Genomic DNA, 57,671 nt, shown 5'->3' with positions numbered 1-57,671 from the left:
CCAACATCAAAACTGCAAAGAATACTTCCCGTGTCACCAAATGGGCAGCGCTGGCAATGAAAGCGAGAGTGTGCCTGTTTGAAGGAACCTATCGCATCTATCACCAGGAAATAAATGGAGGTGGTGCAGAAGAACTGTTACAGAAGAGTGTAGACGCAGCACAACAGGTGATGCAGAGCGGTTTGTATAAATTGTATTCTACCAACAATCCGGCAACAGATTATCTGAATCTGTTTTCTGCGGATGTGGCTAATGCCGATGAATATATCCTCGCGCGCATCTACGACCGTACATTAACTAAAACGCATCAGGCTAACGGGCAGTTCCTCACATCTACTTTGAGTGCACCCGGCCTGACCAAAACATTGATCAATAGTTATCTGATGAGTGATGGTACGCCATTCTCCTCCCAACCCGGATACGCTACTATGCCGTACTGGGAAGAAGTGAAGAACCGGGATGCCCGTTTAGCGCAAACCATCCGTACTCCCGGATATAAACGTATCAATACTATCAATTCGTTAGTACCTGATTATGCCAATGCCATGACTGGCTATCAGTGTATCAAGTTTGTAACAGGCACCGACCAGGATGGTAATAACAGTAACAGCAATGATCTGCCTGTTTTCAGATTTGCAGAAGTATTGCTAAATTATGCAGAAGCAAAAGCGGAACTACGTCAGTTCACGCAGGCGGATGCCGATGCGTCTGTTAACCTGATCCGCAAACGCGCTGGTATGCCGGCTATGGAAGTGGCAGCTTTAACAGTTGATCCGCTGTTGCAGACTGAGTATCAGATAGCAGATCCTATTATACTGGAAGTGCGCCGCGAAAGAAGGGTAGAGCTGGCAATGGAAGGCTTCCGTTACCAGGACCTGATGCGTTGGAAAAGAGGCCCTTTGCTGGTAGCGGATTTCAGAGGTGCTTATTTCCCCGGTGTAGGTACATACGATCTGAATGGCGATGGAAAGAATGACCTGGCTATCGTGGAAACTAAACCTGCTACTCCCGATAAGGCTTTACAGTACTTTGTACTGAACCCTGACAGGGCTTTGAGTGATGGCGATAAAGGTAATCTCATTATTCATCCTGGCGCCAACAAGCGTTTTGATGATCCGAAACACTACCTGTTTCCTTTACCGCTGACAGAACTTTTACTGAATACCAACCTGGCGCAGAATGCAGGCTGGGAAAAATAAGCATGTATGATGAGAAGATTGATCTATTTACTTACGGGATTGTTCCTGACATTACAGGTCGCCGCGCAGGATACCCTGTTCCGTTTTGCCATGGTATCAGATACGCATATCGGCAACAAGAGCGGAGAGGAAGACCTGGAGCGCACGGTGAACGACATTAACAGCGATCCGGATATCGCGTTTGTAATGCTTTCCGGAGATATCACTGAATTTGGTTCTGATGAAGAGATCCTGCTGGCAAAGCGGATACTTGGCAAACTGAATAAGCCCTGGTACATTGTACCCGGCAATCACGATTCCAACTGGTCAGAGAGTGGTTGTAACACCTTTCTGAATGTATTTGGCGGTGAAACGTTCAGTTTCCGGCACAAAGGCTACTGGTTTATGGGAACGAGCTGCGGGCCTAACATGCGTATGGGACCAGGACAAGTGCCACGTGAAGATCTTACCTGGCTGAAACAGCAGCTGGATAAGGAGAAAGATAAGAAGGTACCCATCATATTCGTGAATCACTATCCGCAGGATTCAGCCCAGAATAACTGGTATGAACAGCTTGGATTGCTGAACGGAAGGAATCTGAAAGCGATCATCTGTGGTCATGGTCATAATAACAGGAAGTTAAATTTTGAAGGGATTCCCGGTATTATGTGCCGTTCTAACCTGCGTGCTAAAGAGGAGATAGGAGGGTATAACATTGTTTCTCTTGTACACGATTCGCTGGTCTTCAATGAACGCAGGCCCGGTGTAGAAACGCTGCCTGCCTGGCACGCAGTGGCGATCCCGATAAAGGGCACTCCGCAATGGGACGCAAATGCCCGCCGGCCTTCTTACGAGATCAACAAACAATATGCACAGGTAAGGGAAAAATGGAGTATACAGGAACCCGGTGATATTGGTGGAGGGGTTGCCGTAGCAGAGGGAAAAGTCGTATACTCAAACACCATGGGGCAGATCAAGGCCGTGAACCTGGCAACAGGTAAAGTGCTCTGGCGTTTCAATGCGAAAGGGAAGATTTATTCCACGCCGCTGATCCATGGCAACAAAGTGATAGTACCTTGTACTGATGCACAGGTGTATTGCCTGGACCTCCATACCGGAAAATTGCAATGGCAGCAGACGCTCAATAAAGCCAGCGTAGCTTCCGCTGCCTTGTACAAGGAACTGGCTATAGTAGCTGCTTCTGATGGTCATTGCCGGGCCTACAACATCGCAGATGGCAAGCTGCAGTGGGACTTTGACAGCGTGCGAAATTTCGTACAAACCCGTCCATTGATCTATAAAGACAAGGTATACTTCGGCTCATGGGGCAATGATTTCTACGCCCTGGATGCTGCCACCGGCAAACGTGTATGGACCTGGAGCAGTGGCGCGACCAACAGAATGTTCTCTGCTGCTGCCTGCTGGCCGGTAGCTACTGCCGACAGGGTATTTATCGCCGCTCCGGACCAGTACCTGACAGCTCTGGATGCCAATACCGGGCAGGTGCTGTGGCGTAAACACGACAAACAGGAGTGGGTGCGTGAATCAATGGGCCTGTCTGCTGATAGCAACCTCGTTTACGTAAAAACCATGCAAGGGCATATTCTCGGCCTGAATACGCACGCATCCGGCCAGGAAGTGATCTGGAGGTCGCCGCTGGAGATGGGATATGAGATCTGTCCGACAGCTATCAATGAATTCAACCAGGTGGTATTCATTCCTTCCCAGTCAGGCGTCATTTCTGCCCTGGCGGCAAAGGATGGAGCGATAATGTGGCGGCATAAAATATCTAACTGTTTGATTGTTAGTATTAAACCGCTTGACGAGCATACCGTATTGACATGTTCAGCTGATGGTAAGCTGGCTTGCCTGACTTTCTGACGGACATTTGTCCCGTTTGCTCCGTTATTTTTTACAAACTTTGCTCTATGAACAACATCGCTATTTTCTGCGGATCTAACTTCGGAAATGATCCGGTTTATACCAGTTTGACCAAGGAATTGGGCAATTGCATAGTAAAAAACAAATTAAGGCTGATCTACGGCGGCGCAGCAGTCGGCCTGATGGGAGTAGTTGCCGACCAGGTATTGTCATTGGGAGGAGAGGTGATTGGTGTATTGCCGGAAAAGATCTCCAATACAGAGATCGCGCATAAAAACCTCACAGAATTGCATGTTGTAGCTACCATGCACGAGCGGAAAGCAATGATGGCCAATCTGGCGGATTGTTTCGTAGCGATACCTGGCGGTATAGGTACCCTGGAAGAGATCATAGAAGTATTCACCTGGGCGCAGCTGGGATTCCACAGTAAGCCTTGTGGCATCCTGAATGTGAACGGTTACTATGACAAGCTGCAGGAGCTGTTGATGACGATGTGCGGGGCAGGATTTTTATCGGAGTATCATATGAAGTCACTGGTTTTTGATGATGATCCTGAGAGATTGCTGAATACAGTGCTGCAGCAGAAAGTGGTTTATCAGCCTAAGTGGGTGAAGTAATATATTGCAGCGTTTGCGGACACTGTTCGCAAATGCTGGTTCCACTGTTCCATTTTTACTATCTTAAAGGTCTTTCTGGTGGGTTTGTGCCTCAACTACACCCGGTGGCGTTTTTAAACTAAGATAGGTCGCATGTCTTCTATACTGCCTGGCGATCTTCTTACCCTGAAAATTGAGAGAATAACTTCTGACCCTTCTGTTAGGACGGACATTGTCATGGTCTATATAGCGTAAGAAAAGCTGTGTAAATCTTTCTGCTTTTGCCAATGGGTAATCGTACAGTACACTTGCCAGCACCAGGGAGTATTCGCTGAAATCAAATCCGCGATGGCTTTTTATCCACTCTGTGATGTCCAGTTCAATGTCAACATTCGCTTTATCCACTCCGCGAACAACGATGTAGCAATTGAATGGCAGTATTTTGGCCAGCATGTTCAATCGTTCTCTGATAATTCCCGCGTTAGTAGCGACTAAGACACTCCTGTCCTTTAGCGGCTTTGCACTGAATTCATATTTTGCCTCATAGTCCGGATGCTCGACGGTCAGGTAGAAATTGTTAATTGCATCTGAGCTATCGTTAGTGATATAATCTGCAGCAATAGTGGAAAAATACTTTAGAAAGTCCGGCCGCTCACTGGTGTCCACCAGAAAGTGCATGTGGTGATCTGTGGGGTAGAGCACTATTGACAGACCTTCCTTTTTGGGGAAGACAGGTTTACGGTCTATCATAAATCTTGGTTCAATCAGATATCCGATGTATCCGGCTTTGTCCTGCATATTCCAGGTGTACTGCCCCGATGCGTATTTATAAATGCAAAGGAATGTAATGATAAGTGATGCAGTTCTCATACGATCGGGGTTTAATGGTTCAGTTGTCGGATTGGTGTAACGGCGCGGCTTTAGCAGGTACGAGCTGTAACACAATAATGCAATGTTGTACCATATCGTGAAATTCATGCTTCACATCTGCCACAAAAAGAAGGGCGTGTTGTGTATCCACCTTTGCACGTTGCTCTTTGTTCAAAAAGAAGCGACCATCAAAGAGATTGCCGGGCACAGGGAGAATTGGAATATCCACTTCAATGTCTTCGCAATCTGTAAACATCGGGCATTCGTTGTACCGGATAAATATTCTTTTCCTGGTGATCCGGATCGCTTCCTCCTTCATCATCATCTGATAGGTTTAGGTAATAGATATTGTTTCAATGCATGTGGATATAACATGCTCCCGGCTTAAACAAGCCGGAAGGAATGGTAGATCACGGTTACAATTTTTTATCAGGATTTATTTAATTGCTTTTCGATCTTCCTTTGCAATTCGGAAATTTGAATTGGCTTTTTGATAATATCGTTAACACCATACCGGGTGAAATCTTCATAGGCGTTAAAATCCTTTTCCACAATTGCGATGAGTGGCATTTTTCCGCCTCGCTCCCGTATGCCTGTTAACAATGCCAGTGGATCGGATCGTCCAGACAATGCCGTGGAATAGATCACGAGGTCCATGGATCTGGAAAGCGCGATCTTCAAAGTTTCTTCGGCGTCAAGTGTAATTGTAGCAGATACGCCACCCCATTGGAGGTACTGCTTGAGCATCATCGAGATGGCGATGTTATCTATGGCGAGCAGGACGCGGGGACCAGAGGGTTCTTCCTGATCTTTAAAAAATGGCGGCCGGGGTATTGAAGGCAGTAGCTTAACGGGGCCAGTCCACATTTTCCGCCCCTTAAGTGTTGGGAACATAAGCAGAATTGTTTGATGAAATGTTGTGATATCATTGTCTGGTATCCTGGAATCCTCAGGTTTTTACAACAGAACAAAAAAAGTGGCTCTAATAGTTGAGGGTTATGAAATTAAGTGTTGTCGTAGGTTAAATACATGCTTTACCAAAGTTTTAGCACGATCTATCATGCAACCTTAGCGAAGGTAAATATAAATTACTTAAATACTATTATTGATAATAGAAATAAAAAACTTACAAACATGTTGTTAAAATATAATGAATAGCCATTTGATTTTACTTTATGGAAGTAAAATAGTTCTGAATCTATTATAATGGCAGCTAAGAACACCGGATATGGCACAATCAAGATACTCATCGAGAAAGATCATATCAAACAGTTTGATCAGATATTTGATATTATCTCCCGGACCAACATGGCCAAGGATCTGGGTATGAATTATCAAACATTTATCTACAGGTTAAACCGTCCTGTTGCTTTTACATTGGAGCAGCTGTTTGCCATTGCCAATCTTATCGGTGTTGATCGCCGTGTCATTATTGAACTCGTTTTGAAGCAACTGGAAGCCAAAAAGAAAGGGAAAGCCTGATTCCTGACTGACTTTATTCACCTGCCGGTCGCTGAAAACAGCTGGTATACCTCGCAGGTGTCTTTCCAAATTGTATATTTCTTCCGAATGCTGGAGGAAACCCTCATCTCGGGAAATGTGCCTGGAAAAGGTGAGGATGGGACGGGAGTACAATTAACCGTATATCGTATGCCATCTCGAAATATTTCTGAAGATTTCTCATTTCATAGCAAAGATAAAGCTGTTTGGTACTATCTGATAGATGGGAAAAATCGGACTCAAATGATTTTTATAATGTTTCCGGGAGAAAAGATTTATTAAAGAAATTCTTGACAATCGGGATGAAAAAATAATGAATTAATGGGCGTATGGAACGGAATGTATTCCACTGATATTTTTAGAATTCCCGCAGCGAAAGGTTATTTTGAACTGAACCAGTACTTTAACTATTAGTCGTTACATAACTTAAAAAGCCTCCAATTCTTTCGAATTGAAGGCTTTAAAGCTTGCGGACCAGACGGGACTCGAACCCGCGACCTCCGCCGTGACAGGGCGGCATTCTAACCAACTGAACTACTGATCCTTTCCCTTGTTTTCGGGGCAGCAAAGATAGCAACAAAGCCATCAATTATGCAAATCTTTTTTAAAAAATATTTTAGCGTTTATCTTTACATCGTACTTTAACCAATTTTATACATAAATATGCAATTCCTGGATTTTGAGAAACCTATTGAGGACCTGTATGATCAGTTGGAAAAACTGAAAGAGAACGGAGCAAAGTCAGGTGTAGACGTTACCGCCACTGTAAGGGAGTATGAGCAGAAGATTGCTGACACCCGCCTGGAAGTATACGAGCACCTTACCAGTTACCAGAAGGTTCTGCTGAGCAGGCATCCTGATAGGCCCTATACCCTGGCTTACATTGAGAAGATGTGTACTAATTTCGTGGAGCTGCACGGCGACAGGAATGTGAAGGACGATAAGGCCATGGTAGGTGGTTTTGCTGAACTGGATGGAGAAACCATCATGTTCATTGGTCAGCAGAAGGGTATTAATACCAAAATGCGCCAGATCCGCAACTTCGGTATGGCGAACCCTGAAGGTTACAGAAAGGCCCTGCGCCTCATGAAACTGGCTGAAAAGTTCAATAAGCCTATTGTTACCCTGATAGATACTCCCGGTGCTTATCCTGGTCTGGAAGCTGAAGAGCGCGGACAGGGCGAGGCAATTGCACGTAACATCTTCGAAATGGTGAAACTGCGGGTACCTGTGATCTGCATCATTATCGGTGAAGGTGCATCCGGCGGCGCCCTGGGTATCGGTATCGGCGACAGGATCCTGATGCTGGAAAACAGCTGGTATACCGTGATCTCTCCTGAAAACTGTTCCACCATCCTCTGGCGTAGCTGGAACTTTAAGGAAAAGGCTGCAGAAGAACTGAAACTGACATCCGACCATATGAGCCGCTTCGGCCTGGTAGACGGCGTTATTAAAGAGCCATTAGGCGGTGCGCACGTGAATCCCGACGAAATGGCTTCAATACTGAAGAAAACCATTAAAGACACCCTGGCAGAGCTGAAAAAGATCGATGCTGACACCCGTATTGAGCAGCGCATTGATAAATTCAGCAACATGGGATTTTTCGACGAACGCTAAAATTATTTTGTCATATACCATTCCAAATTGTCATCTTTGCACCACTTTTTAGATTGATAAAGAGGGCAATTTGGAATTCGTTATCTGGAATTTTCACAAAATATGGAACAATTGAGAGGCACCGGTGTAGCACTGGTTACGCCCTTTAAAAAAGACGAAAGCATTGACTGGAATGCTTTGGAAAAAGTGATTGATCATGTGATTTCCGGCGGGGTTGACTATGTAGTATCCCTGGGGACAACCGGAGAAACTCCCACACTAAGCTCAGAAGAGAAGCTGGACATTATGAAGTTCACCTTCGAAAAGGTGAATAAGCGCGTACCGGTGGTAGTAGGTATTGGTGACTACAATACCCGCGACGTTGTCAAGCGGCTGGAAACCTGCCCGCTGGACGAAGCTGTTGCGGTATTGAGCGTTGCGCCCTATTACAGCAAGCCGAGCCAGGAAGGATTGTTCCAACACTATAAAGCAGTGGCAGCTGCCTCTCCCAAACCGATCATTCTCTACAACGTACCAGGCAGGACTGGCCGTAATATGACGGCGCAGACCACCCTGAGGTTGGCGAATGAAGTGCCAAACATCGTTGCGATGAAGGAAGCCAGCGGAGATATGGTACAGTGCATGCAGATCATCAAGGATAAGCCAAAGGGCTTCCTGGTGGTAAGCGGTGATGACGCCCTGGCGTTTCCGCAGATCGCTACCGGTATGGATGGTCTGATCTCTGTTGCTGCCAACTATTTCGCGAAAGACACGGCGGGAATGGTAAAGGCTGCCCTGGCAAATGATATTGCTACAGCCCGTGAACTGCATTACAAACTGCAGGACTCATTCGATCTGATGTTCGAAGAGAACAATCCTGCCGGTGTAAAGGCGTTTATGGCAGAAGCAGGACTGATTGAGAACGTTTTCCGCCTGCCTGTTGTGCCGGTGAGCGCCGGACTGCACAGCCGTATAGCTGCTTTCAGGAAAAACTACAAGTAACCGGTTTATTGGTAAGAAATAACAATCCCCGTTCTGCCTGGCAGGACGGGGATTAATATTTTAAAGCGGTGGTTAAATGATGAAGGTAGCGCCTTCAGTGGCTACGTCAGAATTAGGAAACACTTCCCGGCATTCCTCTTCAAAGCAGGTCAGGTCTGTATACTTGGATGAGAAATGACCCACGATCAGCCTTTGGGCATTGGCTTTTAACGCCAGGGTGGCTGCCTGTACAGTCGTGCTGTGAAACCTTTCTGCCGCCCTTTCTGCCAGGCTATGTAAATATGTCGTTTCATGGTAGACCAGATCTGCATTGTGTGCATACCGGACCAGGTCCTCAGCGTACATAGTGTCGGCGTAGAAGACGTACTTTTTCTCTTTGGGGGGAGGGAGGGTAACCCAGTCGTTCTTCACCAGGAAGCCATCTTTACGTTGATAATCAGCTCCTTCCTGCAGCTTTGAATAGTAAGCGGCTGGTATTTCGTACACTTTTGCCTGTTCGGGGAGCAGCTTACGTTTCCGTTTCTGCATTTCAAATATGAAGCCGAAGCAGGGAATACGGTGAATGGTGGGGAAGAAGCTGACATTCAGCTCTTTATCGCTTAGTATCAATCCCTGGTTCTCCTCCAGGAGGGGGACGAACTGCAGTTCGAACTGGAAAACGGTACCTGAGCACTGCATTTGCAGCTGGATAATGGCTTCCAGTTCCGGCGGGGCGAATATGGTCAGCGGTTCCTTCCTGCCAAGCAGACTAAGGCTGTTTAAAAGGCCTATAAGGCCGAAATAGTGATCGCCGTGAAGGTGACTGATGAAAATGTATCTGAGGCGGCTGCTTTTGATCTTATAGCGCGCAAATTGAAGCTGCGTTCCTTCTCCGCAATCAACCAGTATCAGCTGATCATTACAGGTTATAATCTGAGCTGTTGGATGCCTTTCTAACGTGGGGAGAGCCGAATTGTTGCCTAAAATGGTGACTGCAAACATGAACGAAAATAAATAATTACTAAAATCTCCTATTTATTCCGAAAAATGGAACCTATTTCCACATTCCGGAAAAATATGGCACCAATATGTGAGGAGCTGAGAATTAATCCTCGTCCTGCATTAATTCTCTTTCGAGATCTTCCATCATCACCAGGTCAATAGCCTCTAACATAGTAGGGGCAAGGTTGTAGACCGTTTCGTCCGCCGCTTTTATTGCATTTGTTAAAGTGCTGTTAAGACCGGTAAGCGCACACGACATTCCGCTGTCATACTGCTGGTGGTATACTGTTAAAATGGCTTTCAGTCCAGCATCGTCGGCTTTTTCCACTAATGCCATATCCAGTATAAGGTTGCGGCCTTCGAGACCTGACAGTTCTGAGACTTCTTTAGTAAACTTAGCTGACAAATTAGCATCCAGGATCGTAATTTGAGGCTGTACAACTAATATTTTTTCTTTGGTATCAATTTTGAATTCCATAAGCAAGATTTTCTTTTATAAGTTAGTAAATAAGTAATCGGGAATCCTGCCAAATAACAGCCTTCTTTCTTACTTCGCCAGCCTTAATTGTATACTTATACTATTAAAGTGTTAGGGTAAAGGTAAATCAAAATTATTTGCTAATATTGTATAAGCAAGTCCCCGTAAGGGTTTTAATAATTTAATATTCTCACAATGGACCAGAATTTTTCACCGCAAGTAAAGGAGATCATTTCGTTTAGCAGAGAGGAAGCTTTACGCTTGGGGAATGATTTCATCGGCACAGAGCACCTGCTGCTAGGCATAATTCGAGAAGGGGAAGGGACAGCTGTTAAAATTCTGCAGGCTTTAAATGTAGACCTTTATGAACTGCGTAAAGAGGTTGAATTGGCCGTAAAAGATAAGACAGGAAAAAACATCGCCAATATCAACAGTCTACCACTTACAAGGCAGGCAGAAAAGGTAATACGCGTTACCGTGCTCGAAGCAAAGGCCCTGAAAAGCCCAACTGTTGAAACAGAGCACTTAATGCTTTCAATCCTCAAGAATAAAGAAAACGTTTGTACACAAATCTTACAACAGTTTGACGTGGATTACGACACTTTTAAAAACGAGCTGGGCTTCGTAAAATCTGCTGATCCTAAAGCGGAGTTTGATGATCCTGGAGAAGAGGAATTTGAAGATGAGCGCAAGAGCTTTGCCTCCAAGGCCAAACAAACTAACACGAAGTCTAAAACTCCTGTGCTGGACAATTTCGGCAGGGATATCACCAAGCTGGCCGAGAGTGGCAGCCTTGACCCTATAGTGGGTCGCGAGCAGGAAATTGAGCGTGTATCGCAGATATTGTCCCGCCGTAAAAAGAACAATCCGATCCTCATCGGGGAACCGGGCGTTGGTAAGACAGCTATCGTGGAAGGCCTCGCGCTGCGCATTGTGCAGCGTAAAGTGTCCCGCGTACTGTTCGACAAGCGCGTGGTAAGCCTCGATCTGGCAGCCCTTGTGGCGGGTACCAAGTACCGTGGCCAGTTCGAAGAAAGGATGAAAGCCATCATGAATGAGCTGGAAAAGAACCGTGACGTTATACTTTTCATAGACGAGATCCACACCATCGTAGGTGCCGGAGGCGCTTCAGGTTCCCTGGATGCTTCCAATATCTTCAAACCTGCCCTGGCACGTGGAGAACTCCAGTGCATCGGTGCATCCACTCTGGATGAGTACAGAATGTACATCGAGAAAGATGGCGCATTAGACCGTCGTTTCCAGAAAGTAATGGTAGATCCTCCAACCGTGGATGAGACTATTCAGATCCTGAATAACATCAAACCACGCTACGAAGAATACCACAACGTAAGCTATTCCGATGATGCAATTGAAGCGTGCGTTAAACTCAGCGATCGCTATATGACAGACCGTCTGTTGCCTGACAAGGCCATCGATGTACTGGATGAAGTGGGCGCAAGAGTGCACCTCAAGAACATCAACGTACCTCAGAATATCCTCGACCTGGAAAAACAGATCGAAGATATCAAGCAGGAAAAAAATAAAGTAGTAAAGAGCCAGCGTTTTGAAGAAGCTGCTGCGCTGCGGGATACAGAAAAGAAACTGGGAGAAGATCTGGAGCGTGCGAAGAACGTGTGGGAAGAAGAAGTGAAACACAAACGCTATCCGATCGACGAAGAAGCTATCGCAGAAGTAGTAAGCATGATGACAGGTATTCCTGTTAAACGTATGGTACAGGCCGAAACTGAAAAACTCCGTCGTATGGGTGAAGACCTGAAAGGCGCTGTAGTTGGACAGGATGAGGCTATCACCAAAGTGACAAAAGCGATCCAGCGTAACAGGGTAGGGTTGAAAGATCCTAAGAAACCAATCGGTACTTTCATCTTCCTCGGACCGACCGGGGTGGGTAAAACCGAGCTGGCAAAATCCCTCGCACGTTATATGTTCGACTCAGAAGATAGCCTGGTGCGTATCGATATGAGTGAATATATGGAGAAATTCTCCGTAAGCCGTCTGATTGGTGCACCTCCGGGATATGTAGGTTATGAAGAAGGTGGTCAGCTGACTGAAAAAGTACGCCGTAAACCTTACTCTGTAATCCTCCTGGATGAAATTGAAAAAGCACACCCTGATATTTATAATATCCTGTTGCAGGTATTGGATGATGGTATACTGACTGATGGTCTGGGCCGTAAGGTAGACTTCAAGAACACACTCATCATCATGACCTCTAACATCGGTGTTCGTCAGCTGAAAGACTTCGGTGCAGGTGTTGGTTTCACTACCACAGCAAAAGCAACCAGCGAAGAAGACAATACTAAATCAGTGATCGAAAAAGCGCTGAAACGTACCTTCTCTCCTGAGTTCCTGAACCGTATCGACGACGTGATCATATTCAACTCACTGAGCAAAGAGCATATCTATACTATCATAGATATCACAATGCAGAGTGTACTGAAACGTCTGAACAACCTGGGCTTCAGCCTGGAACTGACAGACGAGGCCAAAGGCTTCCTGGCAGAGAAAGGTTACGATCAGCAGTTCGGCGCCCGTCCGCTGCACAGAGCCATCCAGAAATACCTGGAAGATCCGCTGGCTGAGGAAATACTGAATATGAACATTCATAACGGAGATGTATTGCTGGCAGATCTTGACAAGGAAAATCAGAAACTGATCTTTACTTTAAAGAACTCTCCAAAGAGCAACAAATCCGAAAAATCAGAAGCATAAACAATAAGCCATAGTTGATAGAAATTGTTTTTGATAGAGATCCCGGACATTAGTCCGGGATTTTTTTTATCTGATGGTTTGAACCTGATCCGTTAAGTACAATGAGGGGAAAGAGCCTGAAGAGGGCTCGGAATAGATGAGTTGCCGAGATGCTTAGCCGCCAATATTTCCATCAGCAGCCCCAAATAAATGAGCCTGTCCGCCCAAGGGTAGACAGGCTCATTAAGATTATTATCGATAGGAGAGCGCCCTTGTGAAGGGATCAACCCCGGTGTGCATAGATGTTCAGCTGCTGGTCGAAACTGTGAAACTGTTTGTGCTTCAACAAGGGATGCGGCACATTGTCACTCGCTTCCTGTATATAATACACAAAACCGGCATTGTTGAGGATCTCCAGCATTTCCGTCAGATGAGAAGACTCCCTGATATCTCCATGATACTCGACAAAAAGATGCTGTACATTAGCCAGATCATCTTTACAATCCTTCAGCACTTCATATTCGGCTCCTTCAATATCCATTTTCAGAAAATCTACCTTCTGCTGTAGGAAGCTGGCCAAGCGTGTGCATGGAATGTTTATGGTCTGTGTATCATCAGACAAGGAGATCTTGCTGGCCTGTGTGCCGGAAGCCCGGAAAGAGATTTGCCCTTCTTTGGTCCAGACTGCCTGCTGCCGTACGTTTACGTCGTTCATACCATAGCTTTCCACATTCTTCCTGAGGATGGCCAGATTATCGCCGTCCGGTTCGAATGCCAACACTTTCGCATTGGGATAGAGCCACTTAAAATATAAAACACTTAAACCAATATTGGCGCCACAGTCAATAATATAAGGAGTGTCTGTGTCAGCCTTAAAGCGATAGATCTCGTCGGTGATCAACTCTTCGTAAGAGTGCATAAATTCCCATGCTTTTTTAAACCAGATTCGCCCGTTCTTATATGGTAGACTGTTGATCTTGTTGTCAGGCAAGTGTTTCAGCCGCTTTTCCTGAAGAAAGCTAAGTTGGTTAGGCTTGCGTTGGGAACGGAATTTCTTTCCCAGGCCTAAAAATAAGTTCTGCACCAATCCCATATCTGAAGTAATGATTTCCTGTTTAATGTAAATGACAGATTTGCAATGACAGATTTAATAGAAGCATTAAAAATAGTGAATTGTTCCGTCAGAACAGCAGAAACTTACCTTGTTGGGTCCTTTAACAGGGAAAAAATATAACATGATAGTGTTACTGGAGACATCCTGCTCTGAGATGAGGGGGACGGCGAGGTTTTATATCTAATGCGTTAAAAAAAGAATTAAATGATAATCAATCGTATGTAAAATGGTTGTGTCTGTCAAAATCATACGTTCATGTCATAGGGTTAATATTATTAATATTAGATATTTGCATCATGCAAGGTGGACAATCACATTGGTGATATAGTCTCGTAAACGAACAAGTGGACAACATCCTTTCTTTCTTAACCAACCTTTTTAACCAGTCTTCATACTGTTAAACCTAAAGCCCGGTGCAAACGGGGTTAACAGTCAAACGGTTTGCCTCAAAAAAACGGATAAACTTTAATGGCTGCTGTATGCGCATGAGAGATGCGTGTTTTCGTTTGCAAACAAATCATGGTTATTATTTACTAACGGATAAAAAATCTATCTATCCCTATACTATGAAATTAGTTATACGCAACACTTCACGCACGCTCCTTTTAGCTGGAGGTATGACCCTGGCAGCTACGGCAGTTCAGGCACAGATGAAAATCGGTGACAATCCTTCCCAGATAACTAAGTCAGCTATCCTGGAGCTGAGCAGCAACAAGCAGGGTCTCTTGCTGCCAAGAATTCCAAACTTCACAGCGATCGATGCTGCTATCGGAACTGATGCTGTGGATGGTATGATCGTATACCTGGCCAGCGGTACGACCACTGAAGGGGTATACATGAGAAAAGGCGGCGCCTGGGTAAAAATTGCCAGCAGCGCTGATGCGCTGGCCAACTGGAGCCTGAAAGGAAATACCGGCACCACAGCAGCTGATTATCTGGGTACTGCAGATGCAAATCCGCTTTCTATCCGTACTAACGGTGTTGAAGCAATTGGTATCCAGGCCGACAGACAGGTGAAACTTTCAACCGTAAACCAGGACAATACCCTGCTGGAAGTACTGATGTTAAGCGGTACAGGTATCGTTTCAAAAAGAACAATACCTCAGACTGCCTTCAGAGATCTGGCAGATAACATCTTCGCTAATGCGGATTCTGCACATGCTACCTTCAACATTGGTGAAAACACCACTACAGGAGAAATTACAGTGAATGCGCCTATTATGGCTCCTACTGCTACTGCTCCTTATGGTTTTATGAAAAAATCTGACTGGGATAAATTACAGGCCCTGTCAAGCGGTACTAATCTGTCCATCGCTGATTTCATCACAGCTATCGCTGCTGGCCAGGAAAACAGAGGTGGCCGTATCACATATGATGCACCGACAGCCAGCTATAAACTGGAACTGACTGCTGCAAGCGCTACACTGGCGGGTATTGTAACCACCGGTGCACAGACATTCGCTGGCGACAAGACCTTCAATGGTGCGGTAAATGTTGGCACTACGTTAGGCGTTACCGGTGCTGCTACACTGGGCAATACACTGACTGTAACAGGTGCTGCTACACTGAACGGCGCTACTACGGTTAACAATACACTTGGCGTGACCGGTGCAACTACGCTGGGAAATGATCTCAGTGTGTCTGGTGCTACTACATTAAATACACTGGCAGTTTCCAATGGAACTACGCTCAATGGTACACTGACACTGAACAGCGTGGCCAATGCTGCTACTGCTGCATCTTATGATGTGTTGGTACGTGAAGGTAGCACTGTTACAAAAAGGCCATTCGACCTGGATGCTATCGCAAAAGCGATCCGTACTATCCAGGCAGGTACAGGTACTACTGACAATGTGAACGTAGCATTCAAAACAGATAGCGTTGGTACGAACTTCGACATACAGGCAACAGCTAATGATGTGTCTTTCAACCTGCCTAATGCAAGCGCTGTGGATGCTTCTCATACTGCTGCTCAACGAGGCGTTGTATCTACCGGCAATCAGAGCTTTGCTGGTAACAAGAGCTTCGCTGCTGCTGTTGCTGTAGGTAAGACGACACAAGCCAATTCCACCCTGGAAGTGAATGGTTCTGTGCAGATGAGAATTACAAAGACTACTACTTCATACGCAATCAACGATACTGACAACACGGTACTGGCAGATGCTACCAGCGGTGCACTGACCATCACGCTGCCTGCTCCTTCAGCTGCCATTGCGGGTCGTATCTATACCATCAAAAAGATCGGTACAGGTGATATTAACAATGCAGTTACCGTACAGCCAAGTGCAGGTACTATTGAAGGTGGCGCCAGCTACATGATCTACAATGACTGGACCTTCATCACTATCCAGACAGATGGTGTGAACTGGTACATTATCAGGAAATAAGAAAAATACTGGCATAACAGGGGCAGTAAAAGACTGCTCCTGTTAAATTTTTTATTGCTGTATTTCCTGAGACACGCAAGATCTCTACATTCAATACTATAGCGATCCGGAACCTTGCTTAAGTCCGGAGCCGTAATATCTGTGCCGTAGCACCTGCCGGATATGATACGTTTCAGTTGCTACGGATGCAATGGGAAGTGAGGTTGAAACAAAAAGCATAATACCCTGCATGAAGAGATATTTACTCATATTATGTTTAGTGGTTCTTTCTATAAGTACTATAGCTCAGAACGCAGCATACATACCGCCCGACGGCAAGGTGTGGAGCTTTGGTAATGTCGCCTTTTTCGGAGACGTTACCAACGACGGTATGCTGGGATCCAGTCCGGCTTCTGTGCTTTATTTCCTGGGGAAACAGTGGACGAATAGTTATACTGCTTTATTATCTGATGAAAGTCCTTCCGGCCTTAAAGGTACCGGGGGCATTTTCCGTTTTATGAGTAAAAGCGGACAGCAGATCATTGCCGGCGGCTACAATGTTGCCGGAAAGACGGGAGCCAGTTTCCCTAACCTGGAGGTTAATAACGCCAATGGTGTTGTGCTTGCAGACCTGCACGACCTGCATATACGAAATACACTACAGTTAACCAACGGTCATGTATTCCTGAATGGATGGAACCTGATGGTTGGGACTGATAATCCGGGCTCCATTACGGGGTATAGTGATCAACGTTTCATTGTTACCGGAACAGAAACAGCAGGTGGTTTCCTTTATCGTGCAAAACTGAACAGCAGCGCAGGACAGGTAGTATTTCCCGTGGGTACCAGTGCTACAAACTATGCACCTGCCGGTGTACGTTATGAAGGCACTGCGGAAGATTTTAAAGCCAGGGTTTTTGACAGCGTATTCCTGCGTGCCATAACCGGCAGAACGCTTTATGACAGTGTGGTATTCAAAACCTGGAACCTGGGTCAGGAAGCCAACGGTACAGGGTTGACCAGCATCACACTGCAGCACATGGATGCTGATGAGGCGCCGGAGTATAATGTAAACCGTAACAGCAGTTATATCAGCCGTTTTCTCGACACTGACTGGGAAATACGTAAGGCGGTGAATGATAATATGGTGCCTGGTACGCTGACAACGCAGCCCATGTCGCAGCAGGCTACCATGCATTCCCGTGGGATTGCCGGTATTGGTACAAACATTTACTTTGCAAAGCTGACCTCTCTGTCATATAGTTATCTGCCGGCAGATATCATTCACTTTAACGCGTATCGTGTAAGTTATTCACTGGTCGATCTGGTATGGACCACCAGTCGTGAGACTAACAATGCTGTATTTGAAATAGAGCGGATGCTCGATAATGAAACAGCGTTCAAGAAAATTGCCACTGTGGCAACAAAGGCGCCCGGAGGTTACAGTACTACGCGTCTTGACTATTATTACCAGGATACCAACGACTATGACGGATGGAGCTTTTACCGCATCAAGGCAGTATCAGCTACCGGAAAATATGTATACACAGATGTAAGAGAAGTAGGGCCGCTGATCCAGGCTACGGTATTCCCGAACCCGAACTATGGCGACTTCAAGGTAACTGTCAGAGGTATTAAGACACCGCTGATCGTACAGGTATTTGACACATGGGGTCAGCAGGTACGGAGAATGGAAATGGTGGGTCAGACGGAAGTACACATCAAGGATATGCCTACCGGTACTTACTTCCTGACATTGACACATAAAGAGACGAAGAAACAGGCTTATGTCTGCAAAGTAATCGTAATAGATCATTGATACTTATGATTTATCTCTTAGAGGATAAAGACATCATATAAACATTGCAGGAGGTATGCAGGTAATACTATCTGGGTCTTTCCTGCTCTATTTCAGAAATTGCTCAGAAATATGAAGAAGATATTAACGCTATTATTCCTTTCGGTGACTACATTATCTTACGCACAGCAGTTGAAGCTGGGGAGCAATCCCAGTGTGATAAGGAAATCAGCATTGCTGGAACTGGAAAGTGGCTCACAGGGATTGTTATTGCCGCGTATCAGCGACACTACATCGGCAACAATTAAAAGTTCACCCGATGGAATGCTGATATATCTGACGCTCAATAATAGTTTGAGTGTCCGTTCACTGGGAAAATGGCAAAGTCTTGGCTCAGGTAGTTCTTCCCTTACCCTGACCGGAGACGTTACCGGAACCGGAACAGGTACAGTAGCGAGTACGATCAGTAACCAGGCAGTGACCTTTGCAAAAATGCAGAACATCAATACACAGCGACTGCTGGGAAGGTATACAGCAGGTGCTGGTAGTACACAGGAAGTCTCGCTGGATAACAGTCTTAAACTGAACACGGGAGGTACGCTGTATGCGGACAGTGCGCTCTCTATCTGGAATGCTTCGAAACTGATAGGTATGAGAGTGTCTGGCAAAGCGCCGCTGAGCGGAGAAGTGCTGAAATGGAATGGAACGGCCTGGGAGTCAAATACAGATAACGATGGAGGTGCGACCTATGGTACACTTACCACCAATGATGTTGGTAATGCAGATGTTGCCGGGTCTACTACCCGTATGAAAATATGGGCCAGTCCTGTAACCGGGGTAGTTACCAATGGTCCGGCAGGTACGGGTGCACATGCCTGGAGTGTAATGGCGTTTAAGGGCAATAATGGCGGCTTTACAACTCAGTTGTATTTCGATAAGAATACATTGGCGCTAAAAGAGTGGACGGGTATTACCGCTCCACTGGGTACAAATGCCATCAATGGCTGGTATAAGGCCATTATGACCAACGGAAATACCAACATTTCCAATGGGTCTATCATATTCGGAAACATTACCAGTGATGCGTCTACAGAAGTAGGGCAGGACAACGCCAACCTTTTCTGGAATAATACAGGCAAGCGCTTAGGGGTAAAGACCAATACCCCTACTTCCACTGTGGATATTAACGGCAGTTTCAGTATGCCGATCCGCGGCGCTGGCTCTAACACGACATTGACCGAGAACGATTATACTGTTGTAAAAAACACCGGTGCAGATATTACGATCACGTTACCGGCTGCCAATTCCTGCTCTGGCCGGATATATGTCATTAAAAAAGCCAGCTCTGGTATACTTGTAATTAATTCGGGCGGAGGCCAGATCGATGCAAATGGCACCAGTGTGACATTAACCAGTGGTCAGAGAGTTTCTTATACCATTCAGTCAGATGGTGGTAACTGGTGGATCATTGCAGGTATATAACCGGCAATCTTGTTCCATTTTTCCAAATTTCTTTTAACTTTACACCGTCTATTCTTCATATAGTTATTTAATTACTGGGTTTTGAAAAAGATTATTATCACGATAGATGGTTACTCCTCATGTGGAAAGAGCACGCTGGCCAAGCAATTGGCCGGAGAGCTGGACTATGTGTATATAGACAGTGGAGCGATGTATCGTGCAATAACCCTGTATTTTATTCAGAACCGGATAGACTGGGCTGATCATGACGCTGTGAAGGCTGCCCTGCGTGATATTCACCTGGAGTTCGAATTCAACCCAATGAGCCAGGCGTCTGAAATTACCCTCAACGGGGAAAATGTGGAACACATGATCCGCGAGATGCTGGTGGCAGAGAAAGTGAGTGAAGTAGCAGCTGTGAAGGAAGTACGTGAATTTGCCGTGGCGCAGCAGCAGAAAATGGGCGCCAGAAAGGGGATAGTGATGGATGGACGTGATATCGGAACTACCGTTTTCCCCCATGCTGAGTTGAAGATATTTATGACCGCAGATACTGCCATCCGTGTAGAACGCAGGTTCAAGGAGTTATATGCCAAAAATAAGAATATCAGCATCCACGAAGTGAAGGAAAACCTCGAGCTGAGAGATTATATCGACACCAACAGAGAGATCAGTCCATTACGGAAGGCGGAGGATGCTATCATCCTGGACAACAGCCAGTTAACCCCGGATGAACAGTTGAAGCTGGTATTGCAATGGGTGGACGATGTTGTACTGGTGCAATCTTCCTGAATTTATTTTTAGTTTTAAGAAATCCTTTTTAAATTTGTTATGTTCCTGGTGTAAGCCAGGAAGAAACCCATTGGTAATTTTCCACATCCTCTAGAATTTCCTGCAATTATTTAATGCTATTGTGTTGACCGGTTCATACAGTGCACCGCGATATACTATATAAATTATTCCCAACGTGGTCAAGAGAAGTCATAAGGGATCAGCAATGGTCTTTTTATAACTATATCCAACGGACCTGTTGCTATTAACCGTTTCGAAGCTAGTAAAATACATATATATCCGTGCTTTGTGGGCTGATATTTATTAAACTTAATGTGGTGCAGGACAGGGATCCTGTCTTGTTCCATATTTTCAGTAGGTGTATTCGGTTAATAGGAAGAAGGGGCGAATTCTTTCGCCCTTTCGCTTTTTTAATTAACTTGTGAGTATTACCTGGCTGATGCATGTTTAAAGGCTATTTCTATCTACTTTTCTTGCTTTTGTTTGTAAAGGGGAACATTACACTGGCGCAGGATTCTGCCCTCGTATACCGGACGCTCGATTCTGCCAGAAAACTTCCCGGCGACACCAGTAAAGTAAACTGGCTTATAGATAAGGGTAAATCACTGGGAAGATACTTTGACAAACGTGGGATGGAAAACCTCTTTTTCCAGGAAGCAATAACCCTTTCTCAGCGTATAAAATATACGCAGGGGATCTTCAATGCTTATATTGAGACCGGCATTTCAAAAAGAAACAAATCTGAGTACCTGCTTGCTGCTGACTATCACCAGAAAGCGGTTAAATATGCTGAAGAAGCCAGGAATGACCTGTGGCTTTGTAACGCCCTGAACAATACGGGGGTGGATTACCGTAGGATGGACGACCAGCTGGAACAAGCATTTGATTATCATTTCAGAGCGCTTCAGCTGGCAGAAAAGATCAACGACATCCGCAACATCTGCATTGCCATCAATAGTATTGGCAATATTAAACTCTCCACTGAAAAATATGCGGAGGCCATCAGGCACTTCGAAAAGGCCCTCGAGCTCGAAAAACAAAGTAAAAATTCCCTGGGGGTAGCCATTAACCTTGGTAATATCGGGTATGCGTACCAGGGGCTGGGTAAACTGGATCTTGCCATTGATTATTACAAGAAATCACTGGCAGTGAACCAGCAATTGAATAACAGCATCGGGCTGGCTATCTGTTATAATTCCCTGGGCTCTGCCTACAAAGAGAAAAAAGACTATGCGCGTGCTCATGAATACCTGAATAAAGCCCTGGAAGTGAACGGTAATGTGGATGATAAAGTGCATGTGGCGGAAAGTTATCTGAACATCGGGAAACTATGGAGCCTGCAGGGAAAATATGATGAGGCGAATAAATACTTCATGCAATGTATAGATCTGTGTCAGACGTGGCGTTTCAAATACCTGTTGATGGAGGCTTATAAAGCCGTTGCGGACAATTACAAGGCGAAAGGGGACTTCAAGCGCTCCATGGAAGCCATGGAAAAGTCGCTCGTCTATAAAGATACCCTGCTGGAAGAACAGTCGTCGCTGGCATGGGCGCAGACTCAGGCTGTTTATGAAGTAGACCGTAAGGACAACCAGATCAAACTGCTGGAACATGATAAGCAGATGAGTGAATTACGTACCAAACGGAATGTAGTATACACATTGTCGATGGCGGGATTTGTGCTGATGGTGGCCATAGGAGGGTTCTTTTACATCCGGCACAGGAACCTGGAAACCAATAAGCAAACCCTGCAACTGGAACTGCGTTCCCTGCGTGCGCAGATGAACCCGCATTTTATTTTCAACTCCTTAAGCTCCATTCACCGGTTTATCTGGAGCAACAACCAGGAAGAGGCTTCTGACTATCTGACCAAATTTTCCCGGTTAATGCGAATGATTCTTGATAATACGCAATACACATTCATATCTTTGAATAAGGAACTGGAATCGTTACGCCTGTATCTCGATCTTGAAAAATTGCGCTGCAATGATGTATTTGAATACCGGATCACTGTAGCCGAAGATATTAACGAGGAGGAGGTAATGATCCCTCCAATGATCATTCAACCGTATGTAGAAAATGCTATCTGGCACGGACTGGTGCATAAGTCCGGAAAAGGACTACTGGAAATAGCCGTTTCTGTAAAAGGGAAAACCCTGACCTGCACGGTAACGGATAATGGTATTGGTCGAAAAAAAGCAGTAGAAATAAAGGAGAAAAAAGGACAAACCCATCGCTCAATGGGCATGAAAGTAACAGAGGGAAGAATAGACCTTATCAGAAAGATCAATAATACCAAGGAAGCAGACGTAAATATAACGGACCTGGAAGATGAAACTGGGAAAGCCATGGGTACACAGGTGAAACTCATCTTACCGGTAGAATTCATATTTTAAAAAACCTACAAAGACAGCATGAGCGAAATTAAAGCAATCATCGTTGATGATGAGCAACACTGTATAGATGCTCTTCAGACAATGCTTCAGAAAAAATGCCCGGAAGTAACTGTGCTGGGAGGAGTTAACAGTGTAAAAGAAGCGAAAGACCTGATCACCGAACTGCAACCCGATGTAGTTTTCCTTGATGTTGAAATGCCTCACCAGAATGGTTTTGAACTGTTGAAGCTGTTCGATAAGATCACTTTTGATGTAATATTTACTACCGCCTATGAACAATATGCGCTGAAAGCTATCAAGTTCAACGCGCTGGACTATCTGTTGAAACCGTTCAGTATAAAAGAGTTGCAGGATGCTGTGCAGAAATGCATCAGCCGACGTAACGGACAAACGGAAAACTCCACGTCGCCGCTGGAAGTGTTTTTACAGAATATGAAAACCCTGCATCAGACACATAAGAAGATAGCCCTGCCTACCATTAACGGATTGGTATTTATGCCGGTACAGAATATTGTGCGTTGTGAATCCACGGGTAACTATACCCGTATCTTTTTTACGGATAAGAAGAACCTGATGGTATCGAGACCATTGAAAGAATTTGAGGAGTTACTGACAGATGTTGACTTTTTCAGGGTGCATAATTCACACCTGATCAATTTACAGCAGATGCAATCTTATATTCAGGGTGAGGGCGGGTTTGCATTGATGAGTGATGGAACGCAGGTAGAAATATCCCGCAGGCGGAAAGCTGATTTCCTGAAAAAGGCGATGCAGTTCTAACCAGATTTAATCTGTTTTACGCCACTTACAGGAAATAGACCACCGGATAATAAGTCTCTGTTGCGCGCTTATCGCCTAACAGCTAATTTTGGTTCAGGTTTAAACTTATTACTATATAAAATTTTTTTTCTCTGCATTACTAGCATTGATTAGCCCCAAAGAAAAAAGACACCACATGGTGTCTTTTTTACTTTAATAACATATTTGCGGTAAATAAAGTCAGTCTCAGGCAAAGGTCGCTGCCAGTTCTTCCATTTTATATTCAAGATCATAAAATGACAGCAGTTTTCTGATCACTGCTTCCACCAGTGCATCGGGGCAGGAGGCGCCGCTTGTCAGCAGGATGGTCACCGGTTCCTTTGCAGGCAGGAAAGAGCGGCTATGCAACTCCTGTTTGTGATGAAAATCCCAGTGATATACTTCGTTGGCGGCTACCAGTTTTTCATCTGAGGAGATGAAGTAGGTGGGCAGCTTTACCTCGCATAGTTCTACCAGGTGGGATGTATTGGAACTGTTATATCCGCCTACAACGATAGCAAGGTCTGCTTCTTCCTGTAAGAGGCCGGTTACTGCGCTCTGGTTATCATTGGTGGCGTAGCAAAGTGTGTCACGGGTATCGGCAAAACGTTCACCCACATTTTCAGGATTGAGGGCATACCTGTCCATGATCACGTTTTTGATATAATCGGCGATGGCCTGAGTTTCGGTAGCCAGCATCGTGGTCTGGTTCACAACACCTACACGCTGCAGGTCGCGTGTTACATCAAAGCCTTCAGAATATTGTCCTTTGAACTGGGCGTAAAATTCATCAGCGGGTCTTTCTCCGGTGATAAAAGTGGACAGCAGGCGAGCTTCTTCCATATCCTTCACCACTACTGTGGGGGTATTACTGCGGCTGTGGGAGAACGTAGCGCGGGTTTCTTCATGTCCGGGCTTACCGTGTACGATCACGGTATAGGACTGTTGTCCGATCTGTTCTGCCTTATTCCATACCCTTTCCACGAAGGGACAGGTGGTGTTATACTGCAGGGGAGCAATGCCCAGGGAGCTCAGTTTCGCTTCTATTTCCAGGGTGGTGCCAAAGGCGGGGATGATCACAATATCTTCCGGCGTCAGTTCTTCCCAGGGCACCAGTTGTTTACCGGCGGTATCCATGATGAATTGCACACCTTTCGCCAGCAGGTCGTTATTGACATGCGGATTATGGATCATTTCGCTGAGCAGGAAGATCCTTTTTCCGGGATTCTCTTCTACTGTCTTAAATGCGATCTCAATGGCATTTTCCACGCCATAGCAAAAGCCGAAGTGGCGGGCCAGCAATATTTTCAGTGGGCCAAAATCCAACACGGTAGGTGTAAAATCCTTCTTCATGCGGTCCTGCTGCTTACGGCGGTTTTTAATAGCCGTGATCAGCGGGCTGCGATATATAATAGGAACGTTAAATGTTTTCATCTTGGCGGCAAAGTTACATATTTTGAATGGCTGGTATACATGGCCATTTATTCCTGGCTCATTTTCTTCAGCCATGCTTTTTCCTCGGGGCTAAGACTGTCGATGCCATTGTCGTTTATTTTATCGAGCAGCTGGTCCAGGCGGAGTTGTTTATTTTCTTCCTGGTTGGGCTTTACAAGCTTAAGGGGAGACTTTTTAGGTTTAAATGACCGTTTGGGTGTTTCGACCCGCAGACGGCGGTTAAACAGCCATATAAGCGGCTGACAGATATCAGTGCCGCTGTTCAGGAATTTGATATAGATAAAGCCGGTCAGTGCGCCGCCCATATGGGCTACGATACCGCCTACATTGCCCTGTGTAAGGGAGATGAGGTCCAGTATAATAACGATCAGCGCCAGCCATTTGAGGCGGATGGAACCGATAAATAGCAGGCCGATCTCGTAGTTGGGCAGCTTGGTGGCGCAGGCGATAAGCAGGGCCATGACGGAGGCCGAAGCGCCGATCATGGGTGCATTTACGCCGCCGAAGGCCAGATTGTATATGAGCAGGTATGCAACACCTCCCATGATCCCTCCCAGCAGGTAAAGCGGCAGTACCCGCTGATTGCCGAGGAAAGACCTGAAGATATTACCGAACCAGTAAAGGTTCAGCATATTGAAGAGTACATGTAAAAATTCCAGATGTGTGAACATGTAGGTCAATAACCCCCATGGCTTCCGCATGAAAGCATACACATTGGCGTGCAGGGAAAGATTGTCAAAAAGAAGTGCGGAAAGGAAGCCTGTGGTTGGTGCAATTTTGCCGATCAGGTACACAGTTCCCATGACGAGGAAAACAATTATATTCCAGAAAAGAAGATGGTTAATTGTATTTCCTTGTCTAAGCCAGTAGCGAATATCAGAGCTGAATGAGGTCCCGTTCATACTTGAAAATTAGTACAAAATCCGCAATCATAAATCTATTTAGCGGCACATTTTTTTGAAGCAAACAAGCCCCGGATGATGGGGAGGGGAGGATGGGTAGCTGGTGTGTTAAACATGTGAAAATTGCTTATTTTTTAATGATTATTAAGTATCTTTGCCCTCCAATTAAAACTTTCGGGCCTAAAATCCGGGAGAATTTAACACAAAAGGAGGAACCAAATTTTGGCAGAAAACAACATTACTAACGAACAAAACGCTGAACAACAGGTACCTGCAGCAGCAGCTCAGGTAGAAACAGCGACAAAAAAGGCGCCTGTTGTAGAAACCGCTCACGATGATTTCGACTGGAGCGTGGACAAACGCAATGTTTCTTCTTACAGCAAAGAAGAAAAAGCGAAGTACGATGAAACGTACGACAACACTTTTAAAGTGATCGAAGAAAACGGCCTGCTCACAGGTACCGTAGTTGGTCTGACCAAAACGGACGTTGTGATCAACATCGGCTTCAAATCTGACGGTCTGATCTCTCTGAACGAATTCCGTGATCTGCAGGGACTGAAAGTAGGTGATGAAGTTGAAGTACTGGTTGTTGAAAAAGAAGACCGCGATGGTAACCTGCACCTGAGCCGTAAACAGGCTCGCCAGCAGCGTGCATGGGAAAAAATCGTGGAAGTTTACAAAACCGGCGAAGTGGTTACTGGTACTGTTACCAGCAAAACCAAAGGCGGCTTGATCGTAGACGTTTATGGTATGGAAACATTCCTGCCAGGTTCTCAGATCGATGTTAAGCCTGTAACCGACTACGACCAGTTTGTAGGCAAAACAATGGAGTTCAAGGTGGTTAAGGTTAACGAGGCTATCAGGAACGCAGTTGTTTCTCACAAAGCGCTTATCGAAAGCGATATCGAGCAGCAGAGAGTGGATATTATCTCCAAACTGGAAAAAGGCCAGGTATTGGAAGGTACTATCAAGAATATTACAGATTTCGGCGCATTCATCGACCTCGGTGGTCTGGATGGTTTGCTGTACATCACCGACATCAGCTGGGGACGTATCTCTCACCCAAGCGAAGTGCTCCAGATGGATCAGAAGATCAATGTGGTGGTACTGGACTTCGACGACGAGAAAAAACGTATCAGCCTTGGTTACAAACAACTTACTCCTCACCCATGGGATACCCTGCCTGCACACATCACTGAAGGTGCGCGCGTAAAAGGTAAGGTAGTGAACATCGAAGATTACGGTGCATTCCTGGAAATTCTGCCTGGTGTAGAAGGTCTGGTACACGTATCTGAGATCTCCTGGGCTTCTACTCCTATCAATGCTAAAGAATTCTTCAAATTAGGCGAAGAATACGAAGCAGTGGTAGTGACCCTGAGCAAGGAAGAGCGTAAGATGAGCCTGTCTATCAAGCAACTGACAGAAGATCCCTGGGCTACTATCGAAACTAAATTCCCGCTGGACAGCCGTCACAAAGGTATCGTGAAGAACATCACTCCTTATGGCGTATTCGTTGAGCTGGAAACCGGTATCGGTGGTATGATCCACATCTCTGACCTGAGCTGGATCAAACGCTTCAACCACCCAAGTGAATACACTAAAGTGGGTAGCGAAATCGAGGTAGTGATCCTGGGTATCGATAAGGATAACCGTAAACTGAGCCTGGGCCACAAACAGATTGAAGAAGATCCTTGGAACACTTTCGAAACTATCTTCCCGATTGGATCCGTTCATGAAGGTACTGTAGTGAAGAAAGATGAAAAAGGTGCTACTGTTCAACTGCAATATGGTCTGGAAGCTTACGCTCCTGCACGTCACCTGCGCACTGAAGATGAGAAACCAATCAGCGTTGAAGATGTGAAAGAATTCATGATCATCGAATTCGATCGCAGCGAAAAACGTATACTGGTGTCTCATACAAGAGTGTGGGAACAGGCTAAAAACGAGGAGAAAGAAGCAGTTGCCAAAGAAAAGAGAGCTGATGCTGACAAAACTCGTAAAGCTGTGAAAACCATCCAGAGCAAGGTAGAAAAAGCTACACTTGGTGATCTGGGTGCACTGGCTGAACTGAGAGAGAAGCTGAAGAAGGATGAAGGCGACGAAAAGAAAGGTGAATAATCTTTTTTAGGTTGTTGAAATACTGAAGGGTGTTCTGGTAACAGAACACCCTTCTTCTTTATAGGTTGTTTAGCGCAAGTGAAGTTTCCCCTTAGGCCTGGAGACGCGCTAATATGTCGTCATTGAATTCCAGCAGAGAATCCAGCTGTACATCTGCTAATGCATATCGTTTGTTCTGGCGGTTATGCGCCTCCGGTACTACGACTGTTTTCATGCGGGCAGCTTTGGCGGCCGTCATGCCTGTTACCGAATCTTCAAAAGCTACGCATTCCAGTGGAGTGCTGCCCAGTTTTTTGGCACAAGTCAGGTACACCGCGGGGTGAGGTTTGCCGTGCGACTCAAATTCTGCTGAAGAGATGGCATGGAATCGATCCCTGATGCCCATGTGATCAACCGCAGATTCGATCAGTCGCAGGGGAGAAGAAGATGCCAGCCCTATTTTAAAGTTCTTTTTTGTGAAATAGTCCAGTATATATTCCAGTCCCTCCATTGCTTCGCCTTCTGCCAATATCTTGTTAATAACTGCATCTATTATCTCGTTGGTAACCTGTGAGTTGTCTTTCCCTTCCCACTTGAAGTAATTATGCCAGTAATCCACAACTTCTGCTGTACGAAGGCCGGTTGTATGGCTGGCCAGCTCCATGGTAAGGTCCACGCCAACTGTCGCAAAGACTTCTCTCATGGCTCTTCCCCAAAGTGGCTCAGAATCGATCAACAGCCCGTCCATATCAAATATCACCGTATTTATCATGTGCTTTTCATTTGTTCTTGCGTCGCAAAGTTAAGACAGAGACGGGAGAAAGTAATGCGGAGCCGTTTCCGCATAAATAATAGTTATCCTGTATAATCAATGGTTATGGCGGCCAGATGGTATAGTGGGCCTCCTTTCCAATGCAGGCAGGCATACCGCCAGATTCAGGAAAAATATACCGTTCCGGCTGGTCCGGCAAAGGGCTGTTTCTTCGGGTTTTACAGGGCAAAATTACTTTTGGAATTCTGGCTTAGATTTATAACTTTGTAATAGTCTACTAAATTAATGGGAAATATAGGGATGAATAGCGGGTTTTTGTGTTATGGGTGCCATTGCTCCATTGTAATGGTAGCCGGGGAGGCGTAGATGTATAAGGAAAATTGATCGACCAGGAATCAAATCAAGATATACAGAGCCTCCGACCTAATGCGCGGAGGCTCTGTGCTTTATAAAAGATAAGGAAGTATAACGTTTTAATATCTGATAATTTACCACCAAGAAAATATTCACTATGCAAAGCTTCAGAACCGAACTGGAAAATCCTGTGGTTGAGAAAGATATCATAGAACTGGAGAGGAAGATCCGCTTATTCCGCGAAGGACAGATCCCGGAAGAAAAATTTCGTAGTCTGCGTCTGGCGAGAGGTATTTATGGCCAGCGTCAGGCAGGCGTACAGATGATCCGCATCAAGCTACCTTACGGCAAGATGACGCTGGAACAATGGAAACGTATCTCAGACGTATCTGACGAATATTCTACCGGTAACCTGCACCTGACCACCCGTCAGGATATTCAGATCCACTTCGTGAGCCTGGAAAGGACGCCAGAACTATGGAGCAAACTGGATCTGGACGATATCACCATCCGTGAGGCATGTGGTAACACTGTTCGTAACATCACAGCTTCCGACAAGGCAGGTATTGACCCTGAAGAGCCGTTTGATGTTACTCCTTACGCAGATGCTACCTTCAGGTATTTCCTGCGTAACCCGATCTGCCAGGATATGGGACGTAAATTTAAAATGGCCTTTTCCAGCAGCGACGCTGATACTGCCTGGGCATTTATGCACGATATCGGTGTAATACCAAAGGTACGTGTGGAAAACGGCAGGGAAGTGCGCGGATTCAAGGTGCTGGTAGGTGGTGGCCTCGGTGCGCAGCCTTACCTGGCGCATGTTGGCCATGAGTTCCTGGAAGAAGATCAGCTCATTCCATATATAGAAGCAGTTTTGCGTGTGTTTGACCGTCATGGAGAAAGGGCCAGCCGTCATAAGGCACGTATGAAATTCCTCATACAGAAAATTGGGTTTGAAGAATTTCAGCGTCTGGTAGATGAAGAGCGTACTGCTATTAAATCAAAATCCTTCCATGTGGATGCCGATACCTGGGCTGATCCGGAACTGCCGGCTGCAGACGCGGTATTACCAGCATATTCTATCAAGGATCCGAAGAAATATGAAGCCTGGAAACAGACTAACGTTTTCCAGCAGCGTCAGACCGGCTATTATGCTGCCTATGTACGTGTACCGCTGGGTAACATCAGTTCTGTTATATCCCGTCAGCTGATAGAAGGTCTGAGACCTGCCGTGGCCAATGATGTGCGTGTAACTGCCAATCAGGGCTTACTGCTGAAATATATCCAGCCTGCACATCTGCCTTATGTATTCAGTGTACTGGAAGCGGGAGGTTTTGCAGAACCAGGTTTTGACAGTATAGCAGATATCACTGCCTGCCCTGGCACCGATACCTGTAACCTGGCTATTTCCAGCAGCACCGGTATCTCTACAGCACTGGAACTGGTGATCCAGGAAGAATTCCCTGACCTGGTACATAATAAAGATATCAAGATCAAGATAAGTGGCTGTATGAACTCCTGTGGTCAGCATGGTATTGCGGCTATCGGTTTCCATGGCAGTTCACTGAAAAGCGGAGGTAAAGTATTACCTGCTTTACAGGTGCTCCTGGGCGGTGGTATTGTTGGCAACGGCGTAGGCCGTGTTGCCGATAAAGTGATCAAAGTGCCAAGTAAGAGAGGTCCTGACGTACTGCGTTCCCTGCTGAAAGACTTTGCAGCAAATGGTCAGAAAGATGAGAAGTTCAATGACTATTACGACCGTCAGGGTGAGAAATATTTTTATGATCTCCTGAAACCACTAACTGACCTGAATACGCTGATCGATGAGGATTTCGTTGACTGGGGACAGGGCGACAAATTCGCAACTGCTATCGGTGTGGGCGAGTGTGCCAGTGTGGTGATAGACCTGGTAGCTACTCTTCTCTTTGAAGGCGAGGAGAAGCTGCAATGGAGCCAGACAGCGCTGGATGAAAAGCAATATGCAGACAGCATTTACCATTCTTACTCCACTTTTGTACAGACCGCGAAAGCACTGTTACTGGGTGAAGGTGTAAGCTGTAACACACAGACAGGCATCATCAACGATTTCGACAAACATTTTGTAGAAACCGGTAAATGGTCGCTGGATGGCAGCTTTAAGACACTTGTATTGCAGATCAATCAGAACGAGCCTTCTGAAAGTTTTGCAAAACAGTATTATCAACAGGCATCAGATTTCTACCAGCAGGCGCAGTCATACAGACAGCAGACAGCAGCAGTTGTAGCGCAATAAACGCCTGCGGTTATCACATCTTATTAAACGTACACTATGCAGAATATACATCCGAAATTGACACTGGTAGGCGCGGGACCTGGAGATCCTGAGCTGATCACTGTAAAAGGCCTGAAAGCCATACAGCAGGCAAGGGTGATCCTTTATGACGCGCTTTCCAATAATGAGCTGCTCGAGCATGCGCCTAGCAACTGCCTGAAGCGCTTCGTTGGCAAGCGTGCGGGTATGCATGTGTACTCGCAGGATGAGATCAACCGCATGATCGTGAAATATGCACTAACTTATGGCAGCGTGGTACGCCTGAAAGGAGGCGACTCTTTCGTATTCGGCCGCGGACAGGAGGAACTGACCTTCGCCCAGCAGTTCAACATTGATACGGAAGTAGTGCCAGGCATTACCAGTGCTATCTCTGTACCGGGTATCAACAGGATACCTGTTACGGCGCGTAACGTGAGTGAGGGCTTTTGGGTCCTGACAGGTACCACCCAGAGTGGGAGCTTAGCCCGTGACCTGGCTTATGCTGTCCAGGCAGATACTACCGTGGTAGTACTCATGGGGATGGGCAAATTGGAGGAGATCTCAGCAGCATACGTAGCACAGGGTAAAGGCAACGTGCCAGCCGCCATTATCCAGAATGGAACACTGCCTGACCAGAAAATAGGTATTGGAAATGTAGCCGATCTGAAAGAAATAGCCTTACGCGACAATCTGCGTAATCCGGCAATTATTGTAGTAGGTGAAGTAGTGCGTTTTCATGAAGCCTTCCAGGCAGTACAGGAAAGGATAGCAGAACAACTGAAAATAGCTGTATAACTCATAAATTACACATGACAAATTACGGGAAGTCCAGGTGATGGGCAGGTACGTAATTTGCCATGTGTATTCAGTAATCGCACCTTTATGGAAGAAAATCATCTTTTCCCGGTATTTTTTAAATTGAATCGCCTGCATGTGTTGGTTGTGGGAGGGGGAAATATAGGTCATGAAAAAGTAAATGCCTTATTGGAGAACTGTCCGGAGGCCAATATCACGGTAGTTGCAACCTGGTTCCAGCCCGAACTGACCGCACTCGTAAAACATGCCCCAAATGTGGAACTGATCCAGAAACCATTCTCCTGCGGTGATATGCTGGGGAAAGACCTGGCCATTGCTGCCACCGGTGATGCGGAGTTAAACATGTACATATGGGAAAAGGCAAAATGCAGCCGGGTATTGATCAATGTAGCCGACACTCCTGAGCTGTGCGATTTTTATTTAGGTTCTATTGTACAAAAAGGCCACCTCAAGATAGCCATCTCTACCAACGGGAAATCCCCCACCGTTGCTAAACGTCTCAAAGAAGTACTGCAGGAAGTGATCCCTGGCTCTCTTAATGATGTATTGGATAAGCTGCAGGTGATCCGGGACCGCATCAAAGGCGATTTTACAGAAAAAGTAAAGCAATTGAACAGGATCACTGACGTGCTGGTCCGGAAAGATTAACCCTATTATTTCCCCTTTTTACCTTCCCCATCCTAAAATTACCGCGCGGTGAGAAGCGGCATTCCTGTGTCCAACCCGGCGGAGAATATTCAATTTGTTTCAGTTAAAATAGTGCTCCTGTTTCAACCTCTTTCATCTACTTTTCAGTACTTTCTAATTACATTATAAATAAAAATATATCTATATTTTGATTTAAATAATTGTGAAATATAAACTGTGAGTGCTACATTTATGATAGAAAACGGAGATATGGTTTGTTTTTTAGGGTATAAGTCAGGGTTATTTAAAAGATTGCACTTTTTATAATATGTTGTTTCTCTCTGTATGCGTATAGCTTCAAAGAATAGATTTAGCAGATTAATAATTAAGAAGGGTCGTTACAATAATACTGGTATTGTGCTTAAACGGGATATTTCCATCGAAAAGGCCGGTCAGTCCTTAAAAATGCTACGACCAACCAGGAGGACAGGGCTATCGTCTGATTATCCGGAGATAGCAGGTTCCGTACTTTAAAAGACACATATACCGAAAGGGTATATCAGTAATTGAACTATTTAGCGGTAAAAGGCGGGGAGAGCCCCGTACTAGGGTCAGCAAGGCCAACAAATTTTTTTGACCTCGCAGTCAGGGTTTCATAAATTTTCCCGCCTTACGCCGCGCCAATATAAAAGTATTCCCGCTTCCCTGAAGTATATACCTTATAAGCCGGGGCTCGAAAGGGGCCTCGGTAAGGTATCTTTCAGCAGCTATGACAGCTCTTTATAGTTTTATCAACCAGAATTTATATCGCAACAGCGATGATGCTACTGCCCCCTTCTTTAAGGGGGACAATTTTTTTAAATCTAAATCGTAATTACCAACCGCCATTAAAGCTCAATAACAACAGAATGGCTGCATGCACCAAATTAGTCCGACGGATATCTAAACCATTCAAAAGGAAAAACGAAGAAGATCTTAGTGAAGCAAGATCCCTGATCATTCTAAATTGCATGCCGGAATCCAGGGAGGAGAAACCGAAAGCAGAAAGGAGGGTTGTCAACAAATGAAGTATCTAAACCAACATATGCTATGAGCCTCCTTTTCAGTTTCTCCTTTTCTTCGTTTTTCCTGTTATTGTAATCCCTCATTTTGCTGCTGCCACGGAGAATAATATATTTGGCGTTATGAGCCAATACAATACGGACGCACAAGAACTGATCAATCAGACAGAACAATTTGTAAAAAAGGAACTGGCGGGCGCTGAAGGCGGCCATGACTGGTGGCACATATACAGGGTATGGAAGCTGGCCAGGAAGATTGCTGCCGGCGAGCAGGTAGATCTGTTGGTGGTAGAACTCAGTGCTTTACTGCACGATATTGCCGATTCCAAATTCCATAATGGCGATGAAAATGTTGGTCCGCAGAAAGCCCGTTCCTATCTGGAATCTGCCGGTGTGTCGGAAGAGATTATCCAGCACGTGGTAAACATTATCATGCATATTTCCTTCAAGGGAGGTCATAATACCGGCACTTTTTATTCCCCGGAGCTAGCCGTAGTACAGGATGCGGACCGACTGGATGCTATCGGCGCTATCGGTGTTGCGCGCGCATTTAATTACGGTGGATTTAAGAACAGGGCTTTATATGATCCTGGCATCGCCCCGGACCTTTATATGACAAAGGAACAGTATAAGCAGAGCACTGCCCCGACCATTAATCATTTTTACGAGAAGCTGTTATTGCTGAAAGACAGGATGAATACCGCAACAGGCCGCCAGATGGCCATGGAGAGACATGCTTTCATGGAGACTTTCCTGGAGAAGTTTTACCAGGAGTGGGAGGGGGAAAGCTGACCGGTTAAAAAGCTCTCCCCGAAACGCAGACGATCCGGGGAGAGACTGATAAGTTTAAATGAACAAAGCTTTCAGTTCTTCTGCGTCCTGAGGCTTCATTTTACCACTCAGGATCAGGCGTAACTGGCGCCGGCGCATAGCGCCTTCATATAATTGTTTCTCTTCTTCAGTGTCCGGGATGATCTGTGGCACCAGCCTGGATTTTCCATTGGGGTCCAGCGCTACAAAAGTCATAAAGGCCTCGTTGGACTTATAGCGGTACTGCTGCACCGGGTCTTCTCCCCATACCCGCAGATGTACTTCCATGGAGGTGGAAAACGCTCTGCTCACCTTCGCTTCAATATGTACTACGTTACCCAGTTTAATGGGTGTTTCAAAAGAAATGTTATCTACAGAAGCAGTTACCACCGGTGCACTGCAATGTTTCATAGTGGCGAGAGCCGCGGCTATGTCCATCCAGTACATAAGGCGGCCCCCCATCAGGTTGCCGAAAGTGTTGGTATCGTTAGGCAAAACCAGTTCCGTCATCTGGATCATGGAGTCATGCGCACGCTTGGGCGTTAATGTCATATGCTGATTTATTACGGCGCAAAATTAGTAAGAAGTTTCCTGACAGACACAAGAAATGCACTGCGGATGGACGATTTGGTAAGATATTAAATTATTAGCCCCAATTTTCACTGGAAGTGTCTTATTATTAATTTGTTACACTTGTGCTTACAACGAAATATGAAAATCCCTTTTGGAGCACTTTAAATTTGTCTTAACTTTGCATGACCTTCGGAAGTTATTTTTACTTGACTGGTTACACCAAAAGTCGTCCGGCGCTTCTCTTTAGGTCAAGTATATTCTACAGAATTTTTAGATTTTATGGCAAAATATATCTTCGTTACGGGAGGTGTGACTTCCTCGTTGGGTAAAGGAATTATAGCTGCTTCGCTGGCGAAATTGTTGCAGGCTCGTGGCTTTAGAGTGACTATTCAGAAATTTGATCCATATATCAATGTGGATCCGGGAACATTGAACCCTTACGAACATGGTGAGTGCTATGTAACCGAAGATGGCGCTGAAACTGACCTGGACCTTGGCCACTATGAACGTTTTCTGAACACGCCTACCTCCCAGGCGAATAACGTGACTACCGGCCGTATTTATCAGACTGTTATTAACAAGGAGCGTGAAGGCGCCTACCTGGGTAAAACCGTACAGGTAGTACCGCACATCACAGACGAGATCAAACGCAGGATCCTGCTGCTGGGTAAAGACGGTAAATATGATATCGTTATTACCGAGCTGGGTGGTACTGTGGGCGACATCGAGTCCCTGCCTTACATTGAGGCGGTTCGTCAGTTACAATGGGAACTGGACGAGCAGGATTGTCTGGTAGTACACCTGACCCTGATACCTTACCTGCGTGCGGCTAAGGAATTGAAAACCAAGCCTACGCAACACTCTGTGAAAATGATGAGTGAGAACGGAGTACATCCTGATGTGATCGTATGCCGTACGGAAGAGCCAATGTATAATGATCTGAAAAAGAAAATAGCCCTGTTCTGTAATGTGACAGTAGATGCTGTGATCGAGGCTACAGACATGAGCACCATCTATGAGGTGCCCCTGGAAATGCTGCGCGAGAAACTGGATGTGATCTGTATGAAGAAACTGCACATTCCTATTGAAAGAGAGCCGGATATGACCAAGTGGCGCGCCTTCCTGGATAAGCTGAAATATCCGAAATCCAAGGTGACCATCGGTCTGATCGGAAAGTACGTAGAACTGCAGGACGCTTACAAATCTATCCTCGAGTCATTTATTCATGCAGGGGCGATGAATGAATGTAAAGTAGTGGTACAAAACATTCATTCTGAATTCCTTACTCACGAGAACGTAGCAGAAAAGCTGCGTAACCTGGATGGTCTGCTGGTAGCGCCTGGTTTTGGTCATCGTGGTATTGAAGGAAAGATCGTCGCTATACAATATGCCCGTGAGAATAACCTGCCATTCTTCGGTATCTGTCTGGGTATGCAGATGAGCGTTGTGGAATTTGCCCGTAACGTAATAGGCTGGAAAGATGCCCACTCTACCGAAATGAATCCTGATACGCCGCATGCGGTGATCGGTCTTATGGAAGAGCAGAAAAAGATCACTGTAAAAGGTGGAACCATGCGTCTGGGTGCTTACATCTGCGAATTAACACCAGGTTCAAGAGCCGCCGGTATCTATGGCAGTACCACCATCAGCGAACGCCACCGCCACCGTTACGAATTCAACGGACAGTACCTGGCCGATTTCGAAAAGGCTGGTATGATCCCTTCCGGCCGTAACCCGGAAAGCGGATTGGTAGAAATGGTAGAATTGCCCGATCACCCATTCTTCGTAGGCTGTCAGTTCCATCCTGAGCTGAAAAGCACAGTGGAAGCTCCTGCACCACTGTTCGTGCACTTCATTGCTGCCGCCAAACAGTATGCAGAAGACAAGACCAACAAGGCAAAAGTTGCAGAAGAAAAGATTGCCCACCAATAATGAATATTGATAAGTTGCAGGCTTTCAGCGGTAACAGCGAGGTATTAACTTTGCTGATTACAACTGAAAGCTTGTTGCTTTTACTTACCTTTGCTGCCTAAATTTTAATTGAATTTCATGGACAGAAACTCAGTCATTGGCTTTGTACTACTGGGAGTGTTGTTTGTAGGTTACATTTTCTTTAACCAGAAACAACAGGTTGCCGCAAAAAGAGAGAAGGACCGCCAGGATTCCATAGCTAATCTTAACAAGCCCAAACCTGTTGATACCGCCAATTACACCACGGCAGGCGTGCCCGATTCCAGCAAACTTGCCGGTACATATGGTACCTTCGCAGGTGCTGCCAATGGAACTCAGCAGACTGCCGTACTGGAGAATAAAGTGCTGAAAATCACCTTCTCCAATCACGGTGGACAGCCTTCACAGGTACAGCTGAAACAATTCAAGGATTTCCAGGGTAAACCTTTGCTGCTGGTAAACAGTTCTTTCAACCGTATTTCCCTGCAGGTTCCTGCCAATAATAATACCTTATTAAATACTTCCGACCTGTACTTTACCGGTGGTAATGTACAGCAGCTGGCAGATGGCAGCCAGGCTATTACCTACCGCCTGCCTACCTCCAACCCTGGCCAGTACCTGGAGTATGTATATACTTTGAAACAGGATGGTTATGCCGTGGATTTCGATATCCGTGCCATCGGCCTGGAAAATGTGTTGCCAGCCGGCCAGAAAACCCTGACCCTGCATTGGGATTCCCAGAACGACAAGCAGGAACAGGATATGCAGAACGAGCGTCTGAACAACCAGGTACACTATCGGGATGCAGACGGAAAGCATGACTATTTTACCCTCGAACGTACCAGTCACCAGAAATGGGATACCAAGCTGGAATGGCTGAGCGTGAAACAGCAGTTCTTCAACACTACTTTTATCGCTAGAAATGATGCACGTTTTGCCAGCGCAGAAGTGAACACCAAAGTACCTGAAAGCGGTAACATCGTAGGGCAAACTTTCGCCACTATCGAGCTTCCATACAACCGTGCGCATGATTTTACTTTCCCAATAGAGATTTACTATGGTCCTAACCACTATAAGACCCTGAAATCATTCGACATCGGTCTGGAAAGTATCATTCCGCTGGGCTCCGGTATCTTCGCTTTCGTAAAATATGTGAACAAATGGGTGATCATCCCTGTGTTCAACTTCCTGAGCGGATTTATCGGCAACTATGGTATTATCATCATTTTGCTCACCCTGTTCATCCGCCTGATCATCGCACCTTTCACCTACCAGAGTTATGTATCTCAGGCTAAAATGAAAGTGCTGAAGCCTGAAATTGATGAGCTGAAGGCAAAATATGCCGACGACCAGCAGGCATTCGGTATGGAACAAATGAAGTTGTTCAAGAGTGCCGGAGTAAACCCATTGGGTGGTTGTTTACCAGCACTGATGCAGCTGCCTATCCTGGTGGCGATGTATAGCTTCTTCCCATCATCCATCGAGCTGAGACAGGAAAGCTTCCTGTGGGCGAATGACCTTTCTGCCTACGATTCTATCCTGAACCTGCCTTTCACTATTCCGTTCTACGGTAATCACGTGAGCTTGTTCACATTGCTGATGACCGCAACGAGCTTAATGCTGGCGTTCAATAACCGTGGTATGACCGATCAGAGCAACCCGGTAATGAAATATATGCCGTATGTATTCCCGATCATGCTGTTGGGTATCTTCAACCGCCTGGCATCAGCACTGACCTTCTATTACTTCCTGTCCAACGTGATCAGTATTGGTCTGCAGTGGGTAATCCAGAAATTCTTCGTGAATCATGATAAGATCCACGCACAGATCCAGGAGAACAAAAAGAAACCAGCCAGCAAATCAAAATGGCAGGAGAAACTGGAAGAAATGCAGAAACGCCAGGCAGACATGCAGAAGCGTCAGCAGGAAACCCAGCAACGCAAGAAGCAATAGTATCCGATCTTTTTAACATAGTATATTAGCAGAAGGCTTCCCACAATGGAAGCCTTCTGTATTTTCAGGATTCATGCATTTAATCTAACCTTATGAAATATCTATTGTTTCTGGCTATAGCCGCAACTGTTTATTCTTCATCCTACGCACAGGACTACCAACCATCTGCCGACCGTATACAGAAGACGGTGGGTTACCTGGCCTCCAACAAATTGAAAGGCCGGGGCACTAATGAAAAGGGGGGCATTAAAGCCAGTAACTATGTAGCCAAACAATTTAAACAAGCCGGATTAACACCGGGCAATGGCAGCAGCTACTTTCAGGACTTTACTTTCGATAGAAAGGAGCACAAAAACCTGCACAGCAGAAATGTGATCGGCTTCCTGGACAATGGTGCGGCTAAAACAATTATTATCGGCGCTCATTACGATCACCTGGGTACAGCAGCGTTGTATGACGGAAAATACCCTGTGGGACAGATCCACAATGGTGCTGACGACAATGCATCCGGCGTGGCAGGACTGCTGGAACTGGTCCGTTACTTTACAGGGAATGGACAGAAAGAAGCATTCAATTTCCTGTTCATTTCTTTCGGAGGAGAAGAGATGGGCTTGCAGGGCTCTAAATATTTTACAGCCAATCCTACCATCCCGCTGACGAATGTACATTTCATGCTGAACATGGACATGATCGGGAGGTACAACGAAGAACGGGGCATCGGTATAGGTGGTTATGCCACAGCACAGGAATGGCCGGCAGTATTCAAAGATGCGCAGGAACCGGGTATCCATTATTTTACCGATGGATCGGGCAAGGGCGCTTCAGATCATCATAACTTCTTTATGCACCAGGTACCAGTGATCTTCCTGCATACCGGTCCGCATGATGATTATCACAAACCTACAGATGATGTTGAGAAACTGAAAGCTAAAGAGGAAGCGCTGATCCTGAAACTGGCTGTTCAACTGATCACTAATGCGATGAAGTATCCGGCGCTGCATTATGTAGGAGAGGAGAAGAAAGACGAAGAAAAGAAATAGATCGTTTCACACCTGATATAAAATGGAAAGGCGTCCGGCTTTAAACCGGACGCCTTTTTTACTATCTGTTGGTACTTACTTACTGTGGTTTAGCTGGTTGTGCAGGATAGGCTGCTTTAGGCGTGGTAGCAGGAGCTGGTTTGTCCTTATTGGCCTCCTTCTGCTTCTCCTTTTCTCTTTCTCTGGCTGCCTTATCTGCTTCTGCTTCGGCCTCGTTTACATCCATTATATAATCGCTGGCCTCTCCATTACCCTGGTCCTCTGCTTCTGCAGGTGGTTTATAGTTCTGCTCAAAATTCTGGTAGAATTCACTGTTGATAGATTGAGGGATGGCAAAGGTAGCCTTGTCATCTATTTTCAGCGTTTTATCTGCATATAATTTCTGGAAGAAATAAGCCCATATCGGAAGACCGGTGTTCGCACCCTGACCATTGGTGGTGGTGCTGAAATGGAGGAAGTTGTTTTCACAACCTACCCAGGCGCCTGCCAGCAGCTGCGGAGTAAAGCCCAGGAACCAGCCATCGGTATTATCGTTGGTGGTACCGGTCTTACCTGCTACTTCACTCTGGATACCATAACGGAAACGCAGACGCGCAGATGTACCACCCGGACCGGTTACACCCTGCATCATTTTCACCATGGTATAAGACTCATTCTCGCTGATCACTTCACGTTTTTCAGGAGCGGTTGTCTGCAGGATGTTGCCATTCCTGTCTTCTATACGGGTGATGTAAATTGGTTTGGTAATGATACCACGGGCCGGAAACATCGTATAGGCCTGCAGCATTTCATACAGCGAAATTTCCGGGGTACCCAGCGAAATGGATGGATAAGGCGGAATTTCAGCACTGAAACCGATCTTGTTTTTCGCAAAGTCAGCAACTGCCTGTGGACCTAACTGTTTGATCAGGTAAGCAGACACCAGGTTCAGTGACTTGGCCAGTGCTCCTGCCATGGAAATGCTACCACCCACACTACCTTCTGAGTTGCGGCTCAGTGTCCAGTTATATTTAGGGAATGATATCGGCTCGTTCGGCAGCATTGTGCTGGGCGACATGCCATTCATAATGGCAAAGCAATACAGGAACGGTTTAAATGTAGAACCTACTTGTCTGCGGGTTTTGGCTACGTGATCGTTTTTGAAATAACGGAAGTCAGGACCGCCTACCCATGCCTTTACTTCACCGCTTTCAGGGTCCATCGCCATAAAGCCTGCCTGTAAGATAGCTCTCATGTATTTGATGGAGTCTATCGGCGTCATGATCGTATCCAGCTCATTCAGCTCAGGCTCGGTAAAGCTTTTCCAGGCAAACACTTTCATTTTTACCGGCGTATTGAATGCTTTTTTGATCTGTTCGTCAGTAGCCTCTTCATCTTTCATAGCCTTGTAACGGTCAGACTCCTTCATATAGCGGTCGATGTATGACTGCCAGTTCTTCCACACACTGCCCGATTTAATATTAGACTGCGCTGCAAATACTTTCTGCAGATCTTTCAGGTGATGGGCTACCGCCTCCTCCGCATACAGCTGCATACGTGGGTTGATGGTAGTATAGATCTTAAGACCATCGCGGTACAGGTTATATTCAGAACCGTCGGCCTTTTTATGTTTTTTACACCAGTCTTTCAGTTCGTCACGCAGTACTTCCCTGAAATAAGGCGCCAGTCCCTTGTTGTGGTCTATCTTATTGTAACGCAGTACGATAGGCTTACTTTTAGCTGCATTTGCTTCCGCTTCTGAAATGAAATCATTCTTCTGCATCAGCTCTATTACCGTATTACGACGGTCTAAGGCGGCCTTCGGATTACGGCGTGGATTATACAGATTGGTACCCTTCAGCATAGCCACCAGGGTCGCTGCTTCTTCAATGGACAGGTGACCTGCATCTTTACTGAAGAAGGTGCGCGCGCCGTTTTCAATACCATATACGTTATCGCCGAAAGGTACTGTATTGAGATAAAGGGTAATGATCTCCTGTTTGGTGAAGTTACGCTCCAGGCGTACGGCTATCAGCCATTCCTGCATCTTCTGGAAGCCTCTCTTTATAAGGTTGGAGGCACGTTGTGTACCGGTATTATCGGCCTGCAGGTTCAATGCCAGCTGTTGTGTGATAGTACTGGACCCCCTTTTCTTGCCGACTGCCAGGTAGAAGGGGATGGCAATCGTTGCATAAGGGTCTATTCCTGAGTGCTCATAAAACCTGACGTCTTCTGTAGCAATCAGGGCATTGATCACATTTTTGGAAATTTCGTTGTAGTCAGAGCTCGACCTGTCTACCTGATAATATTTACCCAGGATGGTACCATCTTCGGCAATTACTTCAGATGCAAGGGCAGCCCTTGGGTTTTCCAGGGTCTCCATGGATGGCATAGAGCCAATAATGCGGAAATTCACCAGCAGGATCAATAACAGGAAAAACCCAGTTATCGATAAAACTGTAATCCACAATATTTTAACCGATTTTTTCATACTTGCTTTAAATATTTGATTTGCGTGGCCAGCATCGCGCTCATTGGTTTTACTCAAGATATAGCAATTTACGGGCCTTATTACGCCGTGCTTACAACAGCGGGCAAAACTATTAAAAAAAACGGGTTGATGTCCCTCAAATATTGTTAAAAGACTGATTGATGAACCCCAATGAATTAATATGTTTTTCTATCTTACTGTTTGTTACTGAGTAACGTAGTTGTCGTCAAAGAATTTTTTATACCCGTTAATGTCCTTGGTACTGTTCATCTGGATAAAGTTGTCCCTGGAAATGATGAACATGGAATAATCTGACGGGCGGATGCGTGGAATGATCTTTTCGGCATCGATCCTGATCTCATCAAAATAGTCCAGCGCCTTGTCTTCGTTCGGGAAAAGCCTGAAAATGAGCATCACTTCCTCTGGTGTCAGCACAAAATTGGCTACCTGTATACTCTCGCCGGCATGTTTGGCCGCATTGTACCTGGTAAATTGCGTCAGTGCCTCATCCATAATGGCTTTTGATACCCGCTTGAAGGAGAGCACCACAAAGTGTGGGTTTTCCGCATTCAGCTTATAAATGGTGATAGGTTTCAACGGTGCCGGCAACGGTGCTACTTTCAGGCCGGCATTGGCTGCCAGTTTGATAGAGTCGGCCACTGCGGTCTGGATCTTTACAGAATCAAATTTGGTGTCAAACTTTGGTTCCGGCGTCTGCCATGGGTAGCGGATGGAAATATTCTCGTCTACCACTTTATTATCCCTGCCTTTCTCAATTTCCAGCCTGGAGAGGTATACCACCAGTGCGGCCCTGTTATCCAGTGCTTCGAGCAGTGATTTTGCCTTCTCCTGTACCCCGTCATCCTGTTTATATTTGTTAATGACATTCACAACTGCCTGACGTCCATACTCACAGGTGTCCATTTTCATGATGATCATGGCTTCCAGGAGGTCAAATTTGGGCTGCATGAAATTGAGACCATAGGTGGAGTCGGCTGCCTTTTTCAAAGCCATTGCCTCCTCAAGGTTGCCCCGGCTGTAGTTTACATAAACAGAGTCGTAAGCGGTGGAGATCTCTTTTTTCTTTTCCTGGTTAATATCCTGCAGGGAGCCGTATTTGATAATGCTGGCAAACTTGGAATCCCCGAACTGCGTCATTACGTTCTGTTTGTATTTCGCAGCCTGGGCAGTATGTCCCAGTTTAGTGTGCCAGATGTACAGGGAGTAAACTACTTCCGTTTTATGCGGATGCTGTGGATACCTGTTCAGCAGGGTATCGTAAGTTTCGATGGCCAGCTCGGTGTTGTCCAGTTGGTCGTTATAGAGTTTGCCCAGGTCATAATAAGCGTCCTCAATGATCACGTTAGATTTCAAAAGATCATCGGGGGTAAGCGGAAGTCCCGCAGCCAGGGCTCTGGCTGTGGCGCTGTCTGAAGTTGCCTTGGTGGCATCTGTAGTAGCTGTGGTATTGCCGCTTTCATCTTCCGGCTGCAAAGGCTGATTGGCAGCGGCTGCACCTGACTGGCTTCTGCGCCAGTTGTCGGCCAGCGGTCTGTTACCCCAGCGTTTTTTGAATTCGGAAAATCCGGAAGATTTGCTGGCATTGTTGTAGAAATACCATTCGCCCTGGTCGTCCTTTTTAGGAGTAGCAGGACTATTATTCATATTGTTGTTCAACGGATTGTTGTTGGCCATAGCCATTGGGTCAATACCATTGTCGCCGTCTTCTTTCTGTTTTTTTGCTTTTTCTTCTGCCTCTTTACGCATGGTAGCGGCCATTTTCTCCAGGAAGATATTCCTGTCAGACTCCGGCATAGCGGCGATCCGTTGTAAACTGTCTTCCTTTTGAATGGCTTCGACGCGGATGACAACGTCGTTAAGCACGCGTTTACGCTTGTTGACAATGGCAGAATCTACAAATTCAGGTGGCATGACAGTAGCGGTACTGTCGTAGAAATTTCTGGCGAGACGGTATTGGCGCTGTCCGTAGTAAATGTCGGCTATCGCCTTGAAAGACAGGGCTCTCTGCATGGTATTGGCGCTTTCCACCTTCAGCGACTGGCGCAGGTATTCCAGGGCCAGGTCGGGATCTTTGGGCAGAACGATATTGGCCATATTATAGTAGATGGCGTCGCGGAACTCGATGTATTTCTCCCTACGGGCCATTCTTTTCAAACGGGCAAGGCTTTCGTCGAAAGAACCGCCTTCCCTGGTAGCATCCAGTTTAGCGATCTGCATACGGGCCTGGAAGTCCATCATCGGGTCAGGCTTCTGTTTGATCACTTTATGGAACATCATCACGGCGGAGTCCGGGCGGCTATAATTGGTATACAGCTGTCCCAGTATATAGTACATACGTGCCCGCTCGTCGCGGTTTCCCTTGCTTTTAACGGCTATCTGCAGTGGAACGATCGCCTCAGCGAAACGCTCCTGTTTATACAGGGCATAGGCTCTCACCTCGGCCAGGTCGCCCGTCAGCCTTTTGGGAAAGTAGGGGTCCTGTTCCACGATGTTCATCAGGGACCGGGCCTGATCGAACTCCTTCATTTCCAGCAGGGTTTTAGCCTGCCACACAAAGGCGTCATTACGGGCATAAGTATGCTTAAAATAGCCGAATGGCGGCTTGCGTTTCTCGCGGGAAGCGATGCTGAGCTGGTCTTTTTGGCTGGAGCCTACAACAGCTTTGTACTCATCTTTCTTTTTAGGTGCGAATTTGGTGTTGATGAACTGAAATGTACGGCTGGCCTTGTCCCATTCACCCTGGTAGAAGTAGGCCTGACCGATCACAAGGTAACTGTCATCAATCCATTTACTGCGCGGGTCGCGGATCTGTATATTGATAGAAGCCTTTTCTATAACGGTATCCAGGTCGCCGGCGCTCAGACCGAGGTTCTGGAGACTGTACGGATAGAAGGGCAGCAGATAGTTATAGTTGTCCTGCCCCTGACGGCTCACATTATGGGTAATAAGGCGGAGTTTCTTCCGGGCATTGTATAAATAATTGTACCTGGCCAGCATATTCTGCACCAGTTTCCGTTTAATGGTCCATCTTTTTTCTGCCAGTAATTCTGAGGGTGGGCGCCGGTCTTCCACACGTGGTTGTGCTACTTTTGGTACAAGCGGTTTTTGCATGGTGCGCTGAGGCATCCTGTTGCTGCTGCTCTTGGACTTACTAGTAACCGTGGTATCCCGTCGCTGGGCGTGGACCCTGTTTACATTCATACAACACAAGAACAAACTTACTAAACAGGTATATGATAGATATATGCGAACTAATCTGTAATAATTCATGGATGCCAGGGTGTGTATAGGCTTACCTATATAACTTATATGTCAGAAAATTATTTTTAAAGATAGGATAATTTTTTTGAGGGTATAAAAGTGGGCAGCTGGAATAAAAATGGCCTCCCCCTAATTTTTTAAATACGAAATAATATAAATGTTTAACTTTAGCCGGTTGATAATCAGAAAAATTATTCAAGTTTTATAGCGGCTATGGCTAATAAGCGTGATAGGAAAGGCAGAAATGTGGGGCGGATAGGGAACAGGTACCGCCTGGTGATTATGAATGACAATACCTATGAAGAGGTAACCTCGTTCAAATTATCCCGTATGAGTGTATATATTGCTTTGAGCACTTTATTTGTGCTGTTGGTAACGATCACCGTTGCCACTGTGGTATTCACTCCACTACGGTATTACATTCCGGGGTACGGTGACCTAAAACAGCGGAGGGAGTTCATTCGTCTGAAAATGCGTACAGATTCCCTGGAATCTGCCATCAATGCACGCGACAAATACCTGGAAAACATTAAACAGGTCATCAATGGAGATTTTTCTACCAGTAAACTGGATACAACCACTATTAAAGTTCCTAAGGTAGATAACAGCACTTACTAGGGCTGAGCAGGGGACACAACCATTATATAAGAGTAAAAAAAATATACTGTCAGCAGATACGCAAAGGGTCCGAATCACCGTTATGGGGGTAAATGTGGATAACTTCTTAAAAGAAGTGATTGTCAATATGTAATAATATGTTAATAAATAATACTATCTTACATCACTAAAAAGCTGAAAAACCTAGAATCCTATGTTTAGCAACAACAATCGTAATGCCAGAAGCGAGAGCAAATCAGTAATGCCTACTTCCAACGTGAACATTATTGGCAGTGGAACCTCCATCCAGGGAGACATCGTGTGCGAAGGCGACATTCGCATTGACGGACAGGTGAATGGCCTGGTATCAACAAAAGCTAAAATTGTAGTAGGTCCTGAAGGGGAGATTATCGGTGATCTGGTATGTCAGAGTGCTGACATCCTGGGTAAAGTAACTGGTATTGTCAAAGTTGAAGATCTGCTTTTCCTGAAAGGCAATGCCCTGGTAAAAGGAGATCTGTACACAGCCCATTTTGAAATGGAGCCAACCGCAAAATTCAACGGTCGTTGCTACATGGAGCCTGAAGAGGTGGCAGCTGCAAACTCAAACCTGAAAGAAAAGAATGGAAGACCCGTTCTCACAGAAGAAACCACGGAAGAAGCCTGATAACAGGCTGCTTTTAAAGTACACCGGGCTGGCTTTCCAGATGATGGCCACATTAGGCGTAGCGGTATTTGCTGGTTATAAAATAGACCAGCGGACAGGATGGTCATTCCCCTTCTTTCTGATCATTTTGTCTTTATTAGCTTTAGTCTTAATTTTGCGCCAAATTATCAAAGATACCAGCAGGAATGAGTGACAGGTTTTACTTTAGAGTTATTGGCGTTTTCATCATTTTGAACGGCGCTTTATTATTATTAAAAGCCTGGTTGTTGGACAATGGAGCCCATCATAATGTGCTGCTCTTCGGCAACCTGGCTTTAGCTACAATCTCCGGCATCACCTACAACATGAGCCGCAAAGGGGTACAATCCGACAACAACAGCATCTTTATGCTAAGGGTATACGGCTCCATGATCAGCAGAATGATGTTATGTCTGGCCGGCATCACTATCTATGCCGTAGCAAACAGGGCAAATACCAGCAGAATCACTATTTTTATATTGATGTTCTTCTACATCGTATACGCTGTATGCGAGAACATAAGTCTGCAAAAAATTACCAGAAAGAAAAATTAAAGATCCGTGAAGCAGGAGGCTCCTTTAAATGCATTAGCTGCATACCTGCCCGAAGGAACCTTCGAGCAGGTAATGGCCTACCTCACAGAGTACAAGGTCCACCTGACAGTGACCCGTGAACGGGCAAGCATCCTGGGCGACTACCGGCATCCCGACCGCAGGGGAGGACACCGGATCAGCATCAATGGAAATCTTAACAAGTATGCTTTTCTGATCACGTTGCTGCACGAAATCTCACATCTGACCACCTACATGCAGTATGCCAATACGGTAGCCTCGCATGGGAAGGAGTGGAAACAGCATTTTTCAGGTATACTGAAACAGTTTGTAGGAAAAGGTTATCTTCCATCAGATGTGGAAATGGCGGTGCGGCAAAGTATTCAGAACCCGGCAGCCAGCTCCTGCGCGGACGACGATCTTATGCGTGTGCTGAAACGCTATGACAGGCAAAAGGAAAATCATTTCCTGGTAGAACAACTTGCTCCCGATCAGTTGTTCCGCACAAAAGATGGACGTGTCTTCCGCCGGGGAGAGCGTATACGTAAGCGTTACAGATGTGAAGAGGTAGCGACAAAACGGATGTACCTGTTTAGCCCTGTCTACGAGGTCGAACTTGTTGCAGCCTGAGTAGTCATCCATTAACCGCTCTCAGGTCATTGTTGTAAAAGAGGACGCATCAGCGTCAGATGCATGATTGCCGTTTTGCCCTGGCCAACTTCAGTTAAGCGTATTTTCCTCCATTTCTCGTGGTACGTTTGTAATGGCGGAATTTATGACTGATTCTCCCTTATCCTTCCACAGGTATAAATCTTTTGAGATCGGTGTTAAGTCCACCTCTTCTTCGTCGCTTGTTCGATGCTTGTTCGATGCTTCTTCGTCGCTTGTTCGATGCTTGTTCGTCCCTTGTTCGATGTTTTTTCGTCCTCTGGTCGTCCATTATTTGGCCGGTCCTTCCAAAGTTTCTTCTCTGCTTGTTCTCTGCGTCTTCTCTGCTTGTTCTCTCCTTGTTCTCTCAGATCATTTCCAGGTTGTTCAGTAAGAAATACGCTTTATGCAGACGCACACCAGACAGATATCATAGACTTAAACACTTTATGTGGGATATTTCAGCACTTGTTGAAATGAAAAGGTGAGGTGATTGTATACAGGGAATTGCCCGGTGTATACTTCCACCTCACCTAAAATCCTAATAAGACAGGGATTGTCAGGAATTTACGGCCGGCTGCCCTATCATCATTCGCTTATTATGTTCCCTTTCCCTCTTCTCTATCGTTTCCTTCCGGAAGATAATATACGCATGCTCATGGGCTTCGAGCAGGTCATCATACGGTCCGCGGGGAGATATCAGCTTCACAAATACCGGGGCTGTTTCTATGGTAATAAACAGCAGTATAATGAACCAGTTTGCCCAACGGACGGGTACACTACGGTCGGTCAGGTGGCCCAGTGCATCCAGCCGGGACGCCAGTCCATCAATACTGGTCCGGTTCAGTCCTCCCACAGTGGCTTTCTGGGTGGAATCAATGGACGCCAGTTCCTGCCTCTTTTGCGCAATAAGGGCGCCGTTCTGGTCTGTGATCCGCTTTAGCATAGCTGCTGCAGTGTCGGCATCCGCTTTTTTCGCCTTGTAGATGGGGCCCAGATTTTGCCTGCGTGAGCCGCCTGTTCCATCTGCCTCCTGCTGAGCGATGATCTGGAGGGTGTCAAGTTTGGAAGCCTGCAACTGGATAGCCGCATTCAGCTGTGCGATCTCAGTGTTCAACACATTGATCCTTTGCTGGAAGCGGTCCTTTACTTTGTCTTCCTGTGTCTTGAACACCTGCTGCTCCATAACGATCAGTTCCTGGTTGATCTCCTTTTCGAACACTTTCAGTTCCAGTGGTTTGGAGATAACAATGGCGATCAGGATAGCCAGTATAAGCCGTGGTAGTGCCATACCGAACTCGCTCCAGAAATTTTTACGTTTCTTCATACCAGACACGATATAACGGTCCAGGTTAAAGATCATCAAACCCCAGATAAGGCCGAACACGATTGCACCCCAGGGAGAACTGAATACTGTCCAAAGGGCATACCCACCGGAAAACGCAGCCAGTAACCCGGTAAAGAAGATAGTAGCGCCAATGCCGCCATATTTATTGGTTTCTGATGGTGCCCGTTTCAGCATAGGCACATGGGCCCCTGAGCAGAACAGGAAAAAGTCGCGGAAGCGCTTCATGATAATTGTTCAATTTGGTATATATAATAAAAAAGACACCCGCAGGACGCAGGTATATAGTAAGGATGGATAATGAAGGTACGATTTTTCGCTGGCTGTGAACCTATTAAGTGATCAAAAGCTGCAAAAATGTGATAGAAATATACAAAGTGGGTGAACATTTCAAATTCCTGGGGAAGGGCGCAGATAAATCAACCCACAGACGGGCTGCGTCTATATAGACCCGGCGCCCACCGGGGGACGCATAAAAAAATCCCCGGACACCAGTCCAGGGATTCATTTTTCTATTTTCTAGTCAATCACTACTTAATGTCATTAAGCGGTAACCGCTTTGTTTACCAGTGCAGCAGCTTCGCTGAGCAGGATAGCTGATTGTACGGTCAGGCCGCTTTCTTCGATCAGTTTCTTAGCTTCTTCAGCGTTGGTACCCTGCAGACGTACAATGATCGGAACGGAAATGTTGCCGATAGATTTGTAAGCATCGATAACACCCTGTGCAACACGGTCGCAACGAACGATACCACCGAAGATGTTGATCAGGATCGCTTTTACCTTAGGATCTTTCAGGATGATGCGGAAACCTGCTTCTACGGTCTGTGCGTTGGCAGTACCACCTACATCCAGGAAGTTAGCCGGCTCACCACCGCTCAGTTTAATCATATCCATGGTAGCCATTGCCAGACCGGCGCCGTTTACCATACAACCTACGTTACCATCCAGCTTAACGTAGTTCAGGTTGTATTTGCCTGCTTCTACTTCGGTTGGATCTTCTTCGGAGATGTCACGGAGTGCTTCCAGGTCAGGGTGACGCATCAGCGCGTTGTCATCCAGGTTCAGTTTACAGTCAACAGCGATGATCTTATCGTCGCTGGTTTTGAACAGTGGGTTAATTTCCAGCATGCCGGCATCCAGACCTACGTATGCATTATACAGGTTGGTTACGAATTTCACCATGTTTTTGAACGCCTCACCGCTCAGGCCGAAGTTGAACGCTATTTTCCTGGCCTGGAATGGCTGCAGGGTAGTGTTCGGCTGTACCCACTCCTTGAAGATCTTCTCAGGAGTTTTGTGCGCTACTTCTTCGATGTCCATACCACCCTCTGTAGAGTACATGATCACGTTCTGACCTTTTGCACGGTCCAGCAGGATGGACAGGTATAATTCTTTTATGGGGTTAGGGCCAGGGTAGTACACATCCTGTGCTACCAGCACCTTGTTCACTAATTTTCCGGCCTCACCGGTCTGGATGGTTACCAGTACACCGCCAAGGATATTGCCGGCAATGGTTTTCACATCTTCGGCATTTTTACCAACTGCAACACCTCTCTGCTCTTTACCACGGATGGTACCTTTACCACGTCCACCGGCATGGATCTGCGCCTTTACCACAGCAAACTCATTACCATATTGCACTTTTAATTGCTTATAAGCTTCTGCCGCCGCTTCAGGGGTATCTACCGGAATCCCTTCCTGTACCGGTACATTATATTTCTTCAACAGTTCTTTAGCCTGGTATTCATGTAAGTTCATCTGAGAAAAATTTGCCGCTAAAATAGGTCATTATGATTTAAATATAAAACCGTAGTGTTTTGTGAATTAAAAATAACTTTGCGGCAACCTGTTTTAAAGACATTAATATAATGAGTGATCTCTTGCAACAAATAGCTGCTGCCGCCGATTATATCAGAAAATCATGGTCCGGCACCCCGGAAGTGGGCATCATACTGGGCAGCGGGTTAGGTAACCTGGCCAGCGATATTACCGACAGTACGGAAATCCCCTATGAAAATATCCCTCATTTCCCCTCTTCATCTGTGGAAGGCCATAAAGGCCGCCTGATACTGGGAAAAATGAACGGCCGTCCGGTAATAGCTATGGCAGGCAGATTTCACTATTATGAGGGCCTGTCTATGCAGCAGGTTACCTTCCCGGTAAGGGTAATGAAGGCGCTTGGTGTTCATACATTGCTGATTTCCAACGCAGCCGGTGGTATGAACAAGGCATTTAATGTGGGCGACCTGATGATCATCCGGGACCATATCAACCTGCAGCCGGAACACCCGCTGCGCGGCCCCAACAACAATACACTGGGCCCCCGTTTTCCGGATATGAGTGAACCCTACTCAAAAGCGCTGATCACCAAAGCGAAAGAAATTGCACAGGCTAATAGCATCGCTGTACATACAGGCGTATATGTGGGCGTTCAGGGACCTACCTTCGAAACCAGGGCAGAATATATGTACATGCATATTATCGGTGGAGATGCTGTTGGGATGAGTACTGTACCCGAGGTAATAGTGGCCATCCACAGCGGACTGAAAGTATTTGCGATGAGTGTTATTACTGATATCGGCATCCGGGAAGAGGACAATGTGATTACACATGAAGAGGTACTGGAAGCTGCCAATGCCGCCGAACCGAAATTAACGCTTATTTTCAGGGAACTGATCAAGGTAATCTAAGTCAAAAGAAGAACGAAGCAGGAAATATATCAAAGGATGAGGTCATTTATTTTAATATGTTGTTTGCTGGTATGTGCACAGCAACTGCAGGCACAGATAGGCCAGCGTTTCGGCAATATGGGCGGCGGTGGCTCTTCCTCCATGCAAAAAGATACCGGCAGCCACAAGCATGACCTGGATACGCTTACCATCACTTACCGCAGGCTGGGAGAACCTACCGACTTCAGGCTGGATTCTTCTATTGCTGATTTTAACGGCGCTTTCCTGCGTATCCCGGGGAACTATGTATTTCTGGGAAATAATGGTGCTCCTGCCCGTAACGTGATGTTTACGCCATTCATGAAACCGGGTTTTGATGCAGGTTTCCATATATTTGATCCTTACGCATTTACTCATGAAAATGCCCGTATCTATACTACCAACCGGCCTTATTCGGAACTGCAGTATATGATTGGTAGTCAGCAGGAACAGCAGATAGGCGTATTGCATACACAAAACCGTACAGACCATTTCAACTTCGGTTTTGAATACAATAAGATCTACGCCCCCGGCTATTTCAGATCACAATCCACTAACCACGACGTATACCGCATTACCGGCCGTTATAACAGCAGGAATAAACGGTATAATGCATACCTCAGCTGGTTCTACAACAAGTTTAACAACGGTGAGAACGGTGGTCTCAGGGAGGGTGATACCATCCTGGATAACCCCCGTTACAATAACCGTAAGACCATTGACGTGAACCTGGGTAACTATTCAGCGACCAGCACAGGCCTGTTTAGTACCACCCTGCCGGTGAAAACATCACAAAGGCAGTCAGGTATTCTGTTTATACAGCAGTACGATTGGGGTAAAGGGGATACGGTTCACGTGAACGATACTACGGACTACTACAAATTTGATCCTTTCTTCCGCGTACAATATAGTTTCAAGGTGGATAACAACAGTGCATCCTACCTGGATGGACAGCCCGATACCTTTTATTATACCAACCGCTATAAATGGGGATTCAACGGCGATACCGTCCGCGCGCAGCATGACTGGCGTACCATTTCCAATGACTTCTCCCTTATACAATTCCCGGTGCGTGGCAACCAGGCGCATTTTATCAGTGCAGGGGCCAGGTATGAAAATATCAGGGGAACTTTTCTCGATGCAGGTGTGAATTTTAACAACTTTGTGCTACACGGTGAATACCGGAATAAAACGCGTAACCAGAAGTGGGACCTTTCTGCCAAGGGTGAATTTTATCTCGCAGGACAAAATTCAGGAGACTACAACGTCACCGGTATGCTGAGCCGTTATCTCAATGAAACATTGGGAAATGTGCACCTCTTCTTCAGTAATACCAACCGCGAGCCCTCGTATGTCTACAAATATTTCGGCAGTACATACGATAGCTGGTATAACAGTACGCTGGGAAAGGAGAATATTACACAATTGCAGTTCTCTGCTGATAATAAGAAGTTAAAGTATAACCTGGCAGTGAACTATTATCTGATCGAGAACTATACTTACTTCGAAAATTATTACACCAGTACACAGGCGCCCGCCTTGTTCAACCTGTTACAGGTCATATTCAGCAAACATTTCAGGTATAAACACTACAACTGGTATATGGATTTCGCATTTCAGCAGGTACACGGGGATGGTAGGATAAATGTGCCTACCATCTGGACCCGTCACAGGCTGGCATATGAAAACAAGTTATTTAACAACCTGAACCTGATGACAGGTATCGAAGCAAAATATAATACCTCTTATTATGCAGACGATTACTCTCCGGTAACAGGTCAATTTGTGTATCAGACTACACAGCGGGTGAAGTATTATGCGCCGGATCTGGCAGCGTTTGTACACTTCAGGATCAAGTCATTATCTGCATTTATCAGGGGAGAGAACCTGAATACATTTTTTGCAACAAACAACTTTGCCGGACCAGCTTACCCGTACAACAACTTCACGTTCAGACTGGGCATCCGCTGGTGGTTCATTAACTAACAAAACGTTAACAACTTCCCGAAATACGTATAGGTGAGACCGTAAACGCCTTTAAATCAGGGCGTTAGTACTTTTTTAAGTAAACCGTTTTACTACTGTTGCAAGGCTGCAGCCGCGTTTAGACTGCAACCTTCTGGCGTGCTCTTTGTTTAAGTTTGTATAAAAGCATTTTAACATGAAGGCGTTTACAGTAGTTATTAACACAGACAGATATATCGTAAAACCTCTGAATGGTCATTCTCCCCGCTTTCTCGTGAACGTAAACGGGCAGGATGTTGTTTTTGAACATGATATGGATGGCCATGTCAGGGCCGAAGCTACTAAAGCAGCCAGCATGTCATTATTACTGGGTCTGGCAGATAAAATCGAAGAGAGCGCAGGGATGTAAGTAAATCTGGCAGTAAATTGCTAAATTTGCATCCGCAACATGAAGAGATTTATAACCATATTACTAGCTTTCCTGTATGTCACGCTCACCAGTGGGTTCACGGTGAACGCGCACTACTGCATGGGAAAGCTGGCCTCAGTGGATTTTAAATCTCATGCAGATGACGTTTGTAATATGTGCAGCAAACCCGGAAAAAAGGGTAAATGCTGCAAGGATGAATACAAATACTGTAAAGCAGACGTTTCCTCCCATGAAGTTGCCAAAGTGCAGCAAAACAGTGAGCCATCCGTAAAGGCACTCAGCCTGCCGGTGATCATTGTACCTGTGCCTGCATTGACCAATACCCACCTTACTGCAATCAATAATCACGGTCCGCCCGACAGTGATCATCTTCCGCTGTACATACAATACTGCACTTATCTGATCTGATCGTACACATGAATGACCCATCAGCTGCTGAACGCTGCAAGCGTCAGCAATACACGCGTTTATTATCAAGTACAAAATATCAGATCATGAAATCATTCTTTGCAATCATATTCCTGGCCATAGGCCTGCATTTCACTTCATCCGCACAGATCAAAAAAGCTTCCTTACAAGCCTCCGGCTTAACCTGCGCCATGTGCTCAAGAGCTACGATGGAAGCACTGAAAACACTCCCTTTTGTCGATAAGATAGATACAGACCTGAACAACACCACTTTCCTCTTGTCTTTCAAACCCGGCGCTGCTGTGAACATTGACGAGATCAGGGCGAAAGTAGAGGATGCCGGTTTCTCTGTAGCCAAACTGGTACTCACCGCCTCGTTTGATAAGGTAGCGGTTGAAAAGGATACGCATATCCAATATGCGGGCGCTACTTTTCATTTCATTAATGCCAAACAGCAGGTGTTATCCGGCGACCAGCAATTGACGGTGATAGACAAGGACTTCGTATCGGCAAAACAGTTTAAGAAGTTCAGTACGCAAACCACGATGCCATGTTACCAGACAGGCACGATGGCAGGTTGCTGCAAAGCTGGCGGCCAGACAGCTCCGGCACGTATTTATCATGTTACCATCTGATTCACCGGAAATTATCTCCAGTAATATTTGTAAATGAAAAGAGCCTTATTCTTTATCGTCCTCCTTATGCCTGCATGGTTGTATGCACAGGAATTATATGTCTCTACTGAACCAGCCAGTAATATGCCGGCCAATTCCCTGGGCTTCCGGGTAACCAACCGGTTCTTTAAAATGGAAGCCGAAGGGGTGACGGGTATACGTATAGAGCCTGAACTCATGTGGGGGATCTCTAAAAAGTTGATGGTGCATGTGGCCGGGCTGGCTTCCAATCAGATGCAGCCCTCCATTGAATGGGAGGGGGCAAGCATTTATGCCAAATACCGCTTCCTGTCTAAAGACGATGTGCATTCACATTTCCGGATGGCTGCTTATGCGAAGGGCGCTATTATCAATAATCCATTTGTACCACCGATGCGGGAACATATGCGTAAACCATATGATAATCAGGAGTTGGACCTGGAAGGCGGGGCATCGGGTGTGGCTGGCGGTCTTATTGCCACGCAATTGCTGCATAAGCTGGCGCTTTCTGCTACACTGGGGTATAACAGGTTCATGAACAACACGAAAGACAAACGGCCGGATGATATGCCAGCCAATGCTGTAAACTACAGTTTATCAGCAGGTTATTTGCTGCTGCCGAGGAGTTATCGCAGTTATGAACAAACCAACCTGAACCTGTATGTGGAATTCCTCGGGAAAGCGAATACAGACGCGTTGAGCCGGAGTCAGTACCTGGATATTGCTCCTGCTATCCAGTTTATTTTTAATAGCAGCACCCGGCTGGATTTTTCTTACCGTACACAATTATTTGGTGACATGTCTCGCAATGTATTTAATACCTTTACATTACGGTTCGAGCACAATATTTTTAATATTTCAACAAAAAGAAAATGAAGAACGCATTGGTAACAGTACTAAGGTTCATCCAGTCACTGTTTGTGAAGAAGAATTGTTGTAAATAACTATTCCAATCTATTAGTAAATTGTTGCTCTAACAGAGGTTTCCGCAAGGAAACCGAAAAGGGTGTATCGTATTTCGGTACACCTTTTTTTGTTCGCCCGCAGGCTAACGTGAAGCAATATATTTTTCTTTTCCAGCATTTGTACATAGCAAATGCCTATCTTTAGCCTATTGTTTTGTATCGCCAATGAAGTATAGGTTTCTAAGGGACAGTTTAACTATTGTAATTGTATTGTTTTCATTGTTTGCCTGCCACAGAAAGCGGGTGCTCCGGGAAAAAGAAATAGTAAAAGATGTACGGCAGCTAAGTGAAGTAATTCCGGAAAATATAGCAGAACGTCTCGAATATATCGTGGACAATGAAGATGTCATGGAAGATAGTGTGCCAGCGCTGCGTAGCGGGGCATTGACTTATTTCTACCAGCAGACCAGCAACAACCCCGTATGGTCGTCCGAAGGCGTGCTTGACCCGCAGGCCGATTCCCTGTTTTACTATGTGTCTCATGCCGATGAATCCGGACTGAATCCGGCCAGCTACCACAATGTGGCGCTGACACAGGCCATGAAACGCCTGAAAGAAGATGCAGCTGCCAGGAAAGATGCAGCCCTCTGGGCACAGGTGGACGTGCTGATGACAGACGCTTTTATGAAGATGGCCACACATTTACGCTTTGGGGTGGCTCCGAGGGATAGCATCACCTTACGCCGGGATTCTGTTTATTCAGATACCTTGCTGGCCAATTATCTGACTGCTGCCTTACACCAGCATA

Annotated in this window: 47 protein-coding genes and 1 tRNA gene (2 of these 48 only partly in view); 33 read left to right on the top strand and 15 right to left on the bottom strand. The window is 45.9% G+C overall.

Annotated features, from left to right (window positions below):
- The 3 genes in view from L3C95_RS25215 to L3C95_RS25205 are tightly spaced (at most 47 nt apart) and all read left to right on the top strand, a layout consistent with a single transcriptional unit that may run on beyond the window.
- Positions 1-1,199: the 3' portion of a RagB/SusD family nutrient uptake outer membrane protein gene (locus L3C95_RS25215; RefSeq protein WP_236391990.1), read on the top strand. It extends 532 nt beyond the left edge of the window; 1,199 of the gene's 1,731 nt are visible here — the last part of the coding sequence; its start codon lies off the left edge, out of view; it ends in the stop codon at positions 1,197-1,199.
- A 6-nt stretch (positions 1,200-1,205) separates the two neighbouring features.
- A complete protein-coding gene (locus tag L3C95_RS25210; RefSeq protein ID WP_236391987.1) occupies positions 1,206-3,059 on the top strand; it encodes a PQQ-binding-like beta-propeller repeat protein in 1,854 nt (617 codons plus the stop codon).
- Between the two features lie 47 nt (positions 3,060-3,106).
- Positions 3,107-3,676, top strand: coding sequence for a TIGR00730 family Rossman fold protein (locus L3C95_RS25205; protein WP_236391985.1), 570 nt, complete (start codon positions 3,107-3,109; stop codon positions 3,674-3,676).
- Between the two features lie 63 nt (positions 3,677-3,739).
- Here L3C95_RS25205 and L3C95_RS25200 read toward each other — a convergent pair whose 3' ends face one another.
- The 3 genes from L3C95_RS25200 to L3C95_RS25190 all read right to left on the bottom strand — a co-directional run bounded on the left by L3C95_RS25200 (position 3,740) and on the right by L3C95_RS25190 (position 5,419).
- Positions 3,740-4,525, bottom strand: coding sequence for a hypothetical protein (locus L3C95_RS25200; RefSeq protein WP_236391983.1), 786 nt, complete (start codon positions 4,523-4,525; stop codon positions 3,740-3,742).
- A 19-nt stretch (positions 4,526-4,544) separates the two neighbouring features.
- Positions 4,545-4,850 (bottom strand): hypothetical protein, encoded by a 306-nt coding sequence (locus L3C95_RS25195; RefSeq protein WP_236391981.1) that lies wholly within the window; start codon positions 4,848-4,850, stop codon positions 4,545-4,547.
- A gap of 104 nt (positions 4,851-4,954) precedes the next feature.
- Positions 4,955-5,419 carry a response regulator gene (locus L3C95_RS25190; RefSeq protein ID WP_236391979.1) on the bottom strand — a complete coding sequence of 155 codons (465 nt, stop codon included), beginning with the start codon at positions 5,417-5,419 and terminating at the stop codon, positions 4,955-4,957.
- Between the two features lie 312 nt (positions 5,420-5,731).
- Here L3C95_RS25190 and L3C95_RS25185 point away from each other — a divergent pair, with 312 nt between their 5' ends.
- Positions 5,732-6,007 carry a hypothetical protein gene (locus L3C95_RS25185; protein WP_236391977.1) on the top strand — a complete coding sequence of 92 codons (276 nt, stop codon included), beginning with the start codon at positions 5,732-5,734 and terminating at the stop codon, positions 6,005-6,007.
- A 488-nt stretch (positions 6,008-6,495) separates the two neighbouring features.
- Here the strand turns inward: L3C95_RS25185 and L3C95_RS25180 are convergent.
- Positions 6,496-6,569 (bottom strand) — tRNA-Asp (locus L3C95_RS25180).
- Positions 6,570-6,688: 119 nt separating this feature from the next.
- Here L3C95_RS25180 and L3C95_RS25175 point away from each other — a divergent pair.
- Both L3C95_RS25175 and dapA read left to right on the top strand, forming a co-directional pair.
- Complete coding sequence (locus L3C95_RS25175) at positions 6,689-7,642, top strand: acetyl-CoA carboxylase carboxyltransferase subunit alpha (RefSeq protein WP_236391975.1); 954 nt, start codon at positions 6,689-6,691, stop codon at positions 7,640-7,642.
- Between the two features lie 102 nt (positions 7,643-7,744).
- Positions 7,745-8,623: a 4-hydroxy-tetrahydrodipicolinate synthase gene (gene dapA, locus L3C95_RS25170; RefSeq protein ID WP_236391973.1), complete on the top strand. Its 879-nt coding sequence runs from the start codon at positions 7,745-7,747 to the stop codon at positions 8,621-8,623.
- Between the two features lie 72 nt (positions 8,624-8,695).
- On the opposite strand, the gene L3C95_RS25165 is transcribed toward dapA, so the two are convergent.
- Entirely contained in the window at positions 8,696-9,604 is a 909-nt protein-coding gene (locus tag L3C95_RS25165) for a ribonuclease Z (RefSeq protein ID WP_236391971.1), read from the bottom strand.
- 103 nt (positions 9,605-9,707) lie between these two features.
- Complete coding sequence (locus L3C95_RS25160) at positions 9,708-10,082, bottom strand: STAS domain-containing protein (protein WP_236391968.1); 375 nt, start codon at positions 10,080-10,082, stop codon at positions 9,708-9,710.
- Positions 10,083-10,277: 195 nt separating this feature from the next.
- Between L3C95_RS25160 and L3C95_RS25155 the strand changes: the two genes are divergently transcribed.
- On the top strand, positions 10,278-12,812 hold the full coding sequence (locus L3C95_RS25155) for an ATP-dependent Clp protease ATP-binding subunit (protein ID WP_236391966.1): 2,535 nt from the start codon (positions 10,278-10,280) through the stop codon (positions 12,810-12,812).
- 262 nt (positions 12,813-13,074) lie between these two features.
- On the opposite strand, the gene L3C95_RS25150 is transcribed toward L3C95_RS25155, so the two are convergent.
- Complete coding sequence (locus tag L3C95_RS25150) at positions 13,075-13,710, bottom strand: FkbM family methyltransferase (RefSeq protein ID WP_236391964.1); 636 nt, start codon at positions 13,708-13,710, stop codon at positions 13,075-13,077.
- A 761-nt stretch (positions 13,711-14,471) separates the two neighbouring features.
- On the opposite strand from L3C95_RS25150, the gene L3C95_RS25145 reads away from it, so the two are divergent.
- The 6 genes from L3C95_RS25145 (at position 14,472) to L3C95_RS25120 (ending at position 23,498) form a co-directional block, all read left to right on the top strand.
- A complete protein-coding gene (locus tag L3C95_RS25145; protein WP_236391962.1) occupies positions 14,472-16,292 on the top strand; it encodes a hypothetical protein in 1,821 nt (606 codons plus the stop codon).
- 229 nt (positions 16,293-16,521) lie between these two features.
- Entirely contained in the window at positions 16,522-18,090 is a 1,569-nt protein-coding gene (locus tag L3C95_RS25140; protein ID WP_236391960.1) for a T9SS type A sorting domain-containing protein, read from the top strand.
- Between the two features lie 111 nt (positions 18,091-18,201).
- Positions 18,202-19,551, top strand: coding sequence for a hypothetical protein (locus L3C95_RS25135; protein WP_236391958.1), 1,350 nt, complete (start codon positions 18,202-18,204; stop codon positions 19,549-19,551).
- Between the two features lie 81 nt (positions 19,552-19,632).
- Positions 19,633-20,322 (top strand): (d)CMP kinase, encoded by a 690-nt coding sequence (gene cmk, locus L3C95_RS25130; RefSeq protein WP_236391955.1) that lies wholly within the window; start codon positions 19,633-19,635, stop codon positions 20,320-20,322.
- Positions 20,323-20,795: 473 nt separating this feature from the next.
- Positions 20,796-22,718: a tetratricopeptide repeat protein gene (locus tag L3C95_RS25125; RefSeq protein ID WP_236391953.1), complete on the top strand. Its 1,923-nt coding sequence runs from the start codon at positions 20,796-20,798 to the stop codon at positions 22,716-22,718.
- Positions 22,719-22,736: 18 nt separating this feature from the next.
- The gene (locus L3C95_RS25120; protein WP_236391951.1) at positions 22,737-23,498 is read left to right on the top strand and encodes a LytR/AlgR family response regulator transcription factor; all 762 of its coding nucleotides are present in this window, start codon (positions 22,737-22,739) and stop codon (positions 23,496-23,498) included.
- A gap of 225 nt (positions 23,499-23,723) precedes the next feature.
- On the opposite strand, the gene L3C95_RS25115 is transcribed toward L3C95_RS25120, so the two are convergent.
- Both L3C95_RS25115 and L3C95_RS25110 read right to left on the bottom strand, forming a co-directional pair.
- Entirely contained in the window at positions 23,724-24,950 is a 1,227-nt protein-coding gene (locus L3C95_RS25115) for a 4-hydroxy-3-methylbut-2-enyl diphosphate reductase (RefSeq protein WP_236391949.1), read from the bottom strand.
- Between the two features lie 47 nt (positions 24,951-24,997).
- On the bottom strand, positions 24,998-25,774 hold the full coding sequence (locus L3C95_RS25110) for a rhomboid family protein (RefSeq protein ID WP_236391947.1): 777 nt from the start codon (positions 25,772-25,774) through the stop codon (positions 24,998-25,000).
- Positions 25,775-26,095: 321 nt separating this feature from the next.
- On the opposite strand from L3C95_RS25110, the gene rpsA reads away from it, so the two are divergent.
- Complete coding sequence (rpsA, locus tag L3C95_RS25105) at positions 26,096-27,991, top strand: 30S ribosomal protein S1 (protein WP_106601976.1); 1,896 nt, start codon at positions 26,096-26,098, stop codon at positions 27,989-27,991.
- A 91-nt stretch (positions 27,992-28,082) separates the two neighbouring features.
- Here rpsA and hxpB read toward each other — a convergent pair whose 3' ends face one another.
- Positions 28,083-28,742 carry a hexitol phosphatase HxpB gene (hxpB, locus tag L3C95_RS25100; RefSeq protein WP_236391945.1) on the bottom strand — a complete coding sequence of 220 codons (660 nt, stop codon included), beginning with the start codon at positions 28,740-28,742 and terminating at the stop codon, positions 28,083-28,085.
- A gap of 511 nt (positions 28,743-29,253) precedes the next feature.
- Between hxpB and L3C95_RS25095 the strand changes: the two genes are divergently transcribed.
- The 4 genes from L3C95_RS25095 to L3C95_RS25080 all read left to right on the top strand — a co-directional run bounded on the left by L3C95_RS25095 (position 29,254) and on the right by L3C95_RS25080 (position 34,682).
- Positions 29,254-31,368, top strand: coding sequence for a nitrite reductase (locus tag L3C95_RS25095; RefSeq protein ID WP_236391942.1), 2,115 nt, complete (start codon positions 29,254-29,256; stop codon positions 31,366-31,368).
- Positions 31,369-31,404: 36 nt separating this feature from the next.
- Positions 31,405-32,181, top strand: coding sequence for a uroporphyrinogen-III C-methyltransferase (gene cobA, locus L3C95_RS25090; protein WP_236391939.1), 777 nt, complete (start codon positions 31,405-31,407; stop codon positions 32,179-32,181).
- 87 nt (positions 32,182-32,268) lie between these two features.
- Positions 32,269-32,850, top strand: a complete 582-nt coding sequence (locus L3C95_RS25085) for a bifunctional precorrin-2 dehydrogenase/sirohydrochlorin ferrochelatase (protein ID WP_236391937.1) — start codon at positions 32,269-32,271, stop codon at positions 32,848-32,850.
- 1,163 nt (positions 32,851-34,013) lie between these two features.
- Positions 34,014-34,682 (top strand): HD domain-containing protein, encoded by a 669-nt coding sequence (locus L3C95_RS25080; RefSeq protein ID WP_236391935.1) that lies wholly within the window; start codon positions 34,014-34,016, stop codon positions 34,680-34,682.
- 54 nt (positions 34,683-34,736) lie between these two features.
- On the opposite strand, the gene L3C95_RS25075 is transcribed toward L3C95_RS25080, so the two are convergent.
- Positions 34,737-35,252, bottom strand: coding sequence for an acyl-CoA thioesterase (locus L3C95_RS25075; protein WP_236391934.1), 516 nt, complete (start codon positions 35,250-35,252; stop codon positions 34,737-34,739).
- A 300-nt stretch (positions 35,253-35,552) separates the two neighbouring features.
- On the opposite strand from L3C95_RS25075, the gene L3C95_RS25070 reads away from it, so the two are divergent.
- The 3 genes from L3C95_RS25070 (at position 35,553) to L3C95_RS25060 (ending at position 40,216) form a co-directional block, all read left to right on the top strand.
- Complete coding sequence (locus L3C95_RS25070; protein WP_236391932.1) at positions 35,553-37,205, top strand: CTP synthase; 1,653 nt, start codon at positions 35,553-35,555, stop codon at positions 37,203-37,205.
- A gap of 117 nt (positions 37,206-37,322) precedes the next feature.
- On the top strand, positions 37,323-39,176 hold the full coding sequence (yidC, locus tag L3C95_RS25065) for a membrane protein insertase YidC (protein ID WP_236391930.1): 1,854 nt from the start codon (positions 37,323-37,325) through the stop codon (positions 39,174-39,176).
- 92 nt (positions 39,177-39,268) lie between these two features.
- The gene (locus L3C95_RS25060) at positions 39,269-40,216 is read left to right on the top strand and encodes a M20/M25/M40 family metallo-hydrolase (RefSeq protein ID WP_236391928.1); all 948 of its coding nucleotides are present in this window, start codon (positions 39,269-39,271) and stop codon (positions 40,214-40,216) included.
- A 79-nt stretch (positions 40,217-40,295) separates the two neighbouring features.
- On the opposite strand, the gene L3C95_RS25055 is transcribed toward L3C95_RS25060, so the two are convergent.
- A complete protein-coding gene (locus L3C95_RS25055) occupies positions 40,296-42,686 on the bottom strand; it encodes a penicillin-binding protein 1A (RefSeq protein ID WP_236391926.1) in 2,391 nt (796 codons plus the stop codon).
- A 204-nt stretch (positions 42,687-42,890) separates the two neighbouring features.
- Positions 42,891-45,818 (bottom strand): tetratricopeptide repeat protein, encoded by a 2,928-nt coding sequence (locus tag L3C95_RS25050; RefSeq protein ID WP_236391924.1) that lies wholly within the window; start codon positions 45,816-45,818, stop codon positions 42,891-42,893.
- A gap of 363 nt (positions 45,819-46,181) precedes the next feature.
- Here L3C95_RS25050 and L3C95_RS25045 point away from each other — a divergent pair, with 363 nt between their 5' ends.
- The 5 genes from L3C95_RS25045 to L3C95_RS25030 all read left to right on the top strand — a co-directional run bounded on the left by L3C95_RS25045 (position 46,182) and on the right by L3C95_RS25030 (position 48,431).
- Positions 46,182-46,586 (top strand): hypothetical protein, encoded by a 405-nt coding sequence (locus tag L3C95_RS25045; RefSeq protein WP_149693187.1) that lies wholly within the window; start codon positions 46,182-46,184, stop codon positions 46,584-46,586.
- A gap of 193 nt (positions 46,587-46,779) precedes the next feature.
- Positions 46,780-47,232 (top strand): polymer-forming cytoskeletal protein, encoded by a 453-nt coding sequence (locus L3C95_RS25040; protein ID WP_236391922.1) that lies wholly within the window; start codon positions 46,780-46,782, stop codon positions 47,230-47,232.
- Positions 47,189-47,425, top strand: a complete 237-nt coding sequence (locus tag L3C95_RS35270) for an AtpZ/AtpI family protein (protein ID WP_199652889.1) — start codon at positions 47,189-47,191, stop codon at positions 47,423-47,425. Before L3C95_RS25040 ends, L3C95_RS35270 begins: the two co-directional genes overlap by 44 nt.
- On the top strand, positions 47,418-47,804 hold the full coding sequence (locus L3C95_RS25035) for a hypothetical protein (protein ID WP_236391920.1): 387 nt from the start codon (positions 47,418-47,420) through the stop codon (positions 47,802-47,804). The genes L3C95_RS35270 and L3C95_RS25035 overlap by 8 nt, the downstream gene beginning before the upstream one ends.
- A 6-nt stretch (positions 47,805-47,810) precedes the next feature.
- Positions 47,811-48,431, top strand: coding sequence for a SprT-like domain-containing protein (locus tag L3C95_RS25030; protein WP_236391918.1), 621 nt, complete (start codon positions 47,811-47,813; stop codon positions 48,429-48,431).
- Positions 48,432-49,008: 577 nt separating this feature from the next.
- On the opposite strand, the gene L3C95_RS25025 is transcribed toward L3C95_RS25030, so the two are convergent.
- Both L3C95_RS25025 and sucC read right to left on the bottom strand, forming a co-directional pair.
- Positions 49,009-50,022, bottom strand: a complete 1,014-nt coding sequence (locus L3C95_RS25025) for a DUF4407 domain-containing protein (protein WP_236391916.1) — start codon at positions 50,020-50,022, stop codon at positions 49,009-49,011.
- Positions 50,023-50,337: 315 nt separating this feature from the next.
- Entirely contained in the window at positions 50,338-51,552 is a 1,215-nt protein-coding gene (gene sucC, locus L3C95_RS25020; protein WP_236391914.1) for an ADP-forming succinate--CoA ligase subunit beta, read from the bottom strand.
- A 110-nt stretch (positions 51,553-51,662) separates the two neighbouring features.
- On the opposite strand from sucC, the gene L3C95_RS25015 reads away from it, so the two are divergent.
- The 7 genes from L3C95_RS25015 to L3C95_RS24985 form a co-directional block, all read left to right on the top strand.
- Positions 51,663-52,484 carry a purine-nucleoside phosphorylase gene (locus L3C95_RS25015; RefSeq protein ID WP_236391913.1) on the top strand — a complete coding sequence of 274 codons (822 nt, stop codon included), beginning with the start codon at positions 51,663-51,665 and terminating at the stop codon, positions 52,482-52,484.
- A gap of 36 nt (positions 52,485-52,520) precedes the next feature.
- On the top strand, positions 52,521-54,488 hold the full coding sequence (locus L3C95_RS25010; RefSeq protein ID WP_236391911.1) for a putative porin: 1,968 nt from the start codon (positions 52,521-52,523) through the stop codon (positions 54,486-54,488).
- Positions 54,489-54,663: 175 nt separating this feature from the next.
- Complete coding sequence (locus L3C95_RS25005; RefSeq protein ID WP_236391909.1) at positions 54,664-54,876, top strand: hypothetical protein; 213 nt, start codon at positions 54,664-54,666, stop codon at positions 54,874-54,876.
- A 39-nt stretch (positions 54,877-54,915) separates the two neighbouring features.
- The gene (locus L3C95_RS25000; protein WP_236391907.1) at positions 54,916-55,305 is read left to right on the top strand and encodes an HYC_CC_PP family protein; all 390 of its coding nucleotides are present in this window, start codon (positions 54,916-54,918) and stop codon (positions 55,303-55,305) included.
- Positions 55,306-55,391: 86 nt separating this feature from the next.
- Complete coding sequence (locus tag L3C95_RS24995; protein WP_236391905.1) at positions 55,392-55,940, top strand: heavy-metal-associated domain-containing protein; 549 nt, start codon at positions 55,392-55,394, stop codon at positions 55,938-55,940.
- 33 nt (positions 55,941-55,973) lie between these two features.
- Complete coding sequence (locus L3C95_RS24990) at positions 55,974-56,834, top strand: transporter (protein ID WP_236391903.1); 861 nt, start codon at positions 55,974-55,976, stop codon at positions 56,832-56,834.
- A gap of 254 nt (positions 56,835-57,088) precedes the next feature.
- Positions 57,089-57,671, top strand: partial view of a murein L,D-transpeptidase gene (locus L3C95_RS24985; RefSeq protein WP_236391900.1) — the start only. It continues 1,079 nt past the right edge of the window; the window shows 583 of its 1,662 coding nt (coding positions 1-583); the start codon lies at positions 57,089-57,091; its stop codon lies off the right edge, out of view.

Source organism: Chitinophaga filiformis, assembly GCF_021646545.1.
Lineage (GTDB): Bacteria > Bacteroidota > Bacteroidia > Chitinophagales > Chitinophagaceae > Chitinophaga > Chitinophaga filiformis_A.
Note: the sequence above shows the minus strand (reverse complement) of the source record. Positions and strands in the feature narration are given on the sequence as shown.

Bases quoted from the DNA above. Each gene is read 5' to 3' on its own strand.
- L3C95_RS25035 (WP_236391920.1), top strand. From the start codon at position 47,418: ATGAGTGACAGGTTTTACTTTAGAGTTATTGGCGTTTTCATCATTTTG.
- L3C95_RS25085 (WP_236391937.1), top strand. From the start codon at position 32,269: ATGGAAGAAAATCATCTTTTCCCGGTATTTTTTAAATTGAATCGCCTG.
- L3C95_RS25155 (WP_236391966.1), top strand. From the start codon at position 10,278: ATGGACCAGAATTTTTCACCGCAAGTAAAGGAGATCATTTCGTTTAGC.
- L3C95_RS25055 (WP_236391926.1), bottom strand. From the start codon at position 42,686: ATGAAAAAATCGGTTAAAATATTGTGGATTACAGTTTTATCGATAACT.
- L3C95_RS25050 (WP_236391924.1), bottom strand. From the start codon at position 45,818: ATGCAAAAACCGCTTGTACCAAAAGTAGCACAACCACGTGTGGAAGAC.
- L3C95_RS25000 (WP_236391907.1), top strand. From the start codon at position 54,916: ATGAAGAGATTTATAACCATATTACTAGCTTTCCTGTATGTCACGCTC.
- L3C95_RS25045 (WP_149693187.1), top strand. From the start codon at position 46,182: ATGGCTAATAAGCGTGATAGGAAAGGCAGAAATGTGGGGCGGATAGGG.
- L3C95_RS25175 (WP_236391975.1), top strand. From the start codon at position 6,689: ATGCAATTCCTGGATTTTGAGAAACCTATTGAGGACCTGTATGATCAG.
- L3C95_RS25015 (WP_236391913.1), top strand. From the start codon at position 51,663: ATGAGTGATCTCTTGCAACAAATAGCTGCTGCCGCCGATTATATCAGA.
- L3C95_RS25200 (WP_236391983.1), bottom strand. From the start codon at position 4,525: ATGAGAACTGCATCACTTATCATTACATTCCTTTGCATTTATAAATAC.
- L3C95_RS25010 (WP_236391911.1), top strand. From the start codon at position 52,521: ATGAGGTCATTTATTTTAATATGTTGTTTGCTGGTATGTGCACAGCAA.
- L3C95_RS25190 (WP_236391979.1), bottom strand. From the start codon at position 5,419: ATGTTCCCAACACTTAAGGGGCGGAAAATGTGGACTGGCCCCGTTAAG.
- L3C95_RS25135 (WP_236391958.1), top strand. From the start codon at position 18,202: ATGAAGAAGATATTAACGCTATTATTCCTTTCGGTGACTACATTATCT.
- L3C95_RS25005 (WP_236391909.1), top strand. From the start codon at position 54,664: ATGAAGGCGTTTACAGTAGTTATTAACACAGACAGATATATCGTAAAA.
- L3C95_RS25185 (WP_236391977.1), top strand. From the start codon at position 5,732: ATGGCAGCTAAGAACACCGGATATGGCACAATCAAGATACTCATCGAG.
- sucC (WP_236391914.1), bottom strand. From the start codon at position 51,552: ATGAACTTACATGAATACCAGGCTAAAGAACTGTTGAAGAAATATAAT.
- dapA (WP_236391973.1), top strand. From the start codon at position 7,745: ATGGAACAATTGAGAGGCACCGGTGTAGCACTGGTTACGCCCTTTAAA.
- L3C95_RS35270 (WP_199652889.1), top strand. From the start codon at position 47,189: ATGGAAGACCCGTTCTCACAGAAGAAACCACGGAAGAAGCCTGATAAC.
- L3C95_RS25075 (WP_236391934.1), bottom strand. From the start codon at position 35,252: ATGACATTAACGCCCAAGCGTGCGCATGACTCCATGATCCAGATGACG.
- L3C95_RS25080 (WP_236391935.1), top strand. From the start codon at position 34,014: ATGAGCCAATACAATACGGACGCACAAGAACTGATCAATCAGACAGAA.
- L3C95_RS25150 (WP_236391964.1), bottom strand. From the start codon at position 13,710: ATGCACTCTTACGAAGAGTTGATCACCGACGAGATCTATCGCTTTAAG.
- L3C95_RS24995 (WP_236391905.1), top strand. From the start codon at position 55,392: ATGAAATCATTCTTTGCAATCATATTCCTGGCCATAGGCCTGCATTTC.
- L3C95_RS25095 (WP_236391942.1), top strand. From the start codon at position 29,254: ATGCAAAGCTTCAGAACCGAACTGGAAAATCCTGTGGTTGAGAAAGAT.
- L3C95_RS25210 (WP_236391987.1), top strand. From the start codon at position 1,206: ATGATGAGAAGATTGATCTATTTACTTACGGGATTGTTCCTGACATTA.
- L3C95_RS25120 (WP_236391951.1), top strand. From the start codon at position 22,737: ATGAGCGAAATTAAAGCAATCATCGTTGATGATGAGCAACACTGTATA.
- L3C95_RS25195 (WP_236391981.1), bottom strand. From the start codon at position 4,850: ATGATGATGAAGGAGGAAGCGATCCGGATCACCAGGAAAAGAATATTT.
- L3C95_RS25160 (WP_236391968.1), bottom strand. From the start codon at position 10,082: ATGGAATTCAAAATTGATACCAAAGAAAAAATATTAGTTGTACAGCCT.
- L3C95_RS25110 (WP_236391947.1), bottom strand. From the start codon at position 25,774: ATGGGAACTGTGTACCTGATCGGCAAAATTGCACCAACCACAGGCTTC.
- L3C95_RS25070 (WP_236391932.1), top strand. From the start codon at position 35,553: ATGGCAAAATATATCTTCGTTACGGGAGGTGTGACTTCCTCGTTGGGT.
- cobA (WP_236391939.1), top strand. From the start codon at position 31,405: ATGCAGAATATACATCCGAAATTGACACTGGTAGGCGCGGGACCTGGA.
- L3C95_RS25040 (WP_236391922.1), top strand. From the start codon at position 46,780: ATGTTTAGCAACAACAATCGTAATGCCAGAAGCGAGAGCAAATCAGTA.
- L3C95_RS25165 (WP_236391971.1), bottom strand. From the start codon at position 9,604: ATGTTTGCAGTCACCATTTTAGGCAACAATTCGGCTCTCCCCACGTTA.
- L3C95_RS25115 (WP_236391949.1), bottom strand. From the start codon at position 24,950: ATGAAAACATTTAACGTTCCTATTATATATCGCAGCCCGCTGATCACG.
- L3C95_RS25025 (WP_236391916.1), bottom strand. From the start codon at position 50,022: ATGAAGCGCTTCCGCGACTTTTTCCTGTTCTGCTCAGGGGCCCATGTG.
- hxpB (WP_236391945.1), bottom strand. From the start codon at position 28,742: ATGATAAATACGGTGATATTTGATATGGACGGGCTGTTGATCGATTCT.
- L3C95_RS25140 (WP_236391960.1), top strand. From the start codon at position 16,522: ATGAAGAGATATTTACTCATATTATGTTTAGTGGTTCTTTCTATAAGT.
- L3C95_RS25060 (WP_236391928.1), top strand. From the start codon at position 39,269: ATGAAATATCTATTGTTTCTGGCTATAGCCGCAACTGTTTATTCTTCA.
- L3C95_RS24990 (WP_236391903.1), top strand. From the start codon at position 55,974: ATGAAAAGAGCCTTATTCTTTATCGTCCTCCTTATGCCTGCATGGTTG.
- L3C95_RS25205 (WP_236391985.1), top strand. From the start codon at position 3,107: ATGAACAACATCGCTATTTTCTGCGGATCTAACTTCGGAAATGATCCG.
- L3C95_RS25145 (WP_236391962.1), top strand. From the start codon at position 14,472: ATGAAATTAGTTATACGCAACACTTCACGCACGCTCCTTTTAGCTGGA.
- yidC (WP_236391930.1), top strand. From the start codon at position 37,323: ATGGACAGAAACTCAGTCATTGGCTTTGTACTACTGGGAGTGTTGTTT.